This window comes from Peptoclostridium litorale DSM 5388 (assembly GCF_900141635.1).
Classification (GTDB): Bacteria; Bacillota; Clostridia; order Peptostreptococcales; family Peptostreptococcaceae; genus Peptoclostridium; species Peptoclostridium litorale.
Genome location: NZ_FSRH01000005.1, coordinates 115,344 through 173,014 on the forward strand (window position 1 = coordinate 115,344; position 57,671 = coordinate 173,014).

The window sequence follows — 57,671 nt, forward strand, 5'->3', positions numbered from 1 at the left end:
TGCAGATCTGGCTGGCTATTTTGGCGGGATAATAAGCTCGCCTGTTGAACCTGTATTTTGGACATTTGCAGTTCTTGCGGTGACGGCTTTCATGGTCTTATCAGGAGTCAAGAATGGAATAGAAAAGTACAGCAAAATACTAATGCCTGTGCTTCTTATGATACTAATAGGGCTTGTGTTCAGATCGGTTACGCTTCCAGGGGCTTCAAAGGGGCTTGAGTTCCTTTTCAAGCCGGACTTTTCAAAGCTTACTACAAAAGGAGTTCTTGAGGCTTTGGGCCATGCGTTTTATTCGCTGAGCCTTGGAATGGGGATAATATTGACGTACGGAAGCTACATAGGCAAAAAGGAAAATCTGCTAAAGCTGGCAGTACAGGTTACAATAGCCGATACGGCAATAGCGCTTATGGCTGGAATGGTAATATTCCCGGCGGTTTTTGCATACGGGTTCAAGCCTGATCAGGGAGCTGCACTGATTTTCATGACTCTGCCTGCGGTATTTGGAGAAATGCCTTTTGGTGGGTTTTTCGAAGCCATGTTTTTCCTCTTGATAGGAATAGCGGCAATGACATCAACAATATCGCTCATAGAGGTTGTGGTGGCATTTGTAACAGAAGAGTTTAAAATGGAGAGGAAAAAAGCTACAGTAGCCATAGCTGCAGCGGCATTTGCGCTTTCGGTTCCATCTACTCTGTCTTTTGGGGTTTGGAGCGAAGTCAAAATACTTGGAAAAACTTTCTTCGACATGTTTGATTTCATCGCTTCGAACATATTCCTTCCTATAGGTGGAATACTTGTCTGCCTGTTTGTAGGATGGGTATGGAAGGCGGGAAGTTCTTCTAAAGAGGTTGAAAGTGAAGGGCTTTATGTATTCAAGGCAAAAGGTGCATATGAATTTGCAATAAAATACATAGCGCCTACTGCAATAGCTCTAATACTGTTCAACTCCACTGGGCTTATATCCAGATTTGGAATGAAGGCCATAGCAGGTCTTGTACTACTGTTGACAGCGGTATTTGTAAAACTGATCAGGTGTGAAAACAGAAAATCTGAATATGATGAGAGTGAAGCTGCATAAAAGTATATAAAATATTACAAAAACCATAAAAAGCGCCTTTAAAGCATAAAGGCGCTTTTTCATACTGTTTTTGAGACGAAGCTGGACACCAGGTACATAAGCGCTAAAAGCGATATGCATGCTGAAAACCCTTTTAGCTCCGAAAAGTCCCTGACTCGCCGCGGAACGGACCTGTCACTACTGGACATAATTAAAAACACACTCCTTATTGTATAATTATTTTTAAAATAATTACTTTAATTCATTATACCACAAATACCTGTGGACAAACAAAAATAATGCAAAAAGATTTGTAGCATATCGGCGTAAAGCAGAATGATTTTAGAGCTGTTGAGTATGTGGGAATATGGAGTTGTTGTTAAAAAAATAATTATTTTTGTCGAAAATGGGTTTTAATTGTAGACATCAAATTCTATTTTGTGTATAATCATATTAACATCCGATGGATTGGAGGTTTCCGATCCACTGGACACAACAATTTCCAACCTGATTACAAGGAAAGGCCGAGTAAAAGGGGAAGTCACATATAGTATATTATATGCACTGAAATGTTAATTATTTGTTAGGCTATATGCAAGTCAGCCTAATGGATTAATGGATGTGTATATTCAGGAATATACGAGACTTCTCCTTCAGGAGAAGTCTTTTTTAATTTCATCTAATCAGATGGATTGTCAGAATATTGTTCTGAAAAATAGTTTTACTATATGGACTGGCATAATATTTTGACTCGCGGGAGGAACATATGGAAGACAAGGCTATAATAGAAAAAATCATAAGAAGTTCAAATGCGAGCATTGAAGAGATAGTTCAGCTTCTGGAAGGAGATGAAAAGCTCCTGTTTGAAAGCGCAGACAAACTTAGAAGTAAGTACTGCGGCGAAGAGGTCCATCTCAGGGCCATAATAGAATTTTCGAACCACTGCAGATGCGACTGCCAGTACTGCGGGCTTCAAAGGCTTAATGAAAAAATAAAAAGATACAGGATGAGCCCGAATGAGATAGTGCAAAACGTAAAAGAGGCGCATGACGCCGGATACAAGACTGTCGTGCTCCAGTCGGGAGAGGACAGCTATTATACAAGGGAAATCATTTCAGACATAATAAGGGATATAAAAAAAATAGGAGACATCGCTATAACCCTGAGCGTGGGAGAGAGGGACTATGAAGACTACGCCCAGTGGAAAAAAGACGGGGCAGACAGGTTCCTTCTAAAGCATGAAACTGCAGACCCCAATATATACGACATGCTGCATCCGCACTCTTCATTTGAAAGAAGGCTTCAGTGCCTGAGGTGGCTAAAAGAGCTTGGATACCAGACTGGAAGCGGATTTATGATAGGGCTTCCAGGCCAGAGTCTTGAGACAATAGCAATGGACATACTTCTGCTGAGTGAGCTTGACGTTGAAATGGCGGGGATAGGACCTTTCATACCTCACCCGGACACTGGGCTCAATCACGAAAACACAGGAAGCAGTCTATTGACTCTAAAGGCGGTTGCAATAACCAGGCTAATGCTCAAAAGGCCTCACCTGCCGACTACTACTGCTCTCGAGGTTTCAACGGGCACTAATGCGTTTTGCGCAGGTGCGAATGTAATAATGAGAAAGGTGGAGCCGCACAGGTACAGAAGGCTCTATGAAATATATCCAAAGCCGGAAGGATCTGAAAAGACCATACTGGAGGAAAGAAGAGAAGTAGTGGATTATATAAAAAGCTTTGGAAGGGTTGTTTCAGATTCAAGAGGAGACGCTATTGAAATTAAAAAATAAATGGAGGTATGTAAATGAGAGAGTACAGAGCCGAAGAGTTTATAAATGATGTTGAGATAAAGGATTCCATGGAGTATGGAAAGAAAATGGCAGGCGACAGGGAGCTTGTAAAGGAAATACTTAAAAAAGCCAAAGACGCAAATGGGCTTGACCACAGGGAAGCAGCAGTACTTTTGAACGTAAATGACGAAGACCTGCTGGAAGATATGTTCAAAACGGCGGGAGATATAAAAGAGAGAATATACGGAAAAAGGGTAGTGCTTTTTGCACCTCTGTATGTTAGCAATTACTGCGTAAACAACTGCGAATATTGTGGATACAAGCACTGTAACGAAAACGTTGCAAGGAAAAAGCTTTCAATGGAAGAAATCAAGGAAGAGGTCAGAATACTCGAATCATTGGGACATAAAAGACTTGCCCTTGAAGCTGGAGAAGACGATGAAAACTGTCCAATAGACTATGTTATAGACTCAATAAAAAACATATACTCAATAAAATTCGACAACGGATGCATAAGACGTATAAATGTCAACATAGCGGCAACTACTGTTGAAAACTATAAAAAGCTCATGGAAGCCGAAATAGGGACATATATACTTTTCCAGGAGACATACCACAAGGACACTTATGAGAAAATGCACCCTCAAGGACCGAAGCACAACTACGACTGGCATACAACAGCAATGGACAGAGCTATGCAGGCTGGAATAGATGATGTCGGGGTAGGGGTTTTATACGGGCTTTACGACCATAAATACGATACAATAGCAATGATAATGCATGCGGAGCACCTTGAAGGGGTGTACGGAGTAGGACCTCACACAATATCAGTACCAAGGCTAAAGCCTGCAGAGGGGATGGAGCTTTCAAAATTCCCACACATGGTAAAAGATGAGGATTTCAAAAAGGTAATAGCAGTTTTAAGACTTACAGTGCCATACACAGGAATGATACTTTCGACAAGGGAGACTGCGGAGTTTAGAGGCGAGGCCATAAAATTCGGAATATCACAACTAAGCGCCGGATCGTGCACAGGTGTTGGAGGATACGTTGAGGAATACGGAGAAGAGGGCAAAAAAGACGTTCCACAGTTTGAAGTTGGAGACCACAGATCCCCTATGGAAGTGCTGAAGGATCTGTGCAGGGCTGGATATATACCAAGCTACTGTACGGCTTGCTACAGGGAGGGAAGGACTGGAGACAGGTTCATGCCTCTTGCAAAATCAGGACAGATAAACAACGTATGTCTTCCAAACGCACTGCTTACATTCAAGGAATTCCTAATAGACTATGCGGATGACGAGCTAAGAGAACTTGGAAAGGATATAATAGAAAACGGAATAGAAAGCATACCTAAGGAAGCGGCAAAGGATGCGGCAAAGAGATTCCTGAAAAGGCTTGAAGAAGGCGAAAGAGACCTTAGATTCTAAGGTGAAGCCGGGAAAGGAGAATTAAATGCTTGATACACCTAAGGCAAACAGGCTCCACATATCCATATTTGGAAAGAGAAATGCTGGAAAGTCAAGTCTTATAAATGCGCTTACAGGACAGGACATGGCTCTTGTTTCAGACGTTGCAGGTACTACCACCGATCCGGTGTACAAGGCAATGGAGCTTCTTCCTATAGGTCCTGTAGTTATAATAGACACTGCTGGACTCGACGATGAAGGCGAGATAGGCCAGCTGAGGATTAAAAAGTCAAGGGAAGTAATGGAAAAGACTGACCTTGCGCTTTTGGTATTCGACTCTGCAGACAGCCAATTTTCATTTGAAAAGTACTGGCACGGCCAGCTCAGAGAAAAAAACATACCCGTAGTCGGAGTCGTAAACAAGATAGACATAAGGGATGTAGAGCTTGAAAGCTATAAAAACGATTTCGACATGCCTTTTGTAAAGGTAAGCACGATAAATAATATAAATATAGACCTTTTGAAAAGGGCTATACAGGAAAACGCACCAAAGGACTTTGAAGCTGAAGTGATAGTGGGGGACATACTGCCTAAGAAGGCTATTGCAGTGCTTGTCGCTCCACAGGACATACAGGCTCCAAAGGGAAGGCTTATACTTCCGCAAGTCCAGACTATAAGGGACATACTGGATCATGATGCGATGGCGCTTACTGTAAAGGACGGTGAGCTGGAACAGCTTTTGGCTACCCTTGGAAGAGACCCTGACATAGTGATAACGGATTCGCAGATATTCGGCAAGATAAGCAATATTGTGCCAAGGCACATACCTTTGACATCATTTTCAGTGCTCATGGCGAGATACAAAGGAGACTTAAAGAGGCTCGTGGAAGGGGCAAGCCATATAGACGGCCTTAAATCCGGTGACAAGGTGCTTATAGCTGAGGCCTGCACACACCATGCCCTTGAAGGCGACATAGGAAGAGAGAAGCTTCCGAGATGGCTGAGAGAGTACACCGGGGCGGACCTGGAAATAACGGTCAAGGCGGGAGTGGATTTTTCGGACGACCTTTCGCAGTATTCGCTTGTAGTCCACTGCGGCGCATGCATGTTCAACAAAAAGCAGATGATGTCAAGGCTTGAAAAGACAGTGGGAAGCGGCATACCTATAACAAACTACGGGACTGCCATAGCGCATATGAACGGAATACTCGAAAGGGTAACAGAGATGTTCTTTGCTTAAAAAACAATACAAAAATGGAGCAGGCTCATGGTCTGCTCTGTTTTCGTATATATTGTGCATACATAATGGATGGGGAATGAACACTGATGAAAAATTCTAAAAAACTAAGGGGAATATGGCTGCCTTTGATAATAATAATGTCATGGGGGATATTTTCGAAAATGGGACTAATAAACGAATACATAATGCCTCCGCCTGAAAAGGTTATAAATACCGCCGCATCGCTTGTTAAAAGTGGACAGCTTCAAAGCCATATGAGGGTGAGCTTTGCAAGGGTTATTGCCGGATTTGCCATCACATTTGCTGCAGCTTTTCCTATCGCGGTACTTTCAGGAATGAGCAGAAAGTTCGAGGACTTTTTGAGGCCGACGCTTGAATTCATAAGGCATATTCCTCCAATAGCATTAATACCAATGCTCATACTGTGGTTTGGGATAGGAGAGGCGTCAAAGCTTTCTATAATATTTTTGGCGACGTTTTTCCCCATATATCTCAACACTGTCAGCGGGATAAAGGAGGCCGACAAAAAACTCATACAGGTGGGACGTGTATTCGAGCTCAGAGGCAGCGAAATATTTTTCAGAATAATATTGCCCCAGGCGATGCCTTCGATACTTGTTGGGATGCAAATAGGCCTTGGGTACAGCTGGAGGGCGCTAATAGGGGCTGAACTCATAGCTGCATCTTCCGGCGTAGGATATATGATAATAGACGCGGAGCAGCTTTCAAGGCCGGACATAATAATAATAGGCATAATTGCAATAGGGATTACAGGATACATAATAGACGCTGTTTTCATGGAGGTCACAAAAAGGATTACAAGCTGGAATGGGGGCGAGAGGGAAATTGGCGCAAATGTCGATAAGAAATGTTCATAAGACATATTCAATACAGGGTGAAAAAATACATGCACTAAAGGGTGTGGATATGGATATAGAAGATGGGAGTCTTGTTTGCATAGTAGGCAAGAGCGGATGCGGCAAGTCAACACTCTTAAAGCTAATGTGCTCACTGGAATCAAAGGACGAGGGAGACATAGCCTTTGGAAATGGCATAAAGGACCTGCCGAAAGTTTCGATAGTATTCCAGGAGCCGAGGCTCATGCCCTGGCTCACGGTCAGAAAAAACATAGAGTTTCCAATAAAGGGGAAACTCGGCAAAAAAGAGCTTGAAAAAAGAGTTACGGGACAGCTTGAAATGCTTGGAATAAGAGAGTTTGAAAATGCATATCCCAGCCAGGTATCTGGAGGGATGGCACAGAGGGTCTCTCTTGGAAGGACTCTTTGCTACGAGCCGGACATAATACTCATGGACGAGCCCCTTGGGGCGCTGGATGCATTCAACAGGAAAAAGCTTCAAGATGAAATAGTAAGCATATTCAAAAATGAGAAAAAGACAATACTTTTTGTGACGCATGACGTGGAAGAAGCCCTAATACTTGGGCAAAAAATAATAGTAATGGAAGAAGGGAAGGTCAAGGACAGTCTGGATGTGGAGATGGAATATCCAAGAAACCCGTCTTCGGTGGAATTTATAAATCTCAAAAAGAGGATACTTTCACTCATATTTGGATAATATATAACAGGAGGAATTGACGTGGACAAGAGGATTGGAGCAGTTGCAATAATAATAGAGGAGAAGGAGAGCGTTCAAAGGGCCAACACCATAATGAGCGAATACTCGGATATAATAGTGGGGAGAATGGGAATACCCTACAAGGAAAAAAACGTAAGCGTAATTTCGATAATAGTGGATGGAACCACGGACGAAATAGGAGCGCTGGCGGGAAAACTTGGAAAGCTACATGGGGTAATGGTTAAAAGCGCGCTTACAAAGAAATAAAACTGCGCTTTTTATAAATTAAAAAACGGGGGGAATACAGATGAGAAGTATGAAATCGCTAATTGCAATGATCATTTGCATGGCACTTGCACTTACAGGGTGTTCGAAAGGTGCGCAGGGAGAGGCGGCATCAGGGGATGCAGCGCCAGAGGTTGGAAAGATAAACATATCATATGTGAAACTGCCTCTTAACGTGCCTTCGATAGTTGAAAAGAAAAAAGGCATGTTTGAAGAGGAATTTGGAAGAGACGGCATAGAGGTGAGCTTTCCGGAAATAACACAAGGGTCGAAAATGACTCAGGCCGTTGCGGCTGGATCTCTTGATTTTTGTAATGCTCTCGGGGGGACATCTGCAATACTGGCTGCCGCAAACGGAGTGGACATAAAGGTGATAGGGATATACAGCAGGGCTCCAAAGGCTTTCACAATAATGTCAAGGGATGCGGGAGTAAAGTCCATGGCAGATCTAAGGGGCAAAAAGGTTGCGGGGCCGAAGGGAACAATACTCCATCAGCTTCTGATAGCGGGAGTCAACGAGGCTGGAATATCAATGGATGATGTGGAGTTCATAAACATGGGGATAGCTGAGGCGGTAGCGGCAATGAACAGCGGAAATGTGGACGCTGCACTTGTTGCAGGGCCAGCGGTTACAAAGGCTCTTTCAGATGGGGCTAATATAGTTACAACAGGCGAGGGGCTTTTGGATGCCACTATAGTAATAGGGGCAAGCGGAAAGTTCATAAACGAGCATCCTGACATGGTGAAAAGGTATATGGATGTTCATTCGAAAAGTCTTGATTTCATGAAGGAGAACAGGGAAGAGACAATAGAAATGGCCGCGCAGGAGACTGGAATATCAATGGATGATGTTGAGAAGATGTATGAGTGGTATGATTTCAGCCCGCAGATAAGCCAAAAGGATATAGAAGAGCTCAAAAAGACACAGGATTTTTTGATACAAAACGGAATGCTTGAAAAGGGAATAGACATAGATGGGATGATAGATAGTTCCTATGTTTCAAACTAGATTTGAATCAATAAATGAAACTTGTTGCCGGACATATGCACGCATGTCCGGCAATTTTGGTATAATATGTTTATAAGGTGCAGCAGGTGTGTATGACGAGGTGAGATATGTTTGATATAAAAAAGCAGCTGTCAATGCTTCCGAGTTCCCCGGGAGTTTATATAATGAAGGATGCCGTGGGAGATGTTATATATGTTGGAAAGGCCAAATCACTCAAAAATAGAGTGAGGCAGTATTTCCAAAATGCAGCTAAGCCGGCCAAGGTTGAATCAATGGTAAAAAACATAGCGGAGTTCGAGTATATAATAACCGATTCTGAGCTTGAGGCTCTCATACTCGAGTGCAATCTGATAAAAAAATACAGACCTAAATATAATGTTATATTCATGGATGACAAGACATACCCTTTCATAAAGGTTACTGTGAATGAGGAATACCCGAGAATACTGAAGGTCAGAAGCATAAGAAGCGACGGGGCGAAATACTTCGGGCCTTACACAAGTGAAGGGGCAGTAAACGATGTGATAAGGTTTTTGAAAAAGCTATATCCGATAAGAAGGTGTAAGAAAGATATAAGAAAGCTTATAAAAAGAGGGGAAAGGCATTGTCTTAACTACGACATAGGTGTGTGTTCAGGCCCTTGCAGGGGAATAGAGGGCAGACGGGAATATATGAAAATGGTGGACGAGATAGTACTTTTCTTGTCTGGGAAAAGCGACCAGATACTTAAAATACTCGAGGAAAGCATGAAAGAGGCATCTAGAGGGCTTGAATTTGAAAAGGCCGCATATTTCCGGGACAAGATTGAAAGCCTTAAAATACTTGCGCAAAGGCAAAAGATAGTGTCTAAGAATATGATAGACCAGGATTTTGTGGGAGTGGCATTTGAAAGCGGCAGGGCCTGCATACAGGTGTTTTTTGTAAGAGAAGGAAAGATAATGGGGCGGGAACACTTTATTGTAGAAGATGTTTCTAAGGACCAGGAAAGCGAAGTCATTTCATCTTTCATAAAGCATTTTTATTCTCTCCAGGGTTTCATACCAAAGGAGATAATAATTCCCGTAGAAACTGGTGATGAGGATGTGCTTCAAAGCTGGATTGAAGGCATAAAGGGGCAGAGAGTATATATTACGGTTCCTCAAAAGGGCGATAAAAAGCATATGGTGCAGATGGTTCAAAAGAACGCTCGGGAGGCGGTCCTAAAGTTTTCAAACATAAATAAAATAAAGGGAATTGGCGAAACACTTGAAGAACTCTGCGAGTTAATTGGACTTGAAAGCGTGCCAAGGAGAATAGAAGCGTTTGACATATCAAACATACAGGGCGTGGATTCAGTAGGGTCGATGGTTGTATTTACAAATGGAAAAAAGGACAACAGAGAATACAGAAGGTTCAAGATCAAAAATGTGGAGGGGCCTGACGATTACTCGTCCATGTGCGAAATAATCCATAGAAGGTTTAAAAAATGGGATACAAGGCCGGAACTTATATTTGTGGATGGGGGCAAGGGCCAGGTTGGGGTGGTAAAGAAACTTTTGGATTCGGAGGGCATAGATATTCCTGTATGGGGGATATTCAAGGATGATAGGCATAATACAAAGGGAATTGTAAATGGCGAAAAAGAGATAGTGCTTAAAAAGCCGTCAAGCCTGTTCAAGCTCATAGCTTCAGTACAAGATGAAATGCACAGATTTGCAATAACATACCACAGGTCTTTAAGACAAAGACGCATTCAAAGGTCCATTATAGATGAGATCCCCGGAGTTGGAAGGGCTAGAAAGTTATTGCTTTTATCGCGTTTTAAGACTGTTGAAAACATAAAGAATGCCTCGATAGAGGAGCTAAAAGGAGTGGAAGGTATAAATGCCAAGCTGGCTGAGCATATATACAGATTTTTCAGAGAGGAGAAAAGGCGTGATTGATGAAAGAAATGTTCCGGTAGATGAATTTGTGAGGGATTTGAACCTGGAAGTATTATACAAGAATGAAGGCAGCAGCTACCACATACAATCAGCAGATATAAACAGGCCAGGACTTCAACTGGCAGGCTTTTTCGAACACTTCTCACATGACAGGGTTCAAGTGATAGGAAAGGGCGAATATAAGTATTTTAACAGTTTGAGCAACGAGGTCAGAAATGAAAGGCTAAGAAAGCTACTTTCATATGAAATACCCGTACTTGTGCTGGCGAGGGGGCTTGAGGCGAGAACTGACTTTCTTAAGGCGGCCCAGGATTACAACAGGATTATACTAAGGTCTCAAATGGCGACCACCAGATTCATAAACAAGGCGTCGGCTTACCTAAATGAAAGGCTTGCCCCGTTTAAGACCATACATGGAGTACTTGTGGACATATATGGAATAGGTGTCCTTATAATGGGGAAAAGCGGTGTAGGAAAATCTGAAACCGCGCTGGAACTCATTAAAAGAGGCCACAGGCTCGTAGCCGATGATGCGGTTGAAATAAAGAGGATAGAAGAAGACGTCATACGTGGGGAAGCGCCTGAGATAATACGCTGTCTTATGGAAATAAGGGGAATAGGAATTCTTGACATAAAAAGCCTTTATGGAGTGGGTGCAATAAGGCAAAATAAAATAATCGACATGGTGGTGGAACTTGAAAATTGGGAAGAGGGAAAATATTATGACAGGCTGGGAATAGACGAGGAATACATGGATATTCTGGGAGTACCGATTGAAAAGCTTGTTATTCCGGTTAAGCCGGGAAGGAATCTTGCCATGATAATAGAAGTTGCAGCAAAAAATTTCAGGCAAAAAAAAATGGGGTATAATGCAGCTGAAATATTCAATCAAAAACTCATGAAAAAATTAAAAGATTAATTATTTGGTTGAAGACATGAATTTTGGGGCATGAATAAAAAAGAATGTACTGTGCATAAATATTATAGCGTAAAATGGCGAAAGTGTTGAATCTGTAGGAATTGTTATTAAATTCACATTTTGAATATTCGGTATAAATATTAATTATAAAATTCAAACAAAGAAAAGTGACTGGAAAATAATTTACATGATTACAAAACCCTGTTTAAACGGGGTTTTATATTGTTTTTGCAATAAACAAATATACTTATTATCAGTGAAAAACCTAGGATTCGGTACATATAGCTATAAAAAGAAAGTATTGAATGTTTTAAAAAGTCACACAAATCGACTGTGAAATAATCGTGATTACTAAAAAAGGCATGCCAACTATAACGGATTGTTATAGAATATGCTGTTAAAAAATTAATAAAATTATTGTACTATCCAAATAAGTTTGATATAATTTAGATAATATTTAGAAAAAGCTTTTAACAATAGGGGTTTTTGAGGAGGTCATAGTTACAAGGTATGCCTCTTGAAACAATAAAATTTAGTAATTGCAATGTAAATACTACAAAGAGTCAAAAAAAGAAATGGTTAGTTATTTAATTAATTTTAATCTCATCTGAAATTAATTATTTTAAACATATTTCTTCTTTTTCATTATTTAATTATTTTTTATTTCTCAAATAGAAGGAGTGGATTTTAAATGGCAAAGAACGTTTTCACAGAAGAAAATTTTAAAAAGCTTGACCTTATAATAGCGGAAAACAAGGGTAAGCCTGGGGCTTTGATGCCAGTACTTCATGAAGCGCAAAAGATATTTGGGTGCGTGGCGCTTGAGGTTCAAAAGAAGATATCGGAAGGGCTTAACGTACCTTTGGCCGAGATATATGGAGTTTCTACATTCTACTCTCAGTTTTCTCTTGAGCCAAAGGGAGACTATGTAATAGGAATATGCCTTGGAACGGCATGCTACGTTAAGGGAGCTCAAAGCATTATAGAAAAGGTTTGCAGGGAGCTTGACATGGAGGTAGGAAAGACTAGTGCGGACGGTAAATTCACTATTGTTGCTACAAGATGCGTAGGAGCATGCGGTCTTGCACCTGTTGTTACCATAAATGAAGATGTCTATGGAAAAATAGTTGCCGAAGATGTTCCAGGAATACTTGCAAAATATTAAGCGAAAAATTTGTTGGATACTCTGTACTGGTACTAATGGAAAATAGAAGTAAGTAAAATGATTGGGGGTAAATTGTAATGGCTTATAAAAATACTGTATTGCTTTGTGCGGGAACTGGGTGTAGTTCGTCAGGTTCTATTAAGATACTTAAAAGAATGGAAGAACTTCTTGAGGAAAAGGGAATAAGGGATCAGGTTAAAGTGGTGAAAACGGGTTGCTTCGGACTTTGTGCAGTAGGTCCTATAGTTGTAGTTTATCCAGAAGGAGCTTTCTATGCTCACGTTAAAGAAGAAGATACAGACAGGATAGTAAACGAGCACATTGTAGAAGGAAAGATAGTAAAAGATCTTCTTTACAAGGAGGCTGTGACTGAAGATGGAGAAATAAGACCCTTTGAAGAAGTTCCATTTTACAGCAAGCAGGTAAGGATAGCCCTTGAGAACTGCGGACGTATTCAGGCAGAAGATATAAATGACTATATAGAATGTGCTGAAGGCTATAAAGCTGCTAAAAAAGCCATAACTGAGATGACAAGAGAAGAAGTTATAGATGAGATAAAAAGATCTGGACTTAGAGGCCGTGGCGGCGGAGGATTCCCGACTGGTCTTAAGTGGCAGTTTGCATATAATGCACCAGGAGACGAGAAGTATGTAATATGTAATGCCGACGAGGGAGACCCAGGGGCATTCATGGACAGATCAGTGCTTGAAGGAGACGCTCACTGCGTATTCGAGGCCATGATGATAACTGCATATGCAATAGGAGCCAACCATGGATATATATATATAAGGGCTGAGTATCCAGTTGCTATACACAGACTTGAGATTGCTCTTGAGCAGGCTAGAGAAGCAGGATATCTTGGCAAGAATGTAATGGGAACAGGATTCGACTTCGACATAGAACTTAAACTGGGCGCAGGAGCTTTTGTGTGTGGAGAGGAAACTGCACTTATAAACTCTATAGAAGGAAAACGTGGAATGCCTAATCCAAAGCCTCCATTCCCTGCTAACAAGGGTGTATGGGGCAAGCCTACAATAATAAACAATGTTGAGACATTTGCAAATATTCCAAAGATAATACTTAAGGGAGCTGACTGGTTCACTTCAATAGGAACTGAAAAGTCTCCAGGAACAAAGGTATTTGCTCTTGGCGGAAAGATAGAAAACGTTGGTCTTGTTGAAATACCAATGGGAACTCCTCTTAGAGAGATAGTATATGATATAGGTGGAGGAATACCAAATGGAAAAGCTTTCAAGGCTGTTCAAACAGGTGGACCATCAGGCGGATGTATACCTGCACAATATCTTGACACTCCAATAGACTTTGATTCACTTACAGCTCTTGGATCTATGATGGGTTCAGGTGGTATGATAATAATGGACGAAGACAACTGTATGATAGACATAGCTAAATTCTTCCTTGACTTTACTGTTGAAGAGTCATGCGGCAAGTGTACTCCATGTAGAGAAGGTACAAAGAGAATGCTTGAGATTCTCGAGAGGATATCGGACGGTCATGGAACTATGGAAGACCTAGACAAGCTTGAGACTCTTGCAGAGACAATCAAATCGACAGCGCTTTGCGGGCTTGGACAGACAGCTCCAAACCCAGTTCTTTCTACGCTTAAATTCTTCAGAGACGAGTATATAGCGCATGTTGTCGACAAGAGATGTCCTGCTGGAACATGTACTGCACTTCTTGAGTACGATATTACAGATAAGTGTATAGGATGTACTAAGTGTGCAAGAGTTTGTCCTGTGGGCGCTATAACAGGAAAAGTTAAAGAAAAGCACATAATAGATATAGACAAGTGTATCAAGTGCGGTGCTTGTATGGATGCATGTCCGGTAAACGCTATAATCAAGAAGTAGTGAATGTAGAGTAAATATTGGAGAGAGGGTGTCAAATTATGAATATGGTAAATATAACTATAGATGGCAGACAAGTTGCAGTTCCTGAAAACTATACAGTGCTAGACGCGTCTAGAGAAATTGGAATAAATATACCTACGCTTTGCTATCTTAAGGATATAAATAAAACTGGTGCATGCAGAATGTGTCTTGTTGAAGTAGAAGGTGTTAAAAACCTTCAAACATCATGCGTTTTTCCAGTAAGGGAGGGTCTTGTAGTCAAGACTAATACTAAGAGAGTGAGGGATGCCAGAAGAGGAAACCTTCAGCTTATACTTTCTAACCACCACAGAGACTGTCTTTCGTGTTTTAGAAATGGAACTTGCGAGCTTCAGACAATTTGTGACGATATGGGCCTTACAGAACTTGAATTTGAACCTCCAAAAGAACTAAAGCCTGTAGACATGCTTTCAGATTCAATAGTAAGAGACCCTAACAAATGTATACTATGCGGAAGATGCGTTGCGGTATGTAATGATGTTCAGGAAATAGGAATACTTGCATTTACAAACAGGGGTGTTGAGACAGAAGTTGCTCCGGCGTTTGGAAAGAGTATGGCTGATTCACCATGCATATATTGCGGACAGTGTATAAATGTATGTCCAGTTGCAGCTCTTAGAGAAAAGACTGAAATGGACAAGGCTTGGGAAGCTATTGAAGACGAGTCTAAACATGTTGTAGTTGCAACTGCTCCAGCGGTGAGAGCGGCTCTTGGAGAAGTGTTTGGAAATCCAATAGGAACAAGAACTACTGGAAAGATGTTTACAGCTCTTAAAATGCTTGGATTCGACAAGGTATTCGATGTAAACTTTGCGGCAGACCTTACAATAATGGAAGAGGGAACGGAGCTTCTAGGAAGAATCAAAAACGGCGGAACGCTTCCTATGATAACTTCATGCTCTCCAGGATGGGTAAGATATATAGAGTACCAATATCCAGAGCTTCTTGACCATGTATCTTCTTGCAAGTCTCCTCAGCAGATGATGGGAGCTATGCTCAAGTCTCACTACGCTGAGATGAACAACATAGATCCAAAAGACATGGTCGTTGTTTCAATAATGCCATGTGTTTCTAAAAAGACTGAAGCTGCGAAAGAAGAAATGATAGGTTCTCACGGAACGAGAGACATCGACATAGTTCTTACTACAAGAGAGCTTGGAAAGATGATAAAAGAGGCGAGAATAGAGTTCAACGACCTTCCAGATTCAAATCCGGATGAATACTATGGAGACTATACGGGAGCTGCCGTAATATTCGGAACTACTGGCGGAGTTATGGAAGCTGCGATAAGAACAGTAGCTGACATAGTGACAGGAAAAGACCTAGAAGACATAGAATATACTGCGGTAAGAGGACTTGAGGGAATAAAGGAAGCTACTGTCAAGATAGGCGATATGGACGTGAAGGTTGCAATTGCACACGGAACTGCCAATGCAGGAAAGCTCATGGAGCTTATAAAGGAAGGGAAGGCAGACTACCACTTCATAGAGATAATGGGATGTTCGGGAGGATGCGTAACAGGTGGAGGACAGCCTCATGTTGACTCAAGAACGAAAGAAAAGATAGACATAAGAGCTGAAAGAGCAAAAGCTCTATATACAGAAGATAAATTAAGAGACAAGAGAAAGTCTCACCAGAATCCATCTATACAAAAGCTTTACAAGGAGTACCTTGGAGAGCCAAATGGACACAAGGCTCACGAACTTCTTCACACTCACTACAAAAAAAGAGAGATACTTTAATTAGATGCCATTTAAAATGATATAAAAGGACAGGAGCGAGAATGATGTTATTCTCGCTCCTGTCTTTGCATTACAAAGAGTTTGATAAATAGCCATGCAAAAACATGCCGTATTTACTCGAGATGCTAAATATGGTAAGCTTTATCTGAAACCAGAGGGCATAACAAACAAAGAGACAGGGGTGAAAAAATTGAAAAGGAGAAGTATGACTTCGACATCATACATAGCAAGAACGGGGATACTGCTGGCGTTGGCAGTCATATTCCAAGTGGGTTTCAGGAGCTTTGCGCAGCCACTTGTGGGGCCTCTTGTAAACATGACTTTGATAATAAGTGTGCTTTCGGTGGGAGTTGCTTCGGGGCTGACGATAGGATGCTTTACTCCGCTGATAGCATTTTTCATGGGGATAATGCCTCTTTTTCCGCTAGTACCTATAATAATGGCGGGAAATGCAATATTCGTAAGCGCATTCGCATTTATAAGGGATAGAACTTCGGACAGTGGAGAATACCTTGCACTTGTTGCAGCTGCGCTTTTGAAATTCGCATTTTTGGCTATTTCGGTGAGGAAACTTCTGGTGATTTTCATACCAAAGGTTCCGCAAAGCATAGTAGCTGCATTTTCGATTCCGCAGCTCTATACTGCGCTTGCGGGAGGCATAATAGCAATAGTGTTACACAAGATTATAAAAAATAATTATTAGAATAAAAGTCAAAAACATGTAAAAAAAGCCTTAACTGTACAAATTTAATAAAAAAATATCATCATATAATCGCTTCAGGCGGCTATATATTTTGATTTGATGTGAGGATTTATGCAGCGGATTCAATAATTATTGAATCCGCTTTTTTAATTATATCAATATAAATGTTGAATATGCTGGTGCGTATAAGTGTATAGATTATTGGTTTTTAATTGTCAAATGTATAATAAAAAGCTGTAAGAGACCTTTGTAAGGGGTATTATATTATCTGAAGGCTTGTAATTCGAATGTATTTTGATAAATATATAATATTTGCAATATTCGGAAATTATATGATATATTTTTATGAAACATAATTCTATTTGGAACGGAGTGAGAAAGTGAAAAGTATAGAACTTGTCATAGATGGAAAACAGGTGGTTGTGCCTGATAACTATACAATAATAAAGGCGGCAGAAAAACTGGGTATTGAAATACCGGCGCTTTGCTACGATCCGAGTCTTGAAATAGTTGCATCATGCAGGCTTTGCGTTGTGGAGGTTGAGGGGTTGTCGGGTCTTCAGACGGCATGCTCTACAAAGGTATGCGAAGGAATGGTTGTCAGTACAAAGACTCAAAAGGTCATAGCGGCGAGAAGGATGATTCTTCAGCTGTTTCTGGACAATCATCCGAATGACTGCCTGACATGCCAAAAGGCCGGGGAATGCCTACTTCAAAAATATGCATATGAGTATGACGTAAAGTTTTCTGAGCAGAGTTCAAGCATAAGCCTTAAAATAGATGATTCGAATCCATATGTGCTCAGGGACGAGAGCAAGTGCATACTCTGCGGAAAATGCGTGAGGGTGTGCGAACAGGTAGAAGAAAGAGCTGTGCTGTCGTTTGCAAACCGAGGTATTGAAATGAAGGTTGTAGCCGATGACGACAGGTCCATGGGAAACTCGAGTTGCGTGTCATGCCAAAGATGTATTAGCGTATGTCCAGTGGGTGCGCTTATGGATGCGAGAAATATGAACAAATACAGAAGCTGGGAGCTTGAAAAAGAGGAGATAAGATGCAGCGTATGCCAGTATGGATGCAGTTTTGAAATTCTTAAAAAAGGCAGCAATATTGTGGGGGTGCGTGCTATGGCGCCGGGCGGTGGAAGGCCGCTTTGCCTGAAGGGAAGGCTTGCAAATGAGCTTAACTATGTGGACATGAGTGAAATAGCCCCTGTATACGTAAAGCGTGGGCAGGAGTATGTCCAGACTACGTGGACTCAGGCACTGGCGCTCAACAGGATAGTAAACAGGCTAAAAATGCTTGATGGCAAGGAATAATACTATAGGGCAGGTAAGGAGGCATGTATGGTTTCTATAACAATAAATGGCAACAAGGTAGATGTTCCAAATGATTATACGGTGCTCAAGGCTTGCAGGCAGGAAGGGATAGATATTCCGACATTTTGCGAGGATGAAAGATTAAGGCCCAGCGGTGCATGCAGGATGTGTCTTGTAGAGGTTGCGGGCAGTGGAAAAATTGTAACCTCATGCAGCGAAAAGGTATGGGAGGGCATGGAGGTAAGAACAAACAGTAAAAGAGTCATGGATGCAAGGAAGCAGGTTCTCAAGCTAATTGTAATGGACCATCCGCTTGACTGTTTGACATGTGAAAAATCCGGGGAGTGCAAGCTTCAGGATTACTGCTATGAATACGAAGTCGGCAGCAAATTAAAGGGCAAGACTGAAAGAAGGCTTCCCATAGACGACAGCAATCCATTTTACTATTTTGATCCTGACAAATGCATAAAATGCGGGAAGTGCGTGAGGATATGTTCGGAGCTTCAGTGCAGTGACGCAATACTTATGGAACAGAGGGGGCTCGATACGAAGGTTTCTACGCCTTTTGGGGAAAACCTTGAAAACTCTCCATGCGTCTCTTGCGGTAACTGCGTTTCATACTGTCCTGTAGGGGCCCTTATGCCGAAGAGCAAAACGAGATACAGGGCTTGGGAAACCAAGAAGGTGAGGACCACATGCGCTTACTGCGGCGTGGGCTGCCAGATAGATATCACAGTAAAGGGAGACCGGATTGTGGAGGCAAAGCCGGCAATAGGCAAGGCGAATGAAGGGCTTCTCTGCGTAAAGGGCAAGTTTGCATATGGATTTGTAAACCATCCGGACAGGCTCAAAACTCCGCTTGTGAGAAAAGACGGAAAGCTTGTGGAGACCAGCTGGGAAGAGGCGTACAGCATTATTGCGAGCAAGATTACCGATATAAAGGCAAAACACGGAGCGGGTGCTTTTGCAGGATTAACATCTGCAAGATGTACAAACGAGGAGAACTATCTTTTCCAAAAGCTATTCAGAGGCGTAATAGGCACCAACAATGTGGACCACTGCGCAAGATTGTGACATTCTTCCACTGTTGCAGGTCTTGCAACAACGCTTGGAAGTGGAGCCATGACTAACAGCATAGCGGAGATAATAGATGCTGATGCAATATTCGTTACGGGTTCGAATACCACTGAAAACCACCCGGTAATAGGGGCTAAGATAAAGCAGGCGGTAAGAAAAGGAGCCAGGCTTATAGTGGCAGACCCTAGAAGGATAGAGCTTGCAGATGACGCTGACGTATTCCTTCAGATAAGGCCTGGTAGCAATATAGCTCTTGCAAACTCAATGATGAATGTGATAATAAGCGAAAACCTCATGGACAGGTCTTATATAGAAGAAAGGACTGAAAACTACGAGGAGCTTTGTGCACTCGTTGAAAAATACACTCCTGACGAAGGGGCCAGAATATGCGGCGTAAGTGCAGACGACATAGTGCGTGCGGCGAAGATTTACGCAGGCGCTAAAAAAGCGGGTATATACTATGCAATGGGAATAACCCAGCACACAACTGGAACAGACAATGTAATGTCTCTTTCTAACCTTTCGCTTCTTTGCGGAAACATAGGGATAGAGTCTGCTGGTGTGAATCCGCTTAGAGGGCAAAACAACGTTCAGGGAGCCTGTGATATGGGAGGTCTTCCAGCGGATCTTCCGGGATACCAGAAGGTTTTCAAGCCCGAGGTCATAGACAAGTTCCAAAAGGCATGGGGAGCCCCGCTTTCAGACAAGGTAGGGCTTACAATTCCTGAGATGATGCACGGTGCTGGAGACGGCAGTATAAAAATGATATATATAATGGGCGAAAACCCTATGGTTTCAGACCCTGACATAAAACACGTCAAAGAAGAGCTTGAAAATCTTGAGCTGCTGGTTGTTCAGGACATATTCCTGACAGAGACTGCAGAGCTTGCAGACGTTGTTCTTCCTGCAGCATCATTTGCCGAAAAGGACGGAACATTCACAAACACTGAAAGAAGAGTCCAAAGGGTAAGAAAGGCCGTAAATCCTGTGGGAGGTTCCAAGGCCGACTGGAAGATACTAAACGACATAATGATGGCCCTGGGGTTGGACAAGGAATATGAATCCACAGAGGAGATATTTGACGAGATAGCGTCCCTCACACCCCAATACGGAGGAATTGACTACAAGAGAATTGAAAATGAAGGCGGGCTTCAATGGCCTTGCCCTACAAAGGACCACCCTGGAACAAAATACCTTCACTCGGCCTCTATCGCAAGGGGAAAAGGACTGTTCGTACCTTGTGAATACATGGAGAGCGCAGAGACTCCGGACAGGCAGTATCCTCTGATAATGACTACGGGAAGGGTGCTTTACCACTACCATACAAGAACAATGACAGGAAAGATAGAAGGGCTCAACCAAAAGTCGCCGTGCTCATATGTGGAGATAAACCCGGCGACAGCAAACAAGCTTGGAATAGCCGATGGAGAAATTGTAAGGGTGGTTTCGAAACGTGGAGAAATAGAGACTATGGCAAAGCTTACGGATATAGTGGAGGAAGAGGTAGTTTTCATGCCTTTCCACTTTGCAAATGGAGCGGCCAACATGCTTACAAATACAGAGCTTGATCCGAAATCCAAAATACCTGAACTCAAAGTATGTGCAGTAAGGATTGAAAAGGTGTAAAATAGGATTAAAAACAAAGAGGTGGATTGGATGAAGGCAGGGATAATCACGGTAAGCGACAAGGGATATGCAGGTGAAAGGGAAGACCTGAGCGGAAAAGAGATAATGAATCTGCTGAAAGGCGCCGGCCACGAAGCTATAGAGTATACAATAGTTGCGGACGAGGAGGACATGATATACAAGGCGATAATCAGGATGTGCGACGAGTGCAGTCTCGACATTGTGCTTACAACGGGAGGAACGGGCTTTAGCAAAAGGGACGTGACGCCTGAGGCCACATCGAGGGCAATAGAAAGGTTCGCTCCGGGAATATGCGAGGCAATAAGATACAACAGCCTTTCAATAACAAAAAGGGCGATGCTTTCAAGGGCTGTGTCTGGAATAAGAGGGGAGACTCTGATAATAAACCTTCCAGGAAGCCCTAAGGCCGTAAGGGAGTCACTGGAATTTGTAATGGACAGCGTAGAGCATGGCGTAGATATACTAAAAGGGGTTGCGGGAGAGTGTGCCAGAAAATAAAAAAATTTGGAAGCGCCATAGTGCTTGCAGGCGGAAAAAGCTCAAGAATGGGATTTGACAAGCAGTTTATAAGTATAAACGAAAGAAGGCTTATGGACAGCATAGTATCAAGGCTTTCCAGGGTGTTTGACGACATAGTCATAGTCTCGAACACCCCTAAGATATACATGGGAATCTCATACAATGTGGTCACAGACAGCATAAGGGGAAAGGGCCCCCTTGGAGGAATACATGCAGGTCTAAAGGCCGCAAAATACAAGTACTGCTACCTCATGGCCTGCGATATGCCCAATATAAACTTTGACTATATAGACTATATGAAGAACAGTATAAAGCTCGAAGTTGAATCGGGAGTAGACATAAAGGCCTGCGTGACAAGGCAGAACATATGGGTTGAGCCGTTCAATGCATTCTATTCAAAGGATATGATTTCGGATATAGAGGATCATTTAAAGGGCAGCAGGATGTCTGTGCTTTCGCTCCTTGAAAAGCTGGATACCCTCTATGTAGAAGAAGAAAGTGCAAGGAGATTCAGCCCGTGCTGGGACATGTTCTTCAATATGAATACAAAACACGACATAGATCTGTATATGGAATCAATTGGAGAGTGATGAATTTTATCATGAAAACTTCTGAATTTTATAGTATAATCAAATACAATAATGGAAAGATGGTCGACAATCCAGATGATATTGCAGTGGAATATTCTCTTGATGTGTATGTCAACGGTCAAAAGTTTGTGAGGCTCTTATGTACGCCAAAGTCCCTAAAGAGCCTTTGCCTGGGATTCTTGAGATCTGAAGGTATTATAGAAAGCGATGGGGATGTCGAGAGCTTTCATTTTGACGAGGAAGAGTGCAGCGCGTTCATCGAAACAAGGAAAGATGACAAAATATTTGGAATTGAAGAAAAAAAGCTCAACGTGGTGGGAACCAGCAAGGGAATGGTTTCTGAGGACATTTACGGCAAAAACTTCAAGCAAACAGAAAATGAAGCTGACAATATTGCCAGAGATGTTGATTTTAAAAAGCTTTTAGAGACTGTAGAAAGATTCGGGCAGATGTCGGAGCTTTTCAAAAATACCGGCTGCGCCCACAGCTGCGGGGCGGGAAGCGTTGGAAATATAGAAGTGTTTGAGGATGACATAGGACGCCACAATGCACTGGACAAGGTAGTGGGAAGCTGCATGCTAAGGGGAATTGACACGTCGAAAGTGATACTGTTCCTCAGCGGAAGGGTTTCGTCTGAGATGCTCCTAAAGGCACTTGGAGGCGGATTCAGGGCCGTGGTATCAAGGTCGGCGCCGACGAATGCGGCAGTCGACATTGCAAGAAAAAACGGCATATTCCTTTGCGGATTCGCAAGGGAAGACAAAATTAATATATATTCCGGTTTTCCGAGCTAGTGAGTCTAAAGGTTTTCCACGACCAACTAGCCTATGGGTCATGGGAGAAATCCCGCGGCCTCCCGCATTTGGAAAGGAAAATCTTGACCTGATTTTAGGTTTGAGACAATCCTTTTTTGGATTGTCTTTTTTTGCTTGAGATAAAAAATACATATAAGGGGGAAATAAAATGAAAAAATTACTATCTATTTTAATGGCGCTAGTCCTTTCTATAGGACTATTTGCAGGATGCACGGGGGAAAAGGCCGAGCCAGAGCAGGTTCAAAATGGGAGCATAATACTTTCGACTACCACAAGCACAAGGGACAGCGGACTTTTGGACTACATACTTCCCGAGTTTACAAAGGATACGGGAATAGAAGTGAAGGTAGTTGCGGTTGGAACTGGAAAGGCTCTTGAAATGGGCAAAAACGGAGAGGCTGATGTGCTTCTTGTTCATGCAAAGGCTTCTGAAGAGGCGTTTGTAGAGGCGGGCGACGGCCTTGAAAGACATGATGTGATGTACAACGATTTTGTGCTTGTGGGACCACAGGGCGACCCTGCAGGTGTTAAGGAAGCTGCGCCAAGCGACATAGTTGCTGCATTTGAAAAGATAAACTCTGACAAGTTGAAGTTCGTATCAAGAGGAGACGATTCGGGAACACACAAAAAAGAGCTTGCCCTTTGGAGCGATACGGGAATAACTCCAGAAGGAGACTATTATGTTGAAGCTGGAAGCGGAATGGCCGACGTTCTTAAAATGGCAGATGAGATGAAAGCATACACTCTTACAGACAGGGCAACTTACCTGAACCTCAAGGACAACCTAAGTCTTGAAATTGCTGTTGAAAAAGACGAAAAGATGTTTAATCAGTACGGGGTAATACCTGTAAATCCTGAAAAGACTGAAAATATAAATGCACAAGGCGCAAAGGCCTTTGTGGACTGGCTGCTTTCAGAAAAGGCTCAGAAGATGATAAGTGAATACGGAGTGGATAGATTTGGAATGCCTCTTTTCACACCTAATGCATCTAAATAATATGTGAAAGACCAATCAGGCTGAAATATCTTGAACCAGCCGTTGTCAGGTCGACAGAAGCTGCAGTTTGTAGTATCATATATAACATGACAACCATAACTCAATCATGAGACTCAGGCGAAAATATTAAAGTGATACTTGTATATTTTCGCCTTTAGTTTTATCCATACAAATAATTATCGGGAGAAACAAATGGACTATATAATAGACGGGATAAAAAAGGCTATAGAACTCCTGGTGTCATTCGATATACAGGTATATGAAATAATAATGCTTTCTGTGTTTGTATCAACCACTGCAACGATAATAGCAGCGGCAATAACGGTGCCCATTGGAGTGACGGCCGGCATAGCGAATTTCAGGATGAAAGGGATATTTTCAAGGACTCTCTACGCGCTAATGAGCGTACCTTCGGTGATAGTAGGTCTAGTTGTAGCAATAGCGCTCTCCAGAAAGGGGCCGCTGGGACAGTTTCAGCTGCTGTATACGCCTGTTGCCATGATAATAGCCCAGTCCATACTGGTATCACCTCTTTGCATGGGCCTGACATATTCGCTTTCCAAAAACAGGGGGAATGAAATAGCCAGAGTGGGAAAAACTCTTGGAGCAAACAGGCTTCAGACTGTAGCTTTGGTGATAAGAGAGCTCAAAATGGATATTTTCATAAATGTTGTCACAACTTTTTCAAGGGCCATATCGGAAGTAGGGGCAGTGATGATAGTGGGAGGCAACATAAAGGGCCATACAAGGGTGATAACAACGTCAATAGCTATGCTCAATTCCATGGGTGATTATCCAATGGCCATAGCGCTCGGTATAGTGCTCCTGATTATATCATTTGTCATAAACGCCATAACATATGCCTATCAGGGGGAATAGACATGGATGTAAATGTAAGAAAAATCAAGAAATTTTACGGAAAAGACCAAATACTGGACATAGACAATTTCACATTCAAGTCGGGAAGGATAAGCGGTATAATGGGATCAAACGGGGCGGGGAAAACTACTCTTTTAAACATAATGGCGGGGTTGGACGACAAATACGAGGGATATGTGAGATATGGTGAGAAGAGTATAGAACAGGTGAGAAGAAAAGTGACTCTCGTATTTCAAAAGGGAGGCCTTTTTAAAAGAAGTGTGTATGAAAACATAGCGTACCCTCTAAGGATCCGGGGACTTGACGGCAGTGATATAAAAAGCAGGGTGGACAGGACCATAAAAAGTCTTGAAATAGAAAACTTGAGGGATAAAAAAGCACATAAGCTCTCGGGCGGAGAAACCCAGAAGGTGGCGCTTGCAAGGGCCCTTGTATTTAAGCCTTCGCTGTTGCTTCTCGACGAACCGACTGCCAGCATAGATCCGGAATTTGTAAGGGTTATGGAAAAGGCCATAGTCGACTATAACAGGGAAACGGGAGCCACCGTTATTATCATAACCCACAGCAAAGAGCAGGCAGAAAGAATGTGTGATGAGTTGGTATTTCTTCAAAATGGGAGGGTTGGTGAATCAAATGGATTTTTTTAAAGTTGTATCTATAGAAGAGGCGCTTTGCATGATGAATGAAAAGTTTTCGGATATGAGGGTTGAATCGGAAACCTGCCATATAAGGGAATCTCTTGGAAGGATACTTTCGCAGGATATAGTTTCTGCCGAGGACGTTCCTGGCTTTGACAGGTCCACAGTAGACGGGTATGCCATAAAAAGCGAAGACAGCCACGGGGCGAGCGAATCCATACCTTCGTTTTTAGACATGAAGGGCAGCGTGAATATGGGAGAAGCGGCAGACGGGGAGGTCAAAAGCGGCGATGCTGTATATGTTCCAACAGGAGGCATGCTTCCGCAGGGAGCCGACTGCGTAATAATGATCGAATACGTGGAAAAGCTCGACGAAAAGACCATAGCTGTTCACAGGCCGACGTCGCATCTTGAAAACGTTATGAGAAGGGGAGATGACATAAAGTCCGCGGAGGTAATACTCAAAAAGGGGACCCGAATGGAACCCGCCCACATAGGAGTGCTTGCAGCTCTTGGAGTGAGCAGTGTGAATGTGCTTAAAAAACTGGACTTTTATATAATATCGACAGGGGACGAGGTGATAGACCTCGACGAAGATATGGAGTACGGAAAGGTCAGGGACATAAACGGATACGCCCTTGAGGCCCTTATAAAAAAAATGGGAGGAGAGGTAAGAGGCAGGTCAATAGTGAAAGATGACTTTGAGCTTTTAAAAGAGGAAGTTTCAAAGGGGATAGACAGCGCCGACATAATACTGATGTCAGGGGGAAGCTCCGTGGGAAGCCGGGATTTCACAAGCGATGTAATCAATTCCTTTGGAGGCGAAGGCGTTTTCGTACACGGAATATCCATAAAGCCCGGAAAGCCGACAATTGTAGGAAAGGCAAGCGGTAAAGCCGTGATTGGACTTCCGGGGCACCCGGTGTCGTCCATATTTGTATTCAAATCAATTGTAGAGGAGTTTGCAAGAAGATTGACGGGCGAGATTCGAAATGAAGAGTTTGTCCAGGCTAAAATGGATGCGAATGTGCACTCGTCTCCTGGCAAGAGGACTTATCAGATGGTTAAAATAGGCCAATATGAAGGCCGAACCATTGCCGAGCCACAGTTTGGAAAGTCAGGCATGATAAGCCTGCTCTCGAGAGCAGGGGGATATATAGTAATGGACAAAAACACTGAAGGTGTAGAAAAGGGAGAAACGGTAAGAGTGTACAGGATATAGAACTTGGGGGGATGCCTTGTGAAGAGAAACATATATATATCGAATATGGATGATTCAAAAGCAATGCAGATTTACATGGAAAAGCTAATTCCCAATGTGAAAGCGTCAATGCAAGAGATAAGTACGTATGACGCCCTTGGAATGATAACATGGGAGCCGGTTTATGCAAATGAGTCTTCGCCATGCTATAATGCATCTGCAATGGATGGGATAGCGGTGGTGTCAAAGAATACAAAAGGTGCTACTGATACGAGCCCTAAGGTTCTCGAGGAAGGCGAGGACTTTGAATACGTAAATACAGGGAATTCCATAAAAGAGCCCTATGACAGCGTCATAATGATTGAAGACGTGGTGAATGAGAGTAAGGGAAGTGTGACGATAATAGCTCCTTCGCATCCATGGCAGCATGTGAGGCCTATTGGAGAAGACATAGTAAAAGGAGAGATGATAGTACCGTCAAGGCACAAAATAAGACCTGTGGACATAGGTGCAATGCTTTCGGGCGCAGTAGGAACTGTAAAGTCGTATAAGAGGCCCAGCATAGGAATAATACCCACCGGATCGGAGCTCATAGAGGACTTTTCAAAGCTTGAAGAGGGGAAAATCATAGAGTCGAATTCGAGCATATTCAAGGGCAGGGCAGAGGAACTTGGAGCGGCTGCAAGGAGGTACCCGCCGTGCAGCGACGAATACGAGGCACTCAGACATAAAATCGAGCAGGGTGTAAGGGAAAACGACATGCTCATAATAAATGCAGGATCATCGGCGGGAACTAAAGACTATACTGCAGCAATAATAGATGAGCTTGGAGAAGTGGTTGTGCACGGGGTTGCTTTAAAACCCGGAAAACCAACAATACTTGGAATTATAGGAGGAAAACCGGTCATAGGCCTTCCTGGGTATCCGGTATCGGCATTCATAGCGTTTGAAAGGTTTGTAAGTCCGATTATACACTGGATGACAGGGAGCAATGAGACCGAATATGAATTCATAGACGCCAACGTTTCAAAGAGGATACCATCCTCCCTAAAGCACAAGGAGATTGTGAGGGTCAACCTTGGATATGTCGGTGAAAGATTCATAGCAACGCCTCTTACAAGAGGCGCAGGCGTTACAATGAGCCTTGTGAAGGCGGACGGGATGCTTGAAATACCTAGAAACAGCGAAGGGGTTGAAGCAGGAGAAAAGGTAAGCATAAGGCTCTTAAAGCCCATTTGTGAAATCAAAAACACGCTGGTTTCCATAGGAAGCCACGACGTCATAATGGATGAGATATCGGATATTATGAGCATGTCGTCCGGACACGTGGGCAGTATGGGAGGCATTATGGCGATGAAAAGAGGAGAATGCCACATAGCGCCTATACATCTGCTTGACGAGGAAAGCGGAGAGTACAACGTATCATACGTAAAGAGGTTCTTTCCAGACGGCGGCAAGGTATTGATAAGAGGGGTCAAAAGACTCCAGGGCTTCATGGTCAAAAAGGGAAACCCAAAGGGGGTCAAAAGCTTTAAGGACCTTTCAAGGGATGACATAGTGTTTGTAAACAGGCAAAGGGGGGCCGGAACAAGAGTGCTTTTGGATTACAACCTCAATAAGGAAGGGATAAGTGCTGAGGACATATCCGGCTATACAAGGGAGATGACAACCCATATGGCGGTTGCAATAGCTGTGAAATCAGGCTCTGCAGATGCCGGGATAGGAATATGTTCAGCGGCCCATGCTCTTGGGCTTGAATTCATACCCATAGGATATGAACACTATGATTTTCTGGCAGAGCAAGAGGCCGTTAATGACAGCAGGGTGCGGGAGTTCATCCGCATACTCAAGTCGCAGGAATTTGAAGACAGGCTCCAAAGTCTTGGCGGATACAAGATAGAAGACTCGGGATCTATAATAAGGGTTGGTGAGCAGATTGGAGAGTAACAATACCTTAACGGATGGATGCGGCAGGAAGATAAACTACCTCAGAATTTCAGTTACAGACCTTTGCAATTTGAGGTGCAAATACTGTATGCCAAAGGAAGGAGTATCTAAGCTTTCTCATGAGAAGATTATGAGTATTGAGGAGATGGCCCAGATTTCAAGAATACTTGCAGGAATTGGTATAGACAAGATAAGAATAACTGGAGGAGAGCCACTTGTAAAAAAAGGAATTACAAGATTGATAAGCGAGATCGCTCAAAATGCCAATGTAAAGGACATAGCCATGACTACAAATGGCATTCTGCTTAGAAAATATGCAAAGAAACTTAGAGAAGCAGGGCTTAAAAGGGTGAATATAAGCCTTGACACTCTGGATGCGCGAAAATACAGTCAGATTACAAGGGGGGGAGACCTTTTGCAAGTTTTAGACGGCATAGAGCAGGCTAAAAGGGCAGGTTTGTCTCCAATAAAGATAAACACGGTGCTTATAGGCGGATTCAATGATGATGAGATAGAGGACTTTGTCCGTATGACAATGGAAGAAGAAATTGACGTAAGGTTTATAGAGCTTATGCCAATAGGACAAGCTGCGGGATGGTCTTCTAAGAATTTTATATCTAACAGAGCTGTTTTGGAGAAATTCCCGGGTCTGAAAAAATGCAATCCTTCTGACAAGTCTTCGCCGGCAGAGTACTACAGGCTTGAAGGTGCAAAGGGCAAGGTGGGTCTTATCAATCCGATTTCATGTAAATTCTGCGACGACTGCAACAGAATAAGGCTTACGAGCGACGGGAAATTAAAGCTCTGCCTACATTCTGACTATGAAATAGACATAATAAATCCATTCAGGCGGGGCGAGGACATAAAGGAAATAGTAGTTAATGAACTTTCTAAAAAACCAAAATCACACCATCTGGAAGACGGGGACATAATAAAGAGAAATATGGTGCAAATAGGGGGGTAAATTATGCAATTCACTCATTTCAACAGCAGCGGAAGAGCAAAAATGGTGGACGTGGGAGAAAAGAAGGATACAAACAGACTTGCCGTTGCAATTGGCAGTGTCCGTATGAAAAGGGAAACGGCCGACATGATAAGAAGCGGCGGAATGAAAAAGGGCGATGTGATTTCGGTCGCCCAGGTAGGGGGCATAATGGGGGCTAAAAAGACATCGGAGCTAATACCAATGTGCCACAACATATTCATAAGCGGAGTGGATATGGACTTTGAAATACTTGAATATGAAGTAAAGATAAGAGCTACGGCAAGGACCTGCGGAAAGACTGGCATAGAAATGGAGGCCATGACAGCCGTGTCGATAGCCGCCCTTACGATATACGACATGTGCAAGGCTGTAGACAAAGAGATGGTCATAGGGGAGATAATGCTTGTAAGAAAGAGCGGGGGCAAATCCGGAGAATTTGTAAGGCGTGGAGAAAACCTGTGATGGAAAGAGCATTTGTGAAAAAACTTAATTTCTCGGGGAAGAACAAAAAAAAATTCAAGGATGTGGAGTCTATAACACTTGATGTGGAAAATGGAGTAGCTGAAGACATCCATGAGGCAGACACAAAGTTCCAGGTTGCCCTATTTCAAGGTGAGAGTGACGATTTCAGAGGCAGCGCATATGAAAAATACGGGGTACGTGGATTTTGCACTGAAAAATTTGTTGAAAACATAAACACTTGGGGAATCGAGTACGAAAAGCTCCAAACAGGGGACCTCATGGAAATCGGAGACGCTTGCATTGAGATAACAAAGCTGGGCAAGAACTGTCATGAAAAATGTCCTTTGCGAAAACATGCAATTGCATGTCCCATGGCAACAAAATGCGCATTTGCAAAAGTGGTGAGTGGCGGCGGAGTTAAGAAGGGCTCATCTATAAAAATGTTGAAAAAACAAATATGAAATTGAAATATTATATATGAATTTGTGGTATAATTTAACAAAAAAGTCATGGAGTTGATTCAAGCAGACTATATATGAATATACTTTGTGAATACTCGATGTTTTTGTCCAGTTAAGGTATAATGAGTATATAAAATAATTGAAATTTAATAGCCGAATTAAAGGCCTTGAAGATAGCCGTGCTTGGCTATCTTTTAGTTTGTATTCAGGCCATGATATGGACTTGGTTTATCCATGTGGATTTTTATGTTTGTTATGGAGGGCATTTATGATTGAAACTTATATTATGAGCAGTTTAAGGGAAATCGCTGGGATTGAAAATGTGCTTGAAAAAGAGCTTATGAAAATGCATACAAGTTTTAGGGTCGGAGGACCTGCAGATGTACTTGTAAATATAAAAGATGAACAGAGCCTTAAAGCTGTTTTGAAGTTTTTAGATAAGCAGGGAATAAAGCCATATTTGATGGGCAATGGTTCGAACCTTCTGGTAAGGGACAAGGGGATAAGGGGCGTTGTAATAAAGATTTCAAAAGGATTTGAATGCGTTGGAATAAATGGAAACAGAGTTGAAGCAGGAGCGGGAATACTCCTTTCTAAGCTTTCATCTATGATATTGAATCATTCGCTTTGCGGTTTTGAATTTGCATCGGGAATACCAGGAACTCTCGGTGGGGCAATTGCCATGAATGCAGGAGCCTATGGCGGAGAGATGAAGGATGTTGTGAAAAAAGTATACGCGCTGGACATGCAGGGGAATGAAATTGAATACCATGAGGATGAAATGGATTTTGGATATAGAAAGAGCATAGTCCAGAAAAAGGACCTCATAGTGACAAGAGCCATAATGGAATTTGAAAGCGGAGTGAAAGATGATATAAAGTCCATAATAGACGACTATACCAAAATGAGAACGTCAAAGCAGCCCCTAAGCCTTCCTAGTGCTGGAAGCACATTCAAAAGGCCTGACGGGCATTTTGCAGGAAAGCTCATACAGGATGCAAATCTCAAGGGATTTTCAATAGGAGGAGCGAGGGTGTCCGAGAAACACTCGGGATTCATAGTCAATGAAGGTGGCGCCAGCGCCAAGGACATACTAAGCCTCATAGGAGAGGTCAAAAGCAGAGTATATGACCAGTTTGGCGTGCTTTTAGAGGAAGAAGTCAGAATAATAGGAGAGGAATAGGCAGTGGAAAGGCTAAATATATTTGCAGACTACCATACCCATACGGTATACAGCCATGGAAAGGGAAGCATAGAGGATAATGTAAAGGCCGCCATAAAAAAAGGGCTTTCAAAAATAGGGATATCAGACCACGGGTACAAGCACATGGGCTTTGGAGTCAAATACAGGGATTTTGAGAAGATGAGAAGAGAAATTGACATGCTCAATGAAAGGTATGATGAAATAGAAATACTCCTTGGAGTTGAGGCTAATATACTCGATGATGATGGCAACATAGATGTTGATGAAAAGATAATTTCAACTGTGGACTATGTCATGGCGGGATATCATTTTGGCTCTACGCCTACGAAGATACTCAAGGGAAGCCTGAACCACATGTGCAACTATATAAAGCCCCTCCATTCTTTGGCTATGGAGTATAACACAAGGGCCGTAATAAACGCCATGAAAAAAAACGACATATTCATAATCACTCATCCGGGGGCGAAGGGTCCTATAGATTTTGAAATGGTGGCAAAGTCTGCTGAAGAAACAAATACTGCTCTTGAGATAAACTCAAGCCATGGACACCTCACATATGAAGAAATAATGATGGTGAAGGATACCGGTGTTAAATTTGCAATAGGCTCAGATGCGCACAGTCCCGAAAATGTAGGCGATTTTGATGACGCACTAGCAAGGGTCCAAAAAGCAGGACTGCAGATAGAGCAAATAATAAATGCAAGGAGATGAATGACTTGAAGTTTATAATAATAACAGGACTTTCAGGAGCAGGAAAAAGTGAAGCTATGAATGGTCTTGAAGACAGTGGGTTTTACTGTGTAGATAATATACCGCCCGCACTTCTTGTGAAATTTGCGCAGCTTTGCATAGACTCAAAAACTGATATGGATAAAATAGTATTTGGAATAGACATAAGGGGCAGACAGTTTTTTGACGATTTTTACGAAAGCATAGACCAGCTTAAAACCATGGGATATGACTATGAAATATTATTTTTGGACTGTGGCGATGAGATTCTGCTTAAAAGGTACAAAATGACAAGGAGAAACCATCCTCTTGCATTTGACACAAACATACTTGAAGGAATAAAAAGGGAAAGAGAAATGCTAAAGGACCTCAAGGTCAGGTCTAATGTAATAATAGACACAACCAATATGAAGCCAAATGACCTCAGAAGCGAGATAAGGGACATATACTTTGGCGAGGCTGAAATACCAAACCTTGTAATATCGGTGACATCTTTTGGATTCAAACACGGAATACCTCTTGATGCAGATCTGGTATTTGACGTGAGATTCCTTCCTAATCCATACTATATAGAAACTCTAAAGGACAAGACAGGGGATGATATGGCTGTTCAGGATTATGTCATGAACTCTCAGACAAGCGTTGAGTTTGAAAAAAGGCTCAAGGGATTTTTGGATTTTCTGATTCCAAACTACATGAAGGAGGGCAAAAATCATCTGGTTATAGCAATAGGATGCACAGGAGGAAGGCACAGATCGGTTACTTTTGCAAACAAAGTATATGATTATCTGAAAGACAAGGGTTACAGAACTATAAAAAAACACAGAGATTCAAAGCTCAAATAGGAGGTGTCGTATGCAGCTGTTAAAAGATGTAAATGTGCTTGTCATAGGTGGCGGTACGGGACAGTCTATATTCCTCAGAGGCCTTAAAAATTTTTCGGATGACATAACTGCAGTGGTTGCAGTTACTGATGATGGAGGGGGATCTGGAAAATTAAGACGGGATATGCACATGCTGCCTCCGGGAGATATAAGAAACTGCATAATAGCTCTTGCAGACATAGAGCCAGAAATGGAAAAAGTCATGCAGTACAGGTTTAAGGAAGGCGATTTGAAGGGGCAGAGCTTTGGAAATCTTTTCATAGCGGCCATGAACGACGTATATGGAAGTTTTGAAAAAGCTGTATCCCAAATATCCCAAATACTTGCAGTGAAGGGAAGAGTGCTGCCTGTATCGTGCAGCCATATAGACATATGTGCAGTCCTTCAAAATGGAGACAGGATATGCGGTGAATCTGCCATACCGGTCGAAAGTATAAAGCGAGGCAGCCCGATAGAAAGAATAGATTTGGAGCCTCCAGGCGCACCTCCTCTTGAAGAAGTGTTGAAAGCCATAGAGAAAGCGGATATTATAGTTATAGGACCTGGAAGCCTGTACACTAGCATTATACCAAACATATTAATACAGGGCGTAAAAGAGGCCATAGAAAGTTCTGATGCACGAAAGGTGTATGTATGCAATATAATGACTCAGCCGGGAGAAACTGACGGGTTTGACGTTATAGAACATGTAGCGGCTTTGGAAAAGCATTCGGGAAAACGTATTTTTGATTATGTGATAGTGAATGACGGCCAAATTCCTCAAAATATTTTAAAAGAGTATGGAAATGACGGTGCGATACAGGTTAAAATAGATATAAAACAGATAGCGGAGCTCAAAAGAAAAGGCATAGGGGTAATACTAGATGATTTTGTTGAAATTAAAAATGGGTATATAAGGCATGACGCCTATAAACTTGCAGAAAAAATAACAGGACTTGCAGATTATCCAAGGAAAGCTTAAAGTAAAAGGACTATTCCAAGGAGTGAAATAAAACGTGAAAAAGGAATGCAGCTCAGGAGGAGTGGTAGTATTTGGGAACGCCATATTGCTTTTGAAAAAATATAATGGCGACTGGGTACTTCCGAAAGGAAAAATAGAATACGGTGAAGAAAAAGACGATGCGGCTCTTAGAGAAGTGAAAGAAGAGGCCGGAGTAAAAGCGGACATAATAAAGTATCTTGGTGAAATACACTATACGTTCAAAAAAAACTGGGACGATACAAAAATAGTGCACAAGACAGTTTATTGGTACTTGATGAAAGCCAAAAATATGAACACGATTCCGCAAAAGGAAGAAGGGTTTATAGATGCCAGATTTGTCCATGTGGACAGGGTATTGGAGCTGGCGAAGTATGACGATGAAAAGGAAATAATAAAAGTGGCCCTTGAAGAACTGAAAAAGGGAGACATGAAGTAAAATATTTGATAAACTTGATAAAGGTGATGTATATGTCGTTTTCGACACAGACAAAAAATGAATTGGCAAGGATATTCCCAGAGAGCAGGGAAGAAGTTCTTTCAGAGCTTGCGGCTCTTATAAGGATGAGTGGAACAATACAGCTTGCCGGGTTTAAAAAATTGAATTTCAAGATTACCACAGAAAATGCGGCAATAGCAAGAAAGATATTTAAAATATTAAAAAATAATTTTGGCATTAACACGGTCATAACAGTACAAAAAAGCAACAATTTGAAAAAGAACAACAGCTATGTCATGACTATAACTCATGCCCTTGGAGCGAATGACATACTTGAAAAGGTGAAGATTCTCAAAAGAGAAGAAGATAGCTTTTATATATCAGATAGGGTTCCTTTTGAAATTCTAGATGGAGAAAGTGCGAAGAGGGCCTATATAAGAGGGGCGTTTTTAGGCTCGGGTTCAATATCTGATCCTGAAAAGACATACCATATGGAATTTGTAAACAACAACATGAGATTTGCTGAAGATTTTGTTCAGCTTATAAACTCATATGGACTAAACTCGAAAATAGTGATGAGAAAAAACAACTATGTGGTTTATATAAAGGAAAGCGAGAATATTTCCGATATACTAAATATAATGGGTGCACACAAGGCTCTTTTGAGTCTCGAAAACACAAGGATAGTAAAGCAGATGAGAAACGATGTAAACAGGATAGTAAACTGCGAAACTGCAAATCTAAGCAAGACTATAGATGCCTCAATAAGACAGATTGAAAACATAAAGTTCATAATAAATAAAGCTGGAATTGACTATCTGCCTCAAAACCTTAAGGAAATAGCAGTGCTGAGGCTTAAAAATCAAAACTTGAGCCTTAAGGAGCTGGGCCAGATGCTTTCCATACCAATAGGAAAATCAGGGGTCAACCATAGGCTGAGAAAAATAGACAAGATAGCGGAGAAGCTAAGAGGAGAAGGAGGGGAATAGATTGCTGGAAAGAGAATATGTGGTAAATAATGAAGTCGGTTTGCATGCAAGGCCTGCGGCGCTTTTTGTGCAGTGCACCAATAAATTTCTTTCGGATATATATATACAAAAGGGAAATAAGCGGGTTGACGGAAAGTCTATAATGGGTGTGATGTCTCTGGGAATAGGGCAGGGAGAAAATATAAAAATAATAGCGGACGGACCGGATGAAAATCAGGCTATAGAAGCGATTGAAAGACTGATACATGAAAGGTTCCTGGATATGTAAAATCCTCTATAGTAAAGAGGATTTTTTTAATTGCAGAATAAATGTAATTGTAAGAATACATATATGCTACAAGTTTATTTGAAAATTTTGTTAGAATGAATAGTTGCTGGGTAAATATTATTTGAAAGGTTAGTTTCGAAAAGTTTTAAAAAGGGATCTGTAGTCAATTTGAATTCGAAAAGATTCAAAATGAAATGAAAATTCAGAACATTTGAGTTTTTTTGAAACTTTTGAATTGTAAAACCAAACAAAACTTGGTATAATTATTACATGAAAAGGATTTCCTGAGAAGGACTTTTCGGAATTTTCAGAAAACACTTTCATATTTAATTCTAAGCAACTGCATTCGTGGATGAACTTATCGAATAATATTTTTATTGAACCGCAGTTGTTTGGATAAAATTATTTTAACAAAGGGGGAATTATTTTGGAAAATTTAAACGCGATCGTTGGTCAAATTAGTGGTTTTTTATGGGGTTGGCCCCTCATAATCTGTCTTCTTGGAACTCATATTTTCTTAACATTTAGGCTTAGGTTTATCCAAAGGTACATTGGAAAGGCAATAAAGCTTTCTGTAACTAAAGACGAAATGTCTTCAGGAGACGTTTCGCAGTTTGCGGCACTTGCCACAGCTCTTGCGGCTACAATAGGTACGGGTAACATAGTCGGTGTTGCGACGGCAATATCAATAGGAGGACCTGGAGCGGTTCTTTGGACATGGCTTACAGGAGTATTCGGTATATCTACAAAGTACGCGGAAGGACTTCTTGCAGTTAAGTACAGAGTTAGGACTAAAGACGGTACAATGGCAGGTGGACCGATGTACGTTATAGAGCACGGAATGGGCAAGAAATGGCTTGCTGTAATGTTTGCTCTATTTACATCGATAGCGGCGTTTGGTATAGGAAACATGGTTCAGGCGAACTCGATGGCGGCAATGGTTAACGATACATTCGGAGTTCCAGTGTGGATAACAGGTGCAATCTCAGCAGTGCTTGTTGCAGCCGTTATATTCGGAGGAGTTCAGAGTATAGCGAAGGTTTGTAACGTACTGGTTCCATTCATGGCACTGTTTTATGTTGTAGGATGTCTTATAATACTAGCGATGGGATATGAGACAATACCAGCTTCTATATCTCTTATATTCAGGTCTGCTTTCACAGGACAGGCTGCAATGGGTGGATTCGTAGGATCCACAATGATGATGGCATTGAGATTCGGGGTTGCAAGGGGTCTTTTCTCTAACGAGTCGGGACTTGGTTCTGCACCAATAGTTGCAGCGGCGGCCCAGACTAGAAACCCTGTAAGACAGGCTCTAGTTTCAGGATCAGCGACATTCTGGGATACAGTTATAATATGTGCGATAACAGGACTTGTTCTTACAAACACAGGCGCATGGCAGTCGGGCCTTAACGGTGGACTTGTAACTAAGCAGGCATTCGAGACAATACCGGTTATAGGACCTCTAGTTCTTACAATAGGACTTGTGTCGTTCGTTTTCTCTACAATACTTGGATGGTCATACTACGGTGAAAAAGCTGTGGAATACCTTCTAGGTTCAGGAGTGACAAAAGCGTACAGATCTCTTTGGGTACTATTCGTATTCCTTGGGTCAATATTCTCGCTAGACCTTGTTTGGAACCTTTCAGACCTTATGAACGGTCTTATGGCTCTTCCAAACCTTATATCACTGTTAGCTCTAAGTGGAGTACTCGTATCTGAGACTAAAAAGTATCTGTGGGACGACAACATGGATGCGGTAGACGAGACAGAAGCGATAGTTATAAACAAATAATCTGTTTTGAAAGAGGCCCCGCAGGGGCCTCTTTTAATGTTTAGAAGCAGATCATAAAGCAATATAAAACAGCCCTTAATTGACAGTCATGTCATATTAAGGGCTGTTTTATGTGCGGACATGCACAAAAAATATTTAATGCATAGGAGATTATCGAGTAGAAAGGGGGTGCAAATATTTATTGAAAAATATGTGAATAAAAATTACGAACATAGAGGGGATTGTTAATAAAAGGGGGTGTCGCAATGGGGAACAAACCCATATAAATAGTAAAAAGCAATATATACAGCTTGAAAACGATGTAGTTAAAAAAATAACTAAACTTGCATAATTTTGCACCAATTTTCACATCTCTAAATTTTCGGTATTATTCAAAAATTAACTAAAATGAAACCGGATTTGAAGTTTTCAGAAGATTTATGAAGTTTCCGGTTGAAAAAAAAGCGTTTTCCTGTTATAATAAGAAACTGTAGGGGATGGAAACATTCATTTCACTGGGTTTCGGCAAGGCGACAAATAAATATGTGTCATGTGTAATATCTGGCAGAAATATTCATTTTACTGAAAATTCAGAAAAATGAATATATTTTAGAAATCATGCAATTTTAATTAATTTTGCTGCCAAAAAAATAACGACACGTAAATTAGTGGCTTGCCGGGTTTGGAATTATACAATATTAAAACTGGAGGGATTGTTTTGGAAGCTTTGAACAACGTGGTTGGACAGATCAGTGGGTTTTTATGGGGTTGGCCGTTGCTTATACTGCTACTTGGAACCCATCTATTTTTAACATTCAGACTTAGATTCATCCAAAGATACATAGGAACGGCTATAAAGATTTCCGTTACTAAGGATGAGGATTTTTCTTCGGGAGACGTTTCACAGTTTGCAGCGCTCGCAACATCACTTGCGGCTACAATAGGAACAGGTAACATAGTTGGTGTTGCAACGGCAATATCAATAGGAGGACCAGGAGCGGTATTTTGGACTTGGATTACAGGAGTTCTTGGTATATCTACAAAATACGCAGAAGGACTTCTTGCAGTTAAGTACAGAGTTAAGACTAAAGACGGTACAATGGCAGGCGGACCGATGTACGTTATAGAGCACGGAATGGGCAAAAAATGGCTTGCAGTATGCTTTGCACTATTCACAGCAATAGCGGCATTCGGTATAGGAAACATGGTTCAGGCGAACTCGATGGCATCTATGGTTAAAGATACTTTCGGCGTTCCAGTATGGATAACAGGTGCGGTTTCCGCAGTACTTGTTGCATCGGTTATACTTGGTGGAGTTGAAAACATAGCAAAGGTATGTAACGTACTAGTTCCATTCATGGCTCTTTTTTATGTAATAGGATGCCTTATAATACTCGCAATGGGATATCAGACAATACCAGCTTCAATAGCACTTATACTTAAATCTGCATTCACAGGACAGGCGGCAGCGGGAGGATTCGTAGGATCCACCATGATAATGGCCTTGAGGTTTGGTGTATCAAGAGGACTTTTCTCAAACGAGTCGGGACTTGGCTCTGCACCTATAGTTGCAGCGGCAGCTCAAACAAGAAACCCTGTAAGACAGGCTCTAGTTTCTGGATCAGCAACATTTTGGGATACAGTTGTAGTTTGTGCGATAACAGGACTTGTTCTTACAAACACAGGAGCATGGCAGTCAGGACTTGACGGAGGACTTCTTACTAAGCAGGCATTCTCGACAATACCGGTTATAGGACCTCTAGTTCTTACAATAGGGCTTATATCATTCGTTTTCTCTACAATACTTGGCTGGTCATACTACGGTGAAAAAGCTATACAGTATCTTCTTGGAGATGGAATAGTTAAGCCTTACAGAGTGCTTTGGGCTATTATGACATTCTTCGGGGCTATATTCTCTCTTGATTTCGTTTGGAATCTTTCAGACCTTATGAACGGTCTCATGGCACTTCCGAACCTTGTATCACTAATTATGTTAAGTGGAGTTATAGTTTCTGAAACTAAAAAATACCTTTGGGATGACAATCTTGACGGTGTAGACGACAGCGAAGACATAGCAGTATAATAAAATTGGAATTTACAGGCCGCCTTAAAAAGGCGGCTTATTTTTGTTTACTCAATATGTCTCTATTTGGGCTTGTAGCAAATAACTATTTGAATGCTTCTATAGTATGAGTTAATATATATATAGAAGAGTTTTTGCAGCTAAGGGATAATATCCCTAACGAGAGGAGAAAAATTTTTGAAGGAGAACATAGAATTTGTCCATCTTCATGTACACACCCAATACAGCCTTCTGGATGGATTTTCAAGGATAGACAAGTTGATTGAAAGGGCCAAGGAACTTGGAATGAGTTCATTGGCAATAACAGATCACGGGTGTATGTTTGGCGTGATAGACTTTTACAAGAAGGCCATTAAAGAGGGGATAAAGCCCATAATAGGCTGTGAAGTCTATAATGCAACAAGGGGTATGGATGATAAGGAGCCCCATTATGACAGATTCCCAGGCCATCTGATACTGCTGGCGAAAAACATGACTGGATATAAAAATCTTATAAAACTGGTGTCGCTGGGATATACGAGAGGTTTTTACTACAAACCTCGGATAGATTTTAAAATACTGGAAAAATACAGTGAAGGACTCATATGCACAAGTGCCTGTCTTGCAGGCGACATACAGCAGCTCATATTAAAGGGAAACTACTACAAGGCAAAAAGGGTTGCCGAGAGGCTGAATTCAATATTTGGACAGGGGAATTTTTACCTTGAGATACAAGACCACGGCATAAAGGAAGAAAAACACGTGAACATGTCGCTTCTGAGAATGTCAAAGGAAACTGGCATACCGCTTGTGGCTACAAATGACGTTCACTATGTGAAAAGGGAAGATTCACAGAATCACGACATTCTTCTTTGCATACAGACTGGTAAAACAGTAAGCGATGAAAACAGAATGAAATTTCCAACTAATGAGTTTTATCTCAAGTCGCCTCAGGAAATGGCCGCTGAATTTAAAAAATTTCCGGGGGCTGTTGAAAACAGCGTGAAAATAGCAAAGATGTGTGAGCTTGAATTCGATTTCAACCAGATACACCTTCCGGAATTTGACGTTCCACCGGAATACTCAAAGGCTCAGTACTTTATAGAGCTTTGCAGGAAGGGCCTCGAAAAAAAGGTTGGAAAGGGAAACAAGGAGTACGAGGAAAGGCTTGAATATGAGATAAATGTAATTCAGGAAATGGGATATGTGGAGTATTTCCTCATAGTCTGGGACTTCATCAAATTTGCAAAAGGCAAAGACATAATGGTAGGGCCTGGAAGAGGGTCTGCGGCAGGGTCTCTGGTTTCGTACGTGCTGGAGATAACTGATATAGATCCGCTGAAGTACGGGCTTATATTTGAAAGATTTTTGAATCCAGAAAGGGTTTCAATGCCGGATATAGATATAGATTTTTGCTATGAAAGACGTGAGGAAGTAATAGACTATGTAAAGCAGAAGTATGGAGAGGACCATGTCGCACAGATCATAACATTTGGAACGCTAGGCGCAAAAGCGGCAATAAGGGATGTCGGCAGAGTCCTGGACATAGCGTATTCGGATGTAGACAAGATAGCAAAGCAAATACCTTTCGCTATTGGCATGAACATAGACAAGGCTCTTGAGGTGAATCCGGAGCTTCGAAAAATGTATGAAGGCCAGAAAGAGGTAAAGAGCATAGTGGATACTTCAAGGGAGCTTGAAGGGCTTCCAAGACATGCATCGACACATGCGGCGGGGGTTGTTATATCAAAGGATACGGTTGACAGCTACGTTCCGCTTTACATGCATGAACAGTCGGTGACCACGCAGTTCCCTATGACAACGCTTGAAGAGCTAGGTCTTTTGAAAATGGACTTTCTGGGTCTCAGAACCCTTACGGTAATAAGGGATGCAATAGAAAACATAAGAGTAGCAGGCGGCGATAAAATAGATTTTGAAAACAGCTGCTACGATGACAGGAAGGTATATGAGCTTCTCAGTTCGGGAAACACTATGGGTGTATTCCAGCTTGAGGGCAAGGGCATGAGGCAGTTCATGAAAGAGCTAAAGCCCGATAATTTCGAGGACATAGTTGCCGGAATCTCACTTTACAGACCAGGCCCTATGGATTCGATTCCGACATATATAAGAAACAAGAACAATACAGAAGCTGTTGAATACCTGCATAAAAAAATGGAGCCAATACTGAATGTCACTTATGGATGTCTTGTATACCAGGAGCAAGTAATGCAGACGGTAAGGGATCTTGCAGGGTACTCGTATGGAAGAAGTGACATAGTGAGGCGTGCCATGGGCAAAAAGAAAATGGACGTCATGGAAAAGGAAAGACAGTATTTCATACATGGAAAGACAAATGAAAATGGCAATATAGAGATAGAGGGCTGCGTCAGAAATGGAGTGCCTGAGGATATTGCAGACAAGATATATAACGACATGATAGATTTTGCAAAATATGCATTCAACAAATCCCATGCTGCCGCATATGGAGTGCTTGCATACCAGACGGCATACCTAAAGGCCCATTATCCTGTAGAATTCATGGCTGCTCTTATGACCAGCATAATGGGAAATACAGATAAAGTGGTCCAGTATATAAGGGACTGCGGTGAGATGGGAATAGAAGTGCTAAAGCCTGACATTAACAAGAGCTTTAGAAAGTTTGCCGTTGAAGATGGAAACATAAGATTTGGGCTTGCGGCAGTTAAAAATGTAGGAGAAAAGGTAATAGACGCAATAGTCGAAGAAAGAGAAAAGTCTGGGCAGTTCAAAAACTTTGTGGATTTTTGCAAGAGGGTGGATTCTAAGGACCTCAACAAGAGGGTCATTGAATCGCTTATAAAGTGTGGGGCTTTTGAAGGGCTCCACGAAAACAGGGCGCAGCTAATGGCGGGGTATGAAAAAATACTGGACAGCATAGTGTCTGACAGAAAGAAAAACCTTTCGGGACAGATATCGCTGTTTGACATGATACAAAACAATGTAAATAAAAAAAGAGGCGATGAATATACGCTGCCGGATGTTGAAGAGTTTAATGAAAGGGACAGGCTCTTCATGGAAAAAGAAGTTCTGGGGCTTTATGTGAGTGGACATCCACTTTCTGAATACACAAAAGAGATAGCGCTTAATGCAAGTATTACAACAGAGGAAATCAATGAAGCTTCCGAGGATCATGAAAAAGCACTTAGAATGGACAATAAGAGCGTAAGGCTTGGAGGAATGATTGCTGGCAAAACAGTCAAAACTACGAAAAACCACAGTATTATGGCATTTGCGCAAATAGAGGATATGTATTCATCTGTTGAAGTTATAATTTTTCCGAGAGTTTACGAAAAATATATGGATATTATAGATGAAGATTCAATTGTGTATGTCGAGGGAACGCTTACGGTAAAGGAAGATGAGGGAATAAAGATAATAGCACAAAAATTCGAGCAGGTGAAAAAGATGGACTGCAGAGGATTTTATATCAAACTTGAAAGCATAGATGAAAAGGAGACAATAGGGAAAATAGACGAGATACTCAGAAATTTTGAAGGTACGTCGCCCGTATTCATATACGGAGAAAAGGAAAAGCGCCTTTTCAAGTCGAAATCGGGAGTGAAAGTTAGAATAAATGAACAATTAAAAAAAGAGATAGGCACAGTGATAGGAAAAGAGAATATTAGGGTAAAAGAATTATAAATTTTAAAACAAAGCTGAAAAAGACTGTCGGAATTTGATTGTCATTTTCAGCTTTAAATTCTTGCGATAATCAAAAAAATAAGTTTTCAATGGAATTCTGGAGCATTGTATTTTGGATGCTGAATAACGATTGATAAAAAATATTTTTGTACGACTGCCCGCATGACAAAAATAGGAAAATGAAATATAATCTGCGATTAGAAATGTTTTTTATTTAACCAAACAATATATGTAATTAAGCCGGTAGAGCATATGAATACATGGGAAGCAGGAGGGATGCATAGAGTATGAAAACAATAGCTGTTTTGACAAGCGGAGGGGATGCTCCGGGTATGAATGCTGCAATAAGAGCCGTGGCAAGATATGCAATGCACAAGGGATGCAAGGTTTATGGCGTCAACAGAGGATACAGGGGTCTTATAGAAGGGGATCTTGAAGAAATGAATCTTCTTTCGGTATGTGACATAATACATAGAGGGGGAACGATACTCAGATCTGCAAGAAGTGAAGAATTTATGACTGTGGAAGGCAGAAATCAGGCGGCTACAGTACTTAAAATTTTCGGGGTCGACGGACTCGTAGTCATAGGCGGAGATGGAACGTTCAGAGGAGCAAGAGAGCTGAGCAATATGGGCATACCTACAATAGGAATCCCGGGAACTATAGATAATGACCTTGCATATACAGACTACACCATAGGATTCGACACTGCGGTGAACACGGTTTTAGATGCCATAGGCAAGCTCAGGGATACATCATCTTCGCACGAAAGAGTGAGCATAATAGAGGTGATGGGCAGGAACTGCGGAGACATAGCTGTTTTTTCGGGGCTTGCAGGAGGTGCGGAAAAGGTCATAATTCCTGAAATAGACTGGAATATAGATGAAATATGCAAAGATCTTTTGAAAAGCAAAAACAAGGGAAAGATGCAAAGTATTATAATACTTTCAGAAGGAGTTGGAAAGGCCCAAGATCTTGCCGACCAGATAAGTGAAAAGACTAGAATGGAGTGCAGGGCTACTGTCCTCGGCCACATACAAAGAGGCGGCTCACCTACGGGTTTTGACAGGGTGCTTGCGTCTAAAATGGGAGCAAAGGCTGTACAGCTGATTATGGAAGATAAAACATCCAGAGTAATAGGGATAAAGGACAACAATATATTTGATATGGATATATATGAAGCTCTTGAAATGGAGAAAACTTTTCCAGAGGGGCTTTACGAACTTACGGACATACTTTCAAATTAAGCGGCTGTAAAAGATTATAACTTAGGAGGGGAACATGTCGCACAGAAAAAAGACTAAAATAGTTTCCACAATTGGACCTGCAAGTGAAAATGATGACACTTTAAGGCAGATGTTTTCAAAGGGGGTCAATGTATGCAGGCTTAATTTCTCTCATGGAACTCACGAAGAACACAGGGGAAGAATGGAAACAATTAAAAGAGTAAGAAATGAGATGAAACTTCCCGTGGCGATAATGCTCGATACAAAAGGACCTGAGATAAGGGTGGGCAAATTCAAAAATGGAAAAGTACTGCTTGCCCAGGGGCAAAAGTTCACATTGACCACAAAAGACATTCTAGGAGATGAGAGCATCTGCAGTGTAAGCTATAATGAAATATCAAAAGACGTATCCGTAGGAGATACCGTACTTATAGACGATGGACTTGTATCTTTAATTGTTGAAGAAAAATCGCAATATGAGCTTTTGTGCACAGTCCAAAACGGAGGTGAGGTTTCAGACAGAAAAGGGGTAAATATACCAGGTGCGAGAATAAACCTTCCTGCGGTCACTCAAAAAGACAGGGAAGACATAATATTCGGTATTGAAAATGGCATAGATTTTGTCGCGGCATCATTCATAAGAAAAGCCGAGGATGTGCTAGACATAAGAAGGGTTCTTGAGGAAAATGGAGGGAATGACATAAGCGTAATTTCCAAAATAGAAAATGCCGAGGGCGTGGAAAATGCAGATGAGATACTCCAGGTTTCTGACGGGCTGATGGTTGCAAGAGGGGATCTTGGAGTTGAAATTTTGCCTGAAGAAGTTCCACTGGTTCAAAAGGAACTCATAAGAAAATGCAATAGAGTGGGAAAACCTGTCATAACAGCTACGCAGATGCTGGATTCGATGATCAGGAACCCAAGGCCCACAAGGGCGGAGGTTGCAGATGTAGCAAATGCAATATTTGATGGAACTGATGCAATAATGCTTTCGGGGGAGACTGCCATAGGGTCGTACCCTGTTGATGCGGTATCAACAATGAGTAAAATAGCCCTTAGAATAGAGGCATCCCCAGAGTATATAGCGCTCATGGAAAAGGAAGAGGGCAAAAGGGAAGAAAATACTACTGTTACAAATGCTGTGAGCCATGCGACATGCACCAGTGCGAGGGAACTTGGTGCCAGCGCTATAATAACTGTAACAGCTTCAGGGCTTACGGCCAGCATGGTATCGCGCTTTAAGCCGGTGGCCCCGATAATAGCGGTGACATCTTTTGAAAAAGTGACTAGGAAGCTGTCTTTAGTATGGGGCGTAGAATCCGTGCTTTCAAAAGAATTTGAATCGACGGACAAGCTGGTTGAAGATGCGATAGCATGCGCTCTTGATGAAAAACATATAAATGCAGGAGACCTAGTCGTTATAACGGCCGGAGTACCTGTAGGAGGAGTAGGTGGAACTAATATAATGAAAGTACACATAGTTGCGGAGATAATAACAAGGGGAGTGGGAATAGGAAAAGAGTCAATAGAAGGAAAAGCATGCGTGGTGCCACATGGCCAAGACGTGTCTAACAGCTTTAAAAAGGGCTGCATACTGGTAGCTAGGACTACCGATATAGATTATAACAGGTATATACAAGACTCTCTTGCTGTGATAATAGAAGAAGGAGGGCTTACAAGCCATGCGGCCCTTGTTGCACTTCATATGGGTAAGCCTGTAATAGTAGGTGCAAAAGATGCTACCAAGCTTATAAAAAGCGGAGATACTATAACGCTGGATACATCAAAAGGAGTGGTGTATATGGGGAGTGCAAGCGTACTGTAACAGCAGAATCGTTAATAAATAAACCAAAGATGTGCTGATTTGCGTTAAAAAAGAGAGTAGATTTGTTAAAAAACAGAACTTGATTGAAAATAAACGCAAATCAGACGATTCGGAAAAAGAGAAGGTGAGAGGATCTCTTTAAATATGAAAAAATATTATCGTAAGATAATTGTTTTTAAAATGCAGAATTTGAATTTTGGTCTTGAATTTCAAAAAAATGGATTAGGCATACTGATAACAACGGATTTCCAATAAAACAAGCTTATAGACAGTTGTTTCAGGAGGTGGAAACCTTCAAAAAATAAAGAAAAAAATCAAAAATAATTTAAAATAAATATTTTTTGATTTTTTTTAATACAAACATAAAATTCTAAAAATATTGAAAATTCAATACAAATGAAATATTTTCTGCGTAAAAATAAAATTATGTAAGTTTCAGAAAAGTAAAAATAGTTTGTTAAAAGGTGCGAAACAGGGTATAATCTACATGAACTGAAAAAAATTCTTTTAAGGAGGGGATTTTTTAATGAGTGAATCAAGAGAACAATGGGGCTCCAAGATTGGTCTTATATTTGCCATGGCAGGTAACGCTATAGGACTAGGAAACTTCTGGAGATTCCCGTATCAGGCTGCCAGCAACGGTGGGGGCGCTTTCATGATCCCTTATTTTGCCGCACTTATTATCATAGGTATACCGATCATGTTGATTGAGTGGAACCTCGGCCGTTACGGTGGAAAGTATGGACATGGAACACTTGCACCAATGGTTTATCTTCAAGCTAGAGAGGGTGTTAAGCCTAAAACGGCTGCAGTGCTTGGAGCAATTGCAGGAATGATGGCATTTGCAGTAACGCTTCTAGTTAACTCGTATTACCTTCAAATTATCGGATGGACTCTTGGATACAGTTATCTTTCAGTAAGTGGAGGATACATGGATGCTGCCAAGAGTACAGGGGAAGTATTTGTAAACTATATCCAGACTCCAGGACTAGTGTTTACATTCTGGATAATAGCACTTGCTATGCTTGGATATACAGTAATGAAGGGAGTGCAAAAGGGTATAGAGACATGGGCTAAGATAATGATGCCTATTCTTTATATATTTGGTATAGTGCTTGCGGTTAGAGCGCTTACTATAGGAAGCCCTGTAAACCCTGACTGGTCTTCTATGAAAGGCCTTAGCTACATCTGGAATCCTGACTTTTCAGCGCTGAGCTGGAAATCTGCAATAGCTGCAGCAGGCCAGATATTCTTCACACTTTCAATAGGAATGGGTATAATATGTAACTATGCTTCATACCTTCAGCCAGACGATGACGTTGTAGTTTCTTCGTTTGCGACAATATCTCTTAACGAGTTTGCGGAGATAATACTTGGCGGTACAGCGGTTATACCTATAGCTTACGCATTCATGGGACCTGACGGAGTTGGAGCAGGTGTTGGACTTTCGTTCATAGCGCTTCCAAACGTATTCAGAGCCATGGGCGGAGGCCAGTTCGTAGGTGCGCTTTGGTTCCTTCTTCTATTCTTCGCTGGATTTACATCAGCTATAGCGATGTACAACTATCTTGTTGCACTTCTTGAAGAAGATCTTGGAATTACAAGGGTTAAGGGCGCGATGATAATGTTCTTCGCATATATAGCAGTTGGACTACCAGTTGGACTAGAGCCTGTTTTGACTAAGACGGCAGACCTTGCTTACCTTACAGAGGTTGACAACTGGGTTGGATCATACCTTCTTATAGTTCTTGGACTTGTTGAAATATGCGTTGTTGCATTCCTTATGGGAGACAAGGCTCTTGAGGAGATAAACAGAGGTGGAATATGGCAGATACCATCGTGGTTCTTCAATGTTTTCCACAAATTCCTTACACCTATATCGATAGCGATACTTCTTATATTCTCTACGCTTGACTATATCAAGGCGGGGTACTTCAGAGCAGTTCCGTCGTTTGTTGAGAACTCTCCGATACTTGTGCCTTGGGTAAACGGAGCTAGAGTTGTAATAATTGTAGTTCTTGTAGCAGGATTCATGCAGTCGTACAAGTCTATAAAGACTAAGTACGCTAAAGAGCTCTCTGAAAATGAAGTATCAATTCGAGTAGGATAATAGAGAGGGAGGGATCAGTAATATGACTGGTGCAGCATTAGGTTTCATGATAACCATATGGACTATAATATTAGTAGCTATATTTGTGTCCCTTAACGCTCTTCTTAAAGGAGAGGCTGCTAAGGCGGCAAAAAAATAAACTGAATAAAAACCCCACCTGTAAAGGTGGGGTTTTATGTTTAAGTAGTATTGGGTCAGGTCGACAAAATTTGTAATTTGAGGTATTATAAATATAAGTTGTGAGATTTATTATGCAATCATACTAATACTATTATGAGAGGTGGTACTATGAAGGCTTCAGAACTCGTTACAGTACTTGACGGACTTATTAAAAAGATAGACGAAACAGGTCTTTTGCCACAAAAAAACAAGAACCAGTTTCTTGGAGAGCTGACATCAATAAAAACGGAGTATGAAAATGTAGAAGTTCCCGAGGATCTTAAGGAAGTGTATACATCGCTCTACAAGAAGGGAAGAGAACTTCAAAAGCTTTTCAAGTCGGATGAGAACGCAAAAGAGCTTGTTGACAAGATAAAATACTATATAAGGTATTTGAAAGCGGCAAGAGCGGATTTCAAAGGGGAGTCGTCGTATATAGGAAAGTATTTCAGAGTGTTTGTAATAACTTCTGTACTATTTCTGGCGCTTTCGCCTCAGTATTTTGGATTTGTGCTGGCAGCAGTTATGTTTGTACCCATATTCATGGGGATAAAGGGGATAAGAAAAAGGTCTTACCATGGATTCATCATGAGCCTTGCGGTAATACCTGTGGGAATAATGACTGCGGCGTATTGGCTTAAATATGGAATATACGTAATGAATAACTATCAGGAAGCAATACAGTCCATAATGCAGTCTACGGGAAGAGGTGCAGGCTTTTCTCAAATGCTTGCAACAGTTCCGCCTATTTTGGGAATCGTGCTTTTCGCTGCTGCGTTTATGCAGGGATTCAGGGCCTATAAGAGCAAGGACCTGTTTGTTTAATACCTAAGAGGCAGGATTTGCATCTGGTGCAAGGCTGAAACATTTAAAATTGTTGTTGAAAACATATATTTTTTAAAATTAAAATATTATTTGAAGGATTATAGGGAATCTTATGGCTTGAAATAAGATTCCCTTGTTTTTTAGATTGATTTGAAGTCAAGGAGTGTTAATACATGATAAATGAAAATGGAAAATATGAAATTGAAATAGTGGATTTTACGGACAAGGGCTGTGGCATAGGAAGACTGGACGGACTTGCGGTATTTGTGGAAGGGGCTGTTCCAAAGGACAGGGTGATTGTAGAGATAACCAAGCTCAAGAAAAACTATGCCCAGGCAAAACTTGTGGATATTATTGAAAAGTCACCGCTTAGAGTGGAGCCGGCATGCGAAATAGCAGGCATCTGCGGAGGATGCCAGATAATGCATGTTGGCTATGAATCTCAACTAGACATAAAGAGCGAAAGTGTAAGACAGACCCTAAAGAGGATAGGCGGAGTGGATGAAAGCCTTGTAAACGAAATAATAGGCATGGAAAACCCTTACGGATACAGAAACAAGGCCCAGTTTCCTGTGGGAGTCCAAAATGGAGAAGCCGCATTAGGGTTTTACAAAAAGGGTTCGCATGAGATAGTGCCTTGCAGCAAATGCAGTATACAGCATGATATAAACGAAAAGATTACAGCCATAGTCAAAGAATATATAAATGAAAATTCAATAGAGGTGTATGATGAAAGGTTCCATAAGGGGAACATGAGGCATGTAGTCACAAAAATAGGTTTTACAACCGGAGAAATAATGGTTGTGCTCGTAACTAAAGCTGCGGCAAGGCTTAAAGGAGTCGAAAAACTTGTAGACATGCTTAAAAACGAGATTCCGGGCCTTAGGACCGTGGTTCAAAACATAAATCCCGACAAGACAAACAGGATACTTGGATTTAAAAACAAGACCATACATGGGGACGGAATAATAAATGACTATATAGGGGAGCTGAAGTTCAACATATCGCCGCTTTCGTTCTTTCAGGTCAACCCTGTGCAGACTAAGGTGCTCTATGGCAAGGCCCTCGAATATGCACAGCTTGAGGGTGAAGAGACCGTATTTGACATATACAGCGGGATAGGCACCATATCACTTTTCCTATCGCAAAAGGCAAAAAAGGTGATAGGCGTTGAGATTGTAGAGGATGCGGTAAGGGATGCAGCTGAAAATGCAAAGCTAAACGGCATAGAAAATGCTGAGTTTTATGCTGGGAAAGCTGAAGAAGTCATACCAAATCTGTATAAGCAGGGAATAAGGGCAGACGTCGCGGTTGTAGACCCTCCAAGGAAGGGCTGTGATGAAAGGGTGCTGTCTGTTCTTTCGAGCATGCAGGCCAAGAGAATAGTATATGTATCATGCAATCCTGCGACCCTTGCAAGGGATGCGAAGTATCTTGAGGAAAATGGATATACTGTCGAAAATGTACAGCCTGTAGACATGTTCCCTCATACGATGCATACGGAAGTTGTATGCAGCTTTAAAAGGGTATAATAAGGTGTAATAGCAATAAGTCAAAGCATTGAAAGGGGAATAAGCATGAACAAACTTCAGGAGCTTTTGGATTACAATAAGAGTTTTGTGGAAAACAGTGAATATGAAAAATACAGGACTACAAAATATCCGGAAAAAAAGATGGTAATACTTTCATGCATGGATACAAGGCTTACAGAGCTTCTTCCAAGGGCAATTGGAATTAAAAATGGAGATGCAAAGTTTGTCAAAAATGCCGGAGCAGTTGTAACGCATCCGTTTGGAAGTATAATGAGAAGCATACTTGTGGCAATATACGAGCTGGGTTCAGAAGAGGTATTTGTAATAGGACATCATGGCTGCGGAATGAGCAACCTGAATTCTTCGGAAGTTATAAAAAAAATGGAGGAGAGGGGAGTGTCGAAAGACACTCTGTTGACACTTGAATATTCTGGAATAGATATTGGAAGTTGGCTTCACGGATTCGACTGTGTAGTTGATTCGGTCAAAGAAAGCGTATCTGCAATAAAAAACCATCCTCTGATTCCAAAAGATGTGTCTGTGCATGGGCTTATAATGGATCCGGAAACCGGTGGAATAGAAGTGGTGGTAGACGGGTATATGGAAAAATAAATTGAATATCAATCTAAATAAAGGGCGAATTCGCCCTTTATTTTTATAGTCGTGTGAAAATGGGCGGTTGAATGATTGAATTTATATTGAAAAGGTATAATATAAGGATGAAACAAATCAGCAGGGCAGAATTCGTAGTAAATAGGAACTGTTGAAAACTCGATCTCTTGAATGATACACTAATCGAAAATACAATGCGATTTTGTTGAAAATTATTGTTTTGTACGAAAATCAAAAAAGGGGGACGAAATATGAATATAAAAGGAAAGATTTCTTCGGCTATAATTTCAATGATACTGGTGTCTGTACTTATAACGGGAATGATTACTTACTTTAAGGCAACGGGTACGATAACAGGCATTACTCAAGAATCAATGGGACAAAACATAGGCACCAATATAAGAATAATTCAGTCCATAATAGAAAAGGAAAAGAGAAATGTATCGCTTATGGCAGAGCAAGATGAGATAGCCAGATTGCTCGAAATAAAAAACGCAGGCCAGGATTCGGAGGAATTGACGGCATATATAAATGGCAAGCTGTCTGAAATTTCAGATGAAGCTGGCAACCTGGAGCATATATTTGTCGCAGATTCTTCGAACACAATAGTCGCTGACAGCAATACAGATCTCATGGGTGCCGATCTTAGCGACAGAAACTACGCAAGAAGGGCACTAGAATCAGGGGAAGTAACTATAAGTGAGACTTTAAAGTCAAAAGCTACAGGAGCATATATATTGGCATTTGTGGCTCCGGTAAAAAATGGAAATTCGAATGTCATAGGCTTTGTTGGAACTGCAGTCTATGCAGAAAGCCTGATAAAATATCTTGCAGATGTCAAAATACTGGACTTTGAATCAAGCTATGCATATCTAGTTGATAAAACTTCGGCTATGATATACCATCCAACAAAAGACAAGATAGGCAAGCCTGTTGAAAACAGCATAATAAAAGGAGTTGTAGAAAGGGTTGAATCAGGCGAAAATGTAGGTACGGAGTCTGCAGAATATGACTACAAAGGTGAAAGAAAGATTTGCGTGTATAGCGTGATTCCAGAGACGGGATGGACACTCGTTTTGACAGGGAATATGTCAGAAATAAAGGCCCCTGTTAACAGCATGGGAATGTATGTGGCCATAGTGGGCATTGCAGCTATATTTATATCGCTTGCAATAGGACTTGCAGTGTCAAAAAAAATATCCAGCCCTATACTCAAAATCACTGAGCTTATTGAAGAAACAGCACAATTGGACCTTGGTTCTGACGATAAATATGAGTATCTTAAAAATAACAAGGATGAGACCGGAGTAATTGCAAATGCGACATTAAATACAAGGCGGGCGCTGAGAGAGATGGCACAAAGACTAATAACGGTGTCTAAAGAGATATATGTAAACGCAGAAAAAGCCGACAGGTATTCGGTTGTCATGGAGAAAAATGCTCAAGAAAATTCAGTAACGACCCAGCAGCTTTCAGCGGGAATGGAAGAGACTGCGGCATCTACAGAGGAGATAACGGCTTCGATAGAAGAAGTGAACTCAAATGTGTCAATAATAGCTGAAAAGACTAGAGACGGCGCGCAGGTTTCAAACCAGATAATAAAAAGGGCTACAGAACTTAAAGAAGAAGCCATGAAATCCACACAAAACGCCAAGAGCATATATGATGATGTGAAGGGTGAAGTAGAAAATGCCATAGAAGAGTCAAGAAGAATATCGCAGATAAACATACTTACAGATACTATTTTGGGTATAACAGCCCAGACAAACCTTTTGGCGCTTAATGCGGCAATAGAAGCGGCAAGAGCAGGAGAAGCTGGAAAGGGGTTTGCGGTTGTTGCGGATGAGATAAGAAAACTGGCGGAGGAATCTTCAAAGACAGCTGTCGGGATACAAGACATTGCATCTGGAGTTTATTCTTCTGTTGGAAATATGAAAGACAATTCAGAGGCGCTACTTAAATTTATAGAAGAAAAGGTGCTTGTGGATTATGAAAAATTTATAGGTGTCAGCGAACAGTACGACAAAGATGCACATACAGTAAATTCGATAATGGCTGAATTTGACAAGGCGGCAGAGCAGCTGGATGTATCTATATCGAGCATAGCCATAGCTATAAATGAGGTTGCCGCCACAGTTGGCGAAGGAGCTAGAGGCATTCAGGATATAGCAGAAAAAACAGCTGAAATAGTCGAAAACAGCATTGGAGTGTCAAAAATAGCGGATGAAAACATTGGAAGCGCAAGGAATCTCCAAAGCCTCGTAGACAGGTTTAAAATATAGTCAATTATAAGCCCCCAAACAAAATCACTTTTGGGGGCTTTATTTGAGTTTTGGCAAATCAATCTGTGAATATTGTTTTGTATGTAATATAATTGAATATATTAGATATACAAATTGTTTTATAGGTTGTCGATTATGTAAACGGGGGGATTAAATTGAAAACTAATGAAAAACTGGCACTGCTCAGAAAAAAGATGAAAAAAAAGGGATTGGATGCGTATATAATTCCAAGTTCGGACCCTCATAAGAGCGAATATGTTACAAAGCGATATGAATCCAGGAAGTGGCTTTCGGGTTTCACGGGTTCAGCAGGAACGCTTGTCGTAACTGCAGAGGAAAGCGGGCTTTGGACTGACGGAAGATATTACATACAGGCTGAGGAGGAACTTTCAGGAAGCGATATAAAGCTTTTCAAGATGATGCAGCCGGGAGTTCCTTCGTATACGGATTGGATTTGTAGCAGGCTTGATTCAGGCTCATGCGTAGGGTTTGACAGCGGTGTATTTTCTGTAGACGAAGTTAAAAGGATGAATAAAAAATTTTCGCCGTCTAAAATTAGAATAAATGGAGAACATGATCTTTTAGATGAGATATGGGAGGATAGGCCGCAGCTTCCGACAAATGAAATATTTGTGCATGAGTTAAAATATGCAGGCTTGTCGCCAGTTCAAAAGCTGGAAAAGGTAAGAACTAAAATGTCCGAATCAGGGACTGACTGCTACATAATGTCATCGCTTCACGACATAGCGTGGCTTTTCAACCTCAGAGGCCATGATGTGAAAAACAATCCTGTATTCATGGCGTATGCAATTATAGAAAAAGAAAAGGCTGTATTGTTTGTTGAAAAGAAAAAAATTACTGAAAGCGTTAAAAATCACCTTGATGAAAATGGCGTGGAAGTAAAGGGGTACTCGAAAATTGAAAAAGCCATAAAAAATATAGATGGGAAGAACACTGTATTTTTTGACCCTAAAAAGGTGAGCTGGAGACTGTATGACATACTTCCGAAAACATGCAAAGCTCTAAATGGGGAAGACATAGTAGAGAATATGAAGGCGGTAAAGAGCGAGAGCGAGATTCGAAACATAAGAAACTGCCAGGTAAGAGATGCGGTTGCCATGGCGAAATTTTTATATTGGATTGATGCCAATGTAGGAAAAGAGGAAATGAGCGAAATATCGGTGTCTGACAAACTCGAGGAGCTTAGAAGGCAGCAGGAGCTATTCGTTGGAACAAGCTTTGACACCATATGCGCATACAAAGAGCACGCGGCTAAGATGCACTACAGTGCAAGTGAAAGCAGCCAATACACACTTGCCAAAGAAGGGTTTTTACTTGTGGACTCTGGAGGTCAGTACCTCGACGGTACCACTGATATCACAAGGACAATAGCTCTTGGAAATCTCACAGATGAGCAAAAAAGGGACTTCACACTTGTGCTTAAAGGGCATATTGCGCTTGCAAATGTTAAATTCCTGTACGGGGCTACGGGGACAAATATAGACATAATTGCAAGGCAGCCAATGTGGAAAGAGGGAATAGACTACAAATGCGGTACAGGACACGGGATTGGATATTTCCTGAGTGTTCATGAAGGTCCTCAAAGAATAAGCCAAATTATGAACAATACAGTGCTTGAAGAGGGCATGCTTTTGACTAACGAGCCGGGCATATACAGGGAAGGGAGCCATGGAATAAGAACCGAAAACACACTCCTTGTAAAAAGAGCCCAAAAGACTGAGTTTGGGCAGTTCATGGAATTTGAGACAATATCGTATTGTCCTATAGACATAAGGGCTGTAGAGGCAAACATGCTTTCTGAAGATGAGAAAAAATGGCTGAATTCATACCACAAAATGGTTTACGACAATATTGAAGTATACTTAGATGAAGATGAGAAAAAATGGCTTGAGGACATGACAAGGGAAATATAGCATCGATGATTTTAAGTTTAAGAATTTATTCAAAGTGGAATATGGAATGATCATGTGTATTTAATATTCTACAAAACTGAGAAAAGGAAGGCGCTATTGTAAATTCAAGCCTTCCTTTTTCTGTGTTTGATTTTATTCTTCATCATGTTTTGGATTGGAACTTACTATTGTGACAGCAGTGGTGAGCTCCTTCAATACATCGGCTTCAAACTGTTTTGAAAGAGACTTTACCTTATTGAACGCCTCGCCCCGTTTAGTGCGTACATATAAAGGTTGCATGTGGTTGAGCGCTAAAGCTTTCACGTCATCCATACAATTTTGACATGTGCAGATATTAGGGTGGTGTATGAGGACTTTTGGCAGTAGAATGTCAACCACTATTTCCATGTAATTCTTAATCATAAAGAATCTCCTCGTCTCAAAGTAGCATTGGTTAAATTATACACATTCATGTAAAAAATGTAAAATAAATTTATATTATGACTTAAACTTATTATAAGGCATAGAATTGCAAGGTTAAAGTTTTTGATTATGTAGCTAGAAGTTGCATTTATAAAAATGATGGAGATTTAATTCGATTATGGAAGTGGAGCACATGGTGGAAACGGGAGCGATAATGATAAAAAAATAACTAACATTGCCAGTGACCATAATCTGATTGAATATGCCACACAAGACAAAATAATACATTGTAAAACAAAGTAAAATGCAAAGTGTTTTAAAATGACAAAAAGATATTCTAAAGTGTATTTGAAATAAAAAAAGTGTATAATAATACTATGGATTAATTTTGGATAATTAAAAATATTTATTGTAATAGGAGTTTTTTCAATTGGGAATTATATTATTGGATTTAAAAACCTATCGGAAGGAGGACTTGGGCATTATTTTTGTTTAAATGCTATTATATGTGGGTTAAAATAATGACATGAAAATTATTTGTAGTAGGTGAAGGAGGACTAGCATGGGCAGGGGTAGTAAATTTAAAATGAGTGGAATAAGGGCAAAGCTTATAGCATATGTGCTTTTATCAATAATAATTCCGCTTGGGATATATGGATATTTTTCATATAACAAGGCATATGAATTGCTTGAAGACAAGCTCATAATCACAAGTCAGCAGACAATAAGCGAGACTGAAAAGCAGATAGACATGCTCGTAAACGATATGAAATATCAGCTTATGGCTTTGGCTGAAAACTCTGACATGAAAAATGTATACACTACAAAGGACCCTCTGATGGAGCTGGGTGCCAGAAATATTCTGGATGTAACAGAACGTCAAAATCCGAATATACTGGGTCTTTACATAGGTTTTATAGACGGACAGACATACCTTTACCCGGGGCCGGTTCCGGAAGGGTACGACCCTAGGACTAGGCAGTGGTACAAGGATGCAAATTCGTCGCCTCAGGAAGTTGTGGTTAGTGAGCCTTATGTGGATGCATTTACTGGAAAGATGGTAATAACCGTTTCGAAGACGGTATATGACGATGCAGGAGATTTTGTAGGCGTTGTGGCGGCAGATGTGGACCTTTCTGACATATCTGAAAGGCTCGGTAAAACCAAGATAGGAAGGAATGGCTATGCTTATCTTATCTCGGCCGAGGGAATCACAGTTGCCCATAGAGATGCTGAGCTGATAGGAACAGAGGAGCTTACAAAGCTTAGTTTCTGGGAAAATGCAAAGGCAAATGAATCTGGATTTGACAGATATGAATACAATGGCAAAGAAAAACTCGTTGCATATGCTACAAATAAGCAGACTGGATGGAAGATATTTGCGGCAATGGAAGAGCTGGAGCTTCTAGAGGATACAAATGTAATAAAGAACTTTGCGCTTATAGCTCTTTTAATAGGAGCGATAGCTGCTGTTGTAATATCGCTTACTG

Annotated in this window: 47 protein-coding genes and 1 riboswitch (2 of these 48 cut by a window edge); of the genes, 46 read left to right on the forward strand and 1 reads right to left on the reverse strand. The window is 41.3% G+C overall.

Annotation, left to right across the window (positions count from 1 at the left end; all coding sequences use genetic code 11):
* From BUQ87_RS06310 to BUQ87_RS06535, 45 genes are all read left to right on the forward strand, one after another.
* Window positions 1–1,078, forward strand: partial view of a sodium-dependent transporter gene (locus BUQ87_RS06310; protein ID WP_074210058.1) — the 3' portion only. Its footprint begins 377 nt before the window's first position; only the last 1,078 of its 1,455 coding nucleotides appear in the window; its start codon lies beyond the left edge, outside the window; it ends in the stop codon at window positions 1,076–1,078.
* Window positions 1,079–1,823: 745 nt separating this feature from the next.
* Window positions 1,824–2,849 (forward strand): [FeFe] hydrogenase H-cluster radical SAM maturase HydE, encoded by a 1,026-nt coding sequence (gene hydE / locus BUQ87_RS06315; RefSeq protein ID WP_038266080.1) that lies wholly within the window; start codon window positions 1,824–1,826, stop codon window positions 2,847–2,849.
* A 14-nt stretch (window positions 2,850–2,863) separates the two neighbouring features.
* Window positions 2,864–4,279 (forward strand): [FeFe] hydrogenase H-cluster radical SAM maturase HydG, encoded by a 1,416-nt coding sequence (gene hydG, locus BUQ87_RS06320; protein ID WP_038266084.1) that lies wholly within the window; start codon window positions 2,864–2,866, stop codon window positions 4,277–4,279.
* Window positions 4,280–4,304: 25 nt separating this feature from the next.
* Window positions 4,305–5,498, forward strand: coding sequence for a [FeFe] hydrogenase H-cluster maturation GTPase HydF (gene hydF / locus BUQ87_RS06325; RefSeq protein ID WP_038266087.1), 1,194 nt, complete (start codon window positions 4,305–4,307; stop codon window positions 5,496–5,498).
* 86 nt (window positions 5,499–5,584) lie between these two features.
* Entirely contained in the window at window positions 5,585–6,376 is a 792-nt protein-coding gene (locus tag BUQ87_RS06330; RefSeq protein ID WP_038266090.1) for an ABC transporter permease, read from the forward strand.
* Window positions 6,354–7,073: an ABC transporter ATP-binding protein gene (locus tag BUQ87_RS06335; protein ID WP_038266092.1), complete on the forward strand. Its 720-nt coding sequence runs from the start codon at window positions 6,354–6,356 to the stop codon at window positions 7,071–7,073. Before BUQ87_RS06330 ends, BUQ87_RS06335 begins: the two co-directional genes overlap by 23 nt.
* Before the next feature lie 21 nt (window positions 7,074–7,094).
* On the forward strand, window positions 7,095–7,340 hold the full coding sequence (locus BUQ87_RS06340; protein ID WP_038266094.1) for a TM1266 family iron-only hydrogenase system putative regulator: 246 nt from the start codon (window positions 7,095–7,097) through the stop codon (window positions 7,338–7,340).
* A gap of 40 nt (window positions 7,341–7,380) precedes the next feature.
* Entirely contained in the window at window positions 7,381–8,367 is a 987-nt protein-coding gene (locus BUQ87_RS06345) for an ABC transporter substrate-binding protein (RefSeq protein ID WP_052636175.1), read from the forward strand.
* Between the two features lie 107 nt (window positions 8,368–8,474).
* Window positions 8,475–10,289, forward strand: a complete 1,815-nt coding sequence (gene uvrC / locus BUQ87_RS06350) for an excinuclease ABC subunit UvrC (protein WP_038266096.1) — start codon at window positions 8,475–8,477, stop codon at window positions 10,287–10,289.
* Complete coding sequence (gene hprK, locus BUQ87_RS06355; RefSeq protein ID WP_038266320.1) at window positions 10,282–11,208, forward strand: HPr(Ser) kinase/phosphatase; 927 nt, start codon at window positions 10,282–10,284, stop codon at window positions 11,206–11,208. The genes uvrC and hprK overlap by 8 nt, the downstream gene beginning before the upstream one ends.
* 691 nt (window positions 11,209–11,899) lie before the next feature.
* A complete protein-coding gene (locus BUQ87_RS06360; RefSeq protein WP_038266099.1) occupies window positions 11,900–12,373 on the forward strand; it encodes an NADH-quinone oxidoreductase subunit NuoE family protein in 474 nt (157 codons plus the stop codon).
* 77 nt (window positions 12,374–12,450) lie between these two features.
* On the forward strand, window positions 12,451–14,244 hold the full coding sequence (nuoF, locus tag BUQ87_RS06365; RefSeq protein WP_038266101.1) for an NADH-quinone oxidoreductase subunit NuoF: 1,794 nt from the start codon (window positions 12,451–12,453) through the stop codon (window positions 14,242–14,244).
* A 38-nt stretch (window positions 14,245–14,282) separates the two neighbouring features.
* Entirely contained in the window at window positions 14,283–16,025 is a 1,743-nt protein-coding gene (locus tag BUQ87_RS06370) for an NADH-dependent [FeFe] hydrogenase, group A6 (RefSeq protein WP_038266104.1), read from the forward strand.
* 190 nt (window positions 16,026–16,215) lie between these two features.
* Entirely contained in the window at window positions 16,216–16,728 is a 513-nt protein-coding gene (locus BUQ87_RS06375; protein WP_242943792.1) for an ECF transporter S component, read from the forward strand.
* Window positions 16,729–17,108: 380 nt separating this feature from the next.
* Window positions 17,109–18,047, forward strand: coding sequence for an NADH-quinone oxidoreductase subunit G (locus tag BUQ87_RS06380; protein ID WP_038266106.1), 939 nt, complete (start codon window positions 17,109–17,111; stop codon window positions 18,045–18,047).
* Between the two features lie 27 nt (window positions 18,048–18,074).
* Complete coding sequence (fdhF, locus tag BUQ87_RS14955; protein WP_077216595.1) at window positions 18,075–20,750, forward strand: formate dehydrogenase subunit alpha; 2,676 nt, start codon at window positions 18,075–18,077, stop codon at window positions 20,748–20,750.
* A 30-nt stretch (window positions 20,751–20,780) separates the two neighbouring features.
* A complete protein-coding gene (locus BUQ87_RS06395) occupies window positions 20,781–21,269 on the forward strand; it encodes a MogA/MoaB family molybdenum cofactor biosynthesis protein (RefSeq protein WP_038266114.1) in 489 nt (162 codons plus the stop codon).
* Complete coding sequence (gene mobA / locus BUQ87_RS06400; protein ID WP_200774447.1) at window positions 21,254–21,880, forward strand: molybdenum cofactor guanylyltransferase; 627 nt, start codon at window positions 21,254–21,256, stop codon at window positions 21,878–21,880. The genes BUQ87_RS06395 and mobA overlap by 16 nt, the downstream gene beginning before the upstream one ends.
* Window positions 21,881–21,891: 11 nt before the next feature.
* Window positions 21,892–22,674 carry a formate dehydrogenase accessory sulfurtransferase FdhD gene (fdhD, locus tag BUQ87_RS06405; protein WP_159434278.1) on the forward strand — a complete coding sequence of 261 codons (783 nt, stop codon included), beginning with the start codon at window positions 21,892–21,894 and terminating at the stop codon, window positions 22,672–22,674.
* Window positions 22,652–22,769, forward strand: a riboswitch (molybdenum cofactor riboswitch). (Overlaps the previous gene by 23 nt.)
* 74 nt (window positions 22,770–22,843) lie before the next feature.
* The gene (locus BUQ87_RS06410; RefSeq protein ID WP_038266119.1) at window positions 22,844–23,692 is read left to right on the forward strand and encodes an ABC transporter substrate-binding protein; all 849 of its coding nucleotides are present in this window, start codon (window positions 22,844–22,846) and stop codon (window positions 23,690–23,692) included.
* A gap of 192 nt (window positions 23,693–23,884) precedes the next feature.
* Window positions 23,885–24,571 (forward strand): ABC transporter permease, encoded by a 687-nt coding sequence (locus BUQ87_RS06415; RefSeq protein ID WP_077216596.1) that lies wholly within the window; start codon window positions 23,885–23,887, stop codon window positions 24,569–24,571.
* Between the two features lie 2 nt (window positions 24,572–24,573).
* Window positions 24,574–25,218, forward strand: coding sequence for an ATP-binding cassette domain-containing protein (locus BUQ87_RS06420; RefSeq protein WP_038266121.1), 645 nt, complete (start codon window positions 24,574–24,576; stop codon window positions 25,216–25,218).
* On the forward strand, window positions 25,205–26,431 hold the full coding sequence (locus tag BUQ87_RS06425) for a molybdopterin molybdotransferase MoeA (protein ID WP_038266123.1): 1,227 nt from the start codon (window positions 25,205–25,207) through the stop codon (window positions 26,429–26,431). The genes BUQ87_RS06420 and BUQ87_RS06425 overlap by 14 nt, the downstream gene beginning before the upstream one ends.
* 18 nt (window positions 26,432–26,449) lie before the next feature.
* On the forward strand, window positions 26,450–28,357 hold the full coding sequence (locus tag BUQ87_RS06430) for a molybdopterin biosynthesis protein (RefSeq protein WP_143182416.1): 1,908 nt from the start codon (window positions 26,450–26,452) through the stop codon (window positions 28,355–28,357).
* Window positions 28,338–29,321, forward strand: coding sequence for a GTP 3',8-cyclase MoaA (gene moaA / locus BUQ87_RS06435; RefSeq protein ID WP_330391274.1), 984 nt, complete (start codon window positions 28,338–28,340; stop codon window positions 29,319–29,321). Before BUQ87_RS06430 ends, moaA begins: the two co-directional genes overlap by 20 nt.
* Before the next feature lie 3 nt (window positions 29,322–29,324).
* Complete coding sequence (gene moaC, locus BUQ87_RS06440; protein WP_038266128.1) at window positions 29,325–29,804, forward strand: cyclic pyranopterin monophosphate synthase MoaC; 480 nt, start codon at window positions 29,325–29,327, stop codon at window positions 29,802–29,804.
* A 14-nt stretch (window positions 29,805–29,818) separates the two neighbouring features.
* Window positions 29,819–30,265: an MOSC domain-containing protein gene (locus tag BUQ87_RS06445; protein ID WP_159434279.1), complete on the forward strand. Its 447-nt coding sequence runs from the start codon at window positions 29,819–29,821 to the stop codon at window positions 30,263–30,265.
* Window positions 30,266–30,533: 268 nt separating this feature from the next.
* Window positions 30,534–31,448 (forward strand): UDP-N-acetylmuramate dehydrogenase, encoded by a 915-nt coding sequence (gene murB, locus BUQ87_RS06450; RefSeq protein WP_038266131.1) that lies wholly within the window; start codon window positions 30,534–30,536, stop codon window positions 31,446–31,448.
* Between the two features lie 3 nt (window positions 31,449–31,451).
* Window positions 31,452–32,180, forward strand: coding sequence for a PHP domain-containing protein (locus BUQ87_RS06455; protein WP_038266134.1), 729 nt, complete (start codon window positions 31,452–31,454; stop codon window positions 32,178–32,180).
* Window positions 32,181–32,185: 5 nt separating this feature from the next.
* A complete protein-coding gene (rapZ, locus tag BUQ87_RS06460; RefSeq protein WP_038266137.1) occupies window positions 32,186–33,043 on the forward strand; it encodes an RNase adapter RapZ in 858 nt (285 codons plus the stop codon).
* A gap of 10 nt (window positions 33,044–33,053) precedes the next feature.
* Window positions 33,054–34,043: a gluconeogenesis factor YvcK family protein gene (locus tag BUQ87_RS06465; protein ID WP_143182417.1), complete on the forward strand. Its 990-nt coding sequence runs from the start codon at window positions 33,054–33,056 to the stop codon at window positions 34,041–34,043.
* A gap of 34 nt (window positions 34,044–34,077) precedes the next feature.
* Window positions 34,078–34,500 (forward strand): NUDIX hydrolase, encoded by a 423-nt coding sequence (locus BUQ87_RS06470; RefSeq protein ID WP_038266138.1) that lies wholly within the window; start codon window positions 34,078–34,080, stop codon window positions 34,498–34,500.
* Window positions 34,501–34,532: 32 nt separating this feature from the next.
* Entirely contained in the window at window positions 34,533–35,489 is a 957-nt protein-coding gene (whiA, locus tag BUQ87_RS06475) for a DNA-binding protein WhiA (RefSeq protein ID WP_038266334.1), read from the forward strand.
* Window position 35,490: 1 nt separating this feature from the next.
* Complete coding sequence (locus BUQ87_RS06480) at window positions 35,491–35,757, forward strand: HPr family phosphocarrier protein (protein WP_038266140.1); 267 nt, start codon at window positions 35,491–35,493, stop codon at window positions 35,755–35,757.
* Between the two features lie 424 nt (window positions 35,758–36,181).
* Window positions 36,182–37,552 (forward strand): alanine/glycine:cation symporter family protein, encoded by a 1,371-nt coding sequence (locus BUQ87_RS06485; RefSeq protein ID WP_456299558.1) that lies wholly within the window; start codon window positions 36,182–36,184, stop codon window positions 37,550–37,552.
* 697 nt (window positions 37,553–38,249) lie between these two features.
* The gene (locus BUQ87_RS06490) at window positions 38,250–39,614 is read left to right on the forward strand and encodes an alanine/glycine:cation symporter family protein (RefSeq protein ID WP_038266145.1); all 1,365 of its coding nucleotides are present in this window, start codon (window positions 38,250–38,252) and stop codon (window positions 39,612–39,614) included.
* 177 nt (window positions 39,615–39,791) lie between these two features.
* The gene (locus tag BUQ87_RS06495) at window positions 39,792–43,274 is read left to right on the forward strand and encodes a DNA polymerase III subunit alpha (protein WP_038266148.1); all 3,483 of its coding nucleotides are present in this window, start codon (window positions 39,792–39,794) and stop codon (window positions 43,272–43,274) included.
* 287 nt (window positions 43,275–43,561) lie between these two features.
* Window positions 43,562–44,521 (forward strand): 6-phosphofructokinase, encoded by a 960-nt coding sequence (gene pfkA, locus BUQ87_RS06500; RefSeq protein ID WP_038266150.1) that lies wholly within the window; start codon window positions 43,562–43,564, stop codon window positions 44,519–44,521.
* 34 nt (window positions 44,522–44,555) lie between these two features.
* Complete coding sequence (gene pyk, locus BUQ87_RS06505) at window positions 44,556–46,325, forward strand: pyruvate kinase (RefSeq protein WP_038266152.1); 1,770 nt, start codon at window positions 44,556–44,558, stop codon at window positions 46,323–46,325.
* Between the two features lie 526 nt (window positions 46,326–46,851).
* A complete protein-coding gene (locus tag BUQ87_RS06510) occupies window positions 46,852–48,435 on the forward strand; it encodes a sodium:neurotransmitter symporter family protein (RefSeq protein WP_038266154.1) in 1,584 nt (527 codons plus the stop codon).
* Between the two features lie 288 nt (window positions 48,436–48,723).
* Window positions 48,724–49,419, forward strand: a complete 696-nt coding sequence (locus BUQ87_RS06515) for a hypothetical protein (protein ID WP_038266157.1) — start codon at window positions 48,724–48,726, stop codon at window positions 49,417–49,419.
* 173 nt (window positions 49,420–49,592) lie between these two features.
* Window positions 49,593–50,951 (forward strand): 23S rRNA (uracil(1939)-C(5))-methyltransferase RlmD, encoded by a 1,359-nt coding sequence (gene rlmD, locus BUQ87_RS06520; RefSeq protein ID WP_038266160.1) that lies wholly within the window; start codon window positions 49,593–49,595, stop codon window positions 50,949–50,951.
* Between the two features lie 45 nt (window positions 50,952–50,996).
* Window positions 50,997–51,563, forward strand: a complete 567-nt coding sequence (locus tag BUQ87_RS06525; RefSeq protein WP_038266162.1) for a beta-class carbonic anhydrase — start codon at window positions 50,997–50,999, stop codon at window positions 51,561–51,563.
* Window positions 51,564–51,814: 251 nt separating this feature from the next.
* A complete protein-coding gene (locus BUQ87_RS06530) occupies window positions 51,815–53,845 on the forward strand; it encodes a methyl-accepting chemotaxis protein (protein ID WP_038266166.1) in 2,031 nt (676 codons plus the stop codon).
* Window positions 53,846–54,000: 155 nt separating this feature from the next.
* Window positions 54,001–55,779: an aminopeptidase P family protein gene (locus tag BUQ87_RS06535; RefSeq protein WP_038266168.1), complete on the forward strand. Its 1,779-nt coding sequence runs from the start codon at window positions 54,001–54,003 to the stop codon at window positions 55,777–55,779.
* A 132-nt stretch (window positions 55,780–55,911) separates the two neighbouring features.
* On the opposite strand, the gene BUQ87_RS06540 is transcribed toward BUQ87_RS06535, so the two are convergent.
* Entirely contained in the window at window positions 55,912–56,181 is a 270-nt protein-coding gene (locus tag BUQ87_RS06540) for a late competence development ComFB family protein (protein WP_038266171.1), read from the reverse strand.
* A 562-nt stretch (window positions 56,182–56,743) separates the two neighbouring features.
* Here BUQ87_RS06540 and BUQ87_RS06545 point away from each other — a divergent pair.
* Window positions 56,744–57,671 carry the 5' end (the start) of a methyl-accepting chemotaxis protein gene (locus tag BUQ87_RS06545; protein WP_038266174.1) on the forward strand. It continues 1,091 nt past the right edge of the window, so only the first 928 of its 2,019 coding nucleotides appear in the window; its start codon is at window positions 56,744–56,746; its stop codon lies beyond the right edge, outside the window.

Coding starts and splice junctions, on each gene's coding strand:
- hydE (WP_038266080.1), top strand. CDS start 1,824: ATGGAAGACAAGGCTATAATAGAAAAAATCATAAGAAGTTCAAATGCG.
- hydG (WP_038266084.1), top strand. CDS start 2,864: ATGAGAGAGTACAGAGCCGAAGAGTTTATAAATGATGTTGAGATAAAG.
- hydF (WP_038266087.1), top strand. CDS start 4,305: ATGCTTGATACACCTAAGGCAAACAGGCTCCACATATCCATATTTGGA.
- BUQ87_RS06330 (WP_038266090.1), top strand. CDS start 5,585: ATGAAAAATTCTAAAAAACTAAGGGGAATATGGCTGCCTTTGATAATA.
- BUQ87_RS06335 (WP_038266092.1), top strand. CDS start 6,354: ATGTCGATAAGAAATGTTCATAAGACATATTCAATACAGGGTGAAAAA.
- BUQ87_RS06345 (WP_052636175.1), top strand. CDS start 7,381: ATGAGAAGTATGAAATCGCTAATTGCAATGATCATTTGCATGGCACTT.
- uvrC (WP_038266096.1), top strand. CDS start 8,475: ATGTTTGATATAAAAAAGCAGCTGTCAATGCTTCCGAGTTCCCCGGGA.
- BUQ87_RS06360 (WP_038266099.1), top strand. CDS start 11,900: ATGGCAAAGAACGTTTTCACAGAAGAAAATTTTAAAAAGCTTGACCTT.
- nuoF (WP_038266101.1), top strand. CDS start 12,451: ATGGCTTATAAAAATACTGTATTGCTTTGTGCGGGAACTGGGTGTAGT.
- BUQ87_RS06370 (WP_038266104.1), top strand. CDS start 14,283: ATGAATATGGTAAATATAACTATAGATGGCAGACAAGTTGCAGTTCCT.
- BUQ87_RS06395 (WP_038266114.1), top strand. CDS start 20,781: ATGAAGGCAGGGATAATCACGGTAAGCGACAAGGGATATGCAGGTGAA.
- fdhD (WP_159434278.1), top strand. CDS start 21,892: ATGAAAACTTCTGAATTTTATAGTATAATCAAATACAATAATGGAAAG.
- BUQ87_RS06410 (WP_038266119.1), top strand. CDS start 22,844: ATGAAAAAATTACTATCTATTTTAATGGCGCTAGTCCTTTCTATAGGA.
- BUQ87_RS06415 (WP_077216596.1), top strand. CDS start 23,885: ATGGACTATATAATAGACGGGATAAAAAAGGCTATAGAACTCCTGGTG.
- BUQ87_RS06420 (WP_038266121.1), top strand. CDS start 24,574: ATGGATGTAAATGTAAGAAAAATCAAGAAATTTTACGGAAAAGACCAA.
- BUQ87_RS06425 (WP_038266123.1), top strand. CDS start 25,205: ATGGATTTTTTTAAAGTTGTATCTATAGAAGAGGCGCTTTGCATGATG.
- moaC (WP_038266128.1), top strand. CDS start 29,325: ATGCAATTCACTCATTTCAACAGCAGCGGAAGAGCAAAAATGGTGGAC.
- murB (WP_038266131.1), top strand. CDS start 30,534: ATGATTGAAACTTATATTATGAGCAGTTTAAGGGAAATCGCTGGGATT.
- BUQ87_RS06465 (WP_143182417.1), top strand. CDS start 33,054: ATGCAGCTGTTAAAAGATGTAAATGTGCTTGTCATAGGTGGCGGTACG.
- whiA (WP_038266334.1), top strand. CDS start 34,533: ATGTCGTTTTCGACACAGACAAAAAATGAATTGGCAAGGATATTCCCA.
- pfkA (WP_038266150.1), top strand. CDS start 43,562: ATGAAAACAATAGCTGTTTTGACAAGCGGAGGGGATGCTCCGGGTATG.
- pyk (WP_038266152.1), top strand. CDS start 44,556: ATGTCGCACAGAAAAAAGACTAAAATAGTTTCCACAATTGGACCTGCA.
- BUQ87_RS06510 (WP_038266154.1), top strand. CDS start 46,852: ATGAGTGAATCAAGAGAACAATGGGGCTCCAAGATTGGTCTTATATTT.
- BUQ87_RS06515 (WP_038266157.1), top strand. CDS start 48,724: ATGAAGGCTTCAGAACTCGTTACAGTACTTGACGGACTTATTAAAAAG.
- rlmD (WP_038266160.1), top strand. CDS start 49,593: ATGATAAATGAAAATGGAAAATATGAAATTGAAATAGTGGATTTTACG.
- BUQ87_RS06525 (WP_038266162.1), top strand. CDS start 50,997: ATGAACAAACTTCAGGAGCTTTTGGATTACAATAAGAGTTTTGTGGAA.
- BUQ87_RS06530 (WP_038266166.1), top strand. CDS start 51,815: ATGAATATAAAAGGAAAGATTTCTTCGGCTATAATTTCAATGATACTG.
- BUQ87_RS06540 (WP_038266171.1), bottom strand. CDS start 56,181: ATGATTAAGAATTACATGGAAATAGTGGTTGACATTCTACTGCCAAAA.